The organism is Hydrogenophaga sp., assembly GCF_030373245.1.
GTDB lineage: Bacteria > Pseudomonadota > Gammaproteobacteria > Burkholderiales > Burkholderiaceae_C > Hydrogenophaga.
Genome location: NZ_JAUCZF010000009.1, coordinates 112632 through 170302, shown reverse-complemented (window position 1 = coordinate 170302; position 57671 = coordinate 112632). Strand labels below are relative to the sequence as shown.

The window sequence follows — 57671 nt, the reverse complement described above, 5'->3', positions numbered from 1 at the left end:
ACAACGCGGGCTTCGGCCTCACTGCCTGGCTGGTGCTCGCATGAGGCCACGCCAACAAAGAAGCCAGGGACAACCCGGCTTCTTCTGAGCGGCATACCGGCTCCCAGCTTATCCGCCACAGGTCTCGTTGGGCGAATTTGCAATGGCGTCCCACTCGGCCTGGGTGATCACCTCGGGCACGTACACCCCGCCCTGGCTGACCAGCGTGCGGTTGAAGGCGCGCAGGTGGTTGCGAGAACCACAGAGCAGGTTGTCGTAGACCTGCACGATATCGGGCTCGTCCAGCACCTCGGCCTTTTTGTCGTTGATGTCCTGGATGTCCTTTTCCTCGATCAGGCAGCCCACCTTGAGGGCGTCGATCAGGCTGGTCTGCCCGCGCGCCACCAGGGTGTCGTACATCGCCTGGAGGTCCGTGTTCACGAACACGCCGGGAGGGTTGCCGGCCGCCGGATCGACCAGCCCATGGGCAAGCACCAGCAGGCGCATGGTCTCGGCGTGCTGTGCCTCGCTCTGGGCGATCTGGTTGAACACGTTGTGACCCCAACGGTTGAACAGGGCGACATACACGTCGTACGCCAGCTTTTCTTCCTCGCGCATGAACAGCAGGCCGGCGATCTCTTCGGCGGACAGGTCCTCGGGCACCGCAGGCGCCGAACTCGTCGCAGGGTCAGTGGTCACCGCGGTGCGGTCGGCTGGCAAAGCCGCATCCGCCAGCTCCTCGTCGCCTCCGCCACAGCCACTCAACACCGGCCCGATCACCAGGCCTCCCAGCGCCGCCCCGGCGCAGCGCAAAAACAGGTCTCTTCTCATTCATCGTCCTCAAATCGCGGTGCAGGGGCACCGCTTGTCTGCTGAAGATAGGAGCCCGGCTGGCTGGACCGCATGACAAAAATCAAGGTCGCCCGGCCCAAATGTTGGCGTTTGTGAACCCCATCACGACCTCGCAACGTCTGCTTACCCTCTTTGCAAGGACAGACACAGGCACTGCCGGCTTTCGCCCGCCCGGTATGATCAAAACCCTGCGTTTGCTTCCGGGCAACCGGCCCGCTGCTGAGCCGGCTTCGCCCCCTTCGGTCACCTTTCCCCACCATGTCAGCCCCAACCGGCCCCGGTCTCAACCAGGCCCAGCAAGACGCCGTGAACCACCTCGGCGGCCCCTGCCTCGTGCTCGCGGGCGCAGGCTCGGGCAAGACGCGCGTGATCACGCACAAGATCGGCCGTCTCATCCAGGCCGGCCTGGCGGCCGACCGCATCGCCGCCATCACCTTCACCAACAAGGCCGCGGCCGAGATGCGCGAACGCGCCAAGCAGCTGGTCGGGCGCGATGCGCGCAAGGTGCTGATCTGCACCTTTCACGCACTGGGCGTGCGCCTGCTGCGCGAAGACGGGGACACCCTGGGCCTGAAGAAAAACTTCAGCATCCTCGACACCGACGACATCACCAGCCTCTTGAAAGACTGCGGTGGCACCACCGACGCCAACACCGCGCGCGCCTGGCAGTGGGCCATCAGCGCCTGGAAGAGCGCAGGCATGACCGCCGCCCTGGCCCTGGCCCAGGCCAAGGACGACAGCGAGCGCACCACCGCCACCATCATGGCGCGCTATGAAGAGCGCCTCACCGCCTACCAGAGCGTGGACTTCGACGACCTGATCGGCCTGCCGCTCAAGCTGCTGCGCGACCACGCCGATGTGCGCGATCGCTGGCAGCAAAAGATGGGCCATGTGCTGGTGGATGAGTACCAGGACACCAACGCCACGCAATACGAGTTGCTGAAACTGCTGGTGGGCGAGCGCGCCCGCTTCACCGCCGTGGGCGACGACGACCAGTCCATCTACGGCTGGCGCGGCGCCACGCTGGACAACCTCAAGAAGCTGCCGCAGGACTACCCTGACCTGCGCGTGATTACGCTGGAGCAGAACTACCGCTCCACCGGCGGCATCCTGCGCGCGGCCAACGCGGTGATCGGCCCCAACCCCAAGCTGTTCCCCAAGACGCTGTGGAGCGATCTGGGCGAAGGTGAACCGGTGCGCGTGGTCGACGCCGACAACGAGGACCACGAGGCCGATCGCGCGGTCGCGCGCATCCAGAGCCTGCGCGCGAATTCACAATACAAGGAGTGGCGCGACTTCGCCATCCTCTACCGCGCCAACCACATGGCGCGCGCCTTCGAGCAATCGCTTCGGCGCGCGCAGGTTCCCTACAAGGTCTCGGGCGGCCAGAGCTTTTTCGACCGCGCCGAGATCCGCGACCTCTGCGCCTGGCTGCGCCTTTTGGTCAACAACAACGACGACCCGGCCTTTCTGCGCGCCGCCACCACACCGAAGCGCGGCATCGGCCACACCACGCTGCAGCAGCTCGGCAACTTCGCCACCCAGTACAAGCTCAGCCTGTTCGAAGCGCTGTTCGCCCACTCGCTGAGCGCCGCACTGCCGGCACGCGCCGTGACCACGCTGCACGAATTTGGCCGCTCGGTGAACGACCTCGAATACCGCGCGCGCCACACCGTGGGCGCCGAAGCGGCCCGCAGCTTCCTCACCGACTGGCTCACCGACATCGGCTACGAAATACACCTGTACGACAGCGAAGAAAGCGAAAAGCTCGCGGCTTCACGCTGGACCAACGTCACCGACTTCTGCGACTGGGTGGCCGGGCGCTGCGGTGGCCAGATCGAAGATGGCGCGAGTGTGCAGATGGAAACCGAACGCAAGTCCTTGCTGGAGGTGGTGCAGACGATTGCGCTGCTCTCCACGCTGAGTGAACGCGAGCAGGACCAGAACGTGGTCACCCTCTCGACCCTGCACGCCGCCAAAGGGCTGGAGTGGCCGCACGTGACGCTGGTCGGCGTCAACGAAGGTCTGCTGCCCTTCAAGATGGATGAGGCCGCCATGGACCTGCCCGCCGAGGCGCTGGCGCAGCGGCTGCAGGAAGAGCGCCGCCTGATGTACGTGGGCATCACCCGCGCGCGCTACACACTGGCCGTGAGCTGGCTCAAGCGCCGCAAAAAGGGCCGCGACACCGTCGCAGGCCTGCCCAGCCGCTTCATCAAGGAGATGGCGCTGGACCAGGCCACGGTGAAAGAAGATCCGCGCGAAAAGCTGCGTGCGCTGCGCGCCGAATTTGCCCAGCGCGCCACCGAACAGGCCGCTGCCAAGGCGGCCGAAACCCCATGAATGCGCGTCACCTGTTCCTCCCCCTGCTGTGGCTACCGCTCGCGATGACAGCCGTCATGGCGGCCGCACAAGGCTCCGCCCCCGCCTCCTCAACGGCGCCTGCAGGCGTCTGCACCGCAGCGAGCGACTTCATCAGCCCACAGCTCTACGGCGAGTGGCAGCTCAGCCTGTGGCCCGAAAACGGCACCGCTCAGGCGCCCGCCTCACGCGGCGTGGTGCGGTTCGAGCGCCATCCGGAGTACGCAGGCAGCGTGCGGGGCAGCCTCAGGCGCAGCACGCCCGGCGCTGAGCGCGAAGCGCTGGTGTCCGGCGATGTGATCAGCGGTGCCTTCAACCTCGACGAATCGGCTGATGGCCTGCGCATGGACGCGGTGTGGGAAGGCGCGCCTGGCGACTGCGGCCGCGAAATCCGCGGCCTGCGCCGCCCGGCCGAAGGCAGCGCGGCCACCGAGCCAGCGATGAACTTCCTGCTGCGCAAGGCCCCGGGCTGGAACTGATTCTTCACCCAGCAGCCGGCGACCCATTCACTGGACAATCTGCTCCTGCGAACACCTGCACAACACCTCACAGGAACTCCATGCGCTACTCCATCTCCCACCAGAAACTCAAGCTCATCCTCGCTGCCCAGGGTCTTTCCCCCGGCGACGCGGGTGGCATTGACCAGCTCTTTGGCGGCAAGGATGGCTACTACTGGTACGGCACCTTGCGCGACCTCTGCCCAGCGGGCAAAACCCTCAGCTGGGACAACCAGTACGCCATGGTCGCAGCCATCCAGGCCCACGAGAATGCGACCGCCGCCGAAGACGAGATGAAGCCACAGGTGCCCAGCCCGGCCAACATCGCCGCCATCTCCAAGCTGCTGGGCGACCCGCTCTGAGCGAGCCGTCTGGTAAACGCTGAAGGGCGTTTCCAAGCCAGCAACGCGATCGGTCGCTTGAAATCGCCGCCTTCAAGTTGAGGCGAGCGCATTGCCAAAGCGGCACAGGCCGGAGAGAAGCTTGCACAGCACCCCGTCGGCGCTGGCGATAACGGCCGAAGCAGGCTGAGCAGGATTCAGGCCGATGCCGAGGCACCGGCCCATCGGCAGATCGCCTTAGTTGCCGGCCTTCTTGGCAGCTGCCTTCTTGGCTGCAGGCTTTTTGGCCGTGGTCTTCTTGGCGGCGGCTCCTTTGGCCGCGGGTTTCACAGCAGCCTTCTTCGGCGCGGCCGTCTTGGTCTTCGCAGCGACGGCCTTCTTCAGCAAAGTGGCTTCTTTCTCAACCGCCTTTTGCAGCGCCTTGGCTTTGCGTTCGGCGCCAACTTGCAGCGCAGCCAGTCGCTTGCTGGTGCTGCGCTTGGTGGCTTCGAGCTTCTTCTCGGCGGCCTTGACCGACTTCTCGGCGGACGCACCCGCTTTGGACAACTCTGCTTGTGCCTTCGCGAGCTGCTTCTCGGCAGACTTCACGATGCTGCTGATCTTGTGCGACACGGCGGTGCCCACTTCCTTGACGGCGGTCTTCAGGTTTGCGCCTGCGGTGGCGAGCTCAGATTTTTTCTTGGTGGTTTTGCGGGTGGCCATGTGCTTCCTTTGAACGTCAACGGTTGTCTGCGAAAGATGCAGTGCACTCGAATTTACGCTGTGTGGGCGCTTCTGTCAGTTCCTGTCGTGCGTAGGCGCGACATGCTCGCCACACAAGGCGCCTGCCGAAGGCACGAGCGGGAGCCAGACCGCACCCACCCTAGGCCGGACTCCCCACTTTTTCCACCCGCACGGCGCAGTACTTGAACTCCGGGATCTTGCCCATCGGGTCGAGCGCGGCGTTGGTCAGCAGGTTGGCCGCGGCTTCCACATAGGCAAACGGGATGAAGACCACGCCACGCTGGATGCCATCGTCGGCGCGGGCGGTGAGCTCGACCTTGCCGCGTCGGGAGCGCACGCGCAGGCGATCGCCGGCCTGCACGCCGAGCGCGGCGAGGTCGGCGCTGTGCATGGAGGCGGTGGGCGCGGGTTCGATGGCGTCGAGCATGCTGGCGCGGCGCGTCATGCTGCCGGTGTGCCAGTGTTCGAGCTGGCGGCCGGTGATGAGCACCAGGGGGTAGTCGGCATCGGGCTGCTCGTCGGCGGTGATGAGTGTGGTGGGCTTGAGCTGCACGCGGCCGTCGGCGGTGGGGAAGTGGTCAGCAAACACCACGGGTTGGCCGGGATCGTCCTCGGTCAGGCAGGGGTAGGTCACGCTGCCCTCGCGCTCCAGGCGCGTCCAGGTGATGCCGCCAATGGCTGCGTGCATGGCCTGTCGCATTTCTTCGTACACAGCGGCCACGCCGTGGTGCTCGGCACCAGGCTGCTCATAGGCCCAGCCCATGGCCTTCCCGTCGGCGCGACCGATGCGCTCGGCCAGCTGCTGGATGATCCAAAGATCGGCGCGCGCTTCGCCGGGAGGGTCAATGGCCTGACGGCCGAGCTGCACCATGCGGTCGGTGTTGCTCACGGTGCCGGTTTTCTCGGGCCAGGCGCTGGCGGGCAGGACCACGTCAGCCAGCCAGGCGGTTTCGGTGAGGAAGATGTCTTGCACCACCAGGTGATCGAGGCTGGCCAGGGCGTGGCGCGCGTGGTTCAGGTCGGGGTCGCTCATGGCGGGGTTTTCGCCCATCACATAGAGGCCGCGAATGCGCGCAGGATCGTCAGCCGGCCGCTCGGCCGCGCGCAGGATTTCCACCACGGTGAGGCCAGGCACAGCGGACAGCGGCGCGCCCCAGAAGTGTTCAAACCAGCGCTTCACCTCGGCCTGGTTCACTGGCTGGTAGTTGGGCAGCATGAAGGGGATGAGGCCGGCATCGCTCGCTCCCTGCACGTTGTTCTGCCCTCGCAGCGGATGAAGGCCGGTGCCGGGACGGCCGATCTGCCCGGTGAGGCTGGCCAGCGCGATCAGGCAGCGCACGTTGTCGGTGCCGTGGATGTGCTGGCTCACGCCCATGCCCCAGAGGATCATGGCGCGCTCGCTGGTGGCGTAGGCACGCGCCACTTCGCGCAGGGTGGCGGCGTCGATGCCGCAGACCGGCGCCATGGCTTCGGGGCTGAACGCCTGCACCGCTTGGCGCACCGCCTGCACATGATCGACCCGCTCGGCCACGAACGCGGCGTCGACCAGGTTCTCTTCAAAGATCACGTGCAGCAGCGCGTTGAGCAGGGCCACATCGGTATCGGGGCGGAACTGCAGCGTGCGCCAGGCGTGGCGGGCGATGTCGGTGCGGCGCGGGTCGGCCAGCACGATGCGCGCGCCGCGCTGGGCCGCGTTTTTCATCCAGCTCGCAGCCACCGGGTGGTTGCTGGTGGGGTTGGCGCCGATGAGCAGAATGAAATCGGCCTGCTCGACATCGCTCACGGGGTTGCTGACCGCGCCCGAGCCCACGCCTTCGAGCAGCGCGGCCACGCTGGAGGCGTGGCACAGGCGGGTGCAGTGGTCGACGTTGTGGTTGCCAAAGGCGGTGCGCACCAGTTTCTGAAACAGGTAGGCCTCTTCGTTGCTGCCCTTGGCCGAGCCGAAGCCGGCGAGCGACGCGGGGCCGTGCGTTTCGCGGAGCGCTTTGAGTCCGCCAGCGGCCAGGGTGAGGGCTTCGTACCAGCTGGCTTCGCGGAACACGCTGCGCCAGTCGGGCTTGTGGGTGATGTGGGCCGGGTCTTTGGCCACGCCGGCGATGCGCACCAGCGGGCGCGTGAGTCGCTCGGGATGGTGCACGTAATCAAAACCAAAGCGGCCTTTGACGCAGAGCCGCCCGCCGTTGGCCGGCCCGTCGCGGCCTTGCACCGCCACGATGCGCTCGGGGGTTTCGATGGTGGCGTCCTGCACCTGGTAGGTGAGCAGACAACCCACGCCGCAGAAGGGGCAGACGCTGTCCACCTCGCGGTCGACCTTGAGCTGGCCGTTGGGCAAGACGGCGGCGCCCGGCGCTTTCACACTCAGCGCGCCGGTAGGACAGGCCTGCACACACTCGCCGCAGGCCACGCAACTGCTTGCGCCCATGGGGTCGGCGAGGTCGAACACCACCTGGGTGTGGGCGCCACGCTGCGCCATGCCGATCACGTCGTTCACCTGCTCTTCGCGGCAGGCGCGCACGCAGCGGGTGCACTGGATGCAGGCGTCCAGGTTCACCGCCATCGCGGGGTGGCTGAGGTCGGGCGCGGGTTGTTCGCGTTGCAGGGCGGCGAGCGCCGGGCGCACCCTCACGCCCGTTTGCGAAAGCCAGTCGCTCAGTTCGCCGGCCTGCTCGGGATGCGGCATGTCGGCCGCCAGCAACTCCAGCACGAGTCGCTGACTTTTCAACGCACGCTCGCTCTGGGCCTTCACGTCCATGCCGGGCGTCACCGTCCGGCAGCAGCTCGCAGCCAGCACGCGCTCGCCCGCCACCTCGACCACGCAGGCACGGCAGTTGCCATCGGGGCGCAGGCCGTTGCTGTGGCACAGGTGGGGAATGGCCACGCCATGGCGCTGTGCCGCGTGCAGGATGGATTCGCCCTCGCGCGCCAGCGCGGGCTGGCCGTCGAGCGTGAAGGCCACGGTGGCATCGCCCTGAGCAGGCGTGTGCGTGCCGTGGCGGCGCACACCCTCGGGCCAGGCGATGGGGGGCAGTCGGGCGTTCATGCGACATTTCCCGATGGGGCCAAGCCGATCTCGTGCGGAAAGAACTCGATCACGCAGCGCAACGGGTTGGGCGCGGCCTGGCCTAGACCGCAAATGGAGGCATCTGCCATCACCGTGGCCAGGTCCTGCAAAGTGGCCACGTCCCATTTCGCGAGTTCCATCAGCCGCGAGGCCTTGTCGGTGCCGGTGCGGCAAGGCGTGCACTGGCCGCAGCTCTCATGCGCAAAGAAGCGCATCTGGTTCAGCGCCGCCTCGCGCGCGCTGTCGTGCTGACTGAGCACCACCACCGCCGCCGAGCCGATGAAGCAGCCATGCGGCTGCAAGGTGTCGAAGTCCAGCGGCACATCAGCCAGTCGCGCCGGCAAGATGCCGCCACTGGCGCCACCGGGCAGATAGGCGTACAGGGTATGGCCATCGGCCATGCCGCCGCAGTGTTCATCAATCAGTTCGCGCAGCGTGATGCCGGCCGGGGCGAGCTTCACACCCGGCGACTTCACGCGCCCGCTCACGCTGAAGCTGCGCAGCCCTTTGCGGCCGTGGCGACCCTGGGCGGCAAACCATTCGCCGCCGCGCTCCACTATCTCGCGCACCCAGTAAAGGGTTTCGAAGTTGTGCTCCAGCGTCGGTCGCCCAAACAAACCTTTCTGCGCGATGTAGGGAGGTCTCAGCCGAGGCTCGCCGCGCTTGCCTTCGATGCTTTCGATCATGGCCGACTCTTCGCCACAGATGTAGGCGCCCGCGCCGCGCCGCAGCTCGATGTGCGGCTGGGCGCAAGGCGACTTGGCCTGCAGGTCGGCCAGTGCCTGCTGCAGCAGGCGGCGCGCGTGGTGGTACTCGTCGCGCAGGTAGAGATACACGGCGTCGCAACCCACCACATGGGCGGCGATCAACACGCCTTCGAGAAAACGATGGGGATCGCGCTCCAGGTACCAGCGGTCCTTGAAGGTGCCGGGTTCGCCCTCGTCGATGTTCACTGCCATCAGGCGCGGCGCGGGTTGGTCGCGCACGATGCGCCATTTGCGACCCGCCGGAAAACCCGCGCCGCCCAGGCCTCGCAGGCTGGCGTGCTCCAGCGCTTCGATCACCGCGTCGGCGCTGCGCTCACCGCTCGCCAGCGCAGCGGCCAGGGCGTAGCCGCCCTGTGCGCGGTAGGCAGCGAAGTCCATGGGCTCGGGCGCGACGCAAGCTTTTGCGGCATCGGGCAGCGCCCAGGTGGCGTCTTCAAACCGCAATGGAGCCGCAGCGGCCATGGCCACCACGGTATCGGTGGTGGCATCACCCAGCGGCCATTGCCCGACCTGCACGGCCGGCGCCTGCTCGCAGCGGCCCACACAGGGCGCCGGGATGACGCGCATATCGTCGCGGCCAAGCAAAAGCGGCAATCGGGCTTGCAGGTCCGCCAGCAGCGGCGCAGCACCTGCAAGCTGGCACGACAGGCCATCACATACGCGCACCGTGAGGCCAGGCGCAACAGCGCCGTCGCGCAGGATCTCGAAGTGGTGATAGAAGCTCGCGACCTCGAACACCTCGGCCACCGACAGGCGCATCACCTGCGCCAGCGCCACCAGATGGGTATCGGGCAGGCCGTTGCAGTGATCGTTGATGCGGTGCAGATGCTCGATGAGCTGGTCGCGCGGATGGCCGTCGGGCGCTGCGGGACCGATGAGCCGGTTCACCAACGCCAGCGCAGCGGCATCGACAGCCCGGCCCTTGGGTCGAGAACGCGGCACGCGAGCGGTCGCGCGCAAGGCCTCGGGGCTGCCCAGGACGGCGGCACCCGCCATCGTCAGACTCGCTCGACGATGAGGGCAATGCCCTGGCCCACCCCGATGCACATGGTGCAAAGGGCGTAGCGACCACCGGTGGCGTGCAGGCGGTTGACCGCTGTGGTCACCAGGCGTGCGCCACTGGCACCCAGCGGGTGGCCGAGCGCGATCGCGCCACCCCAGGCATTGACGCGTGCATCGTCGTCCTTCAGGCCGAGCTCCCGCAATACCGCCAGCCCTTGCGCCGCAAAAGCCTCGTTGAGTTCGATCACGTCGAGCTGATCCAGCTTCAGGCCGGTAAGTGCCAGCACTTTTTGCGTGGCGGGGGCGGGGCCGATGCCCATGATGCGAGGCGGCACGCCCGCGGTGGCCATGCCGACCACGCGCGCCTTGGGCGTGAGACCGTTCTTCGACGCGCTGGTTTCGTCGGCCAGCAGCAGAGCGCAGGCTCCGTCGTTCACGCCGCTGGCATTGCCGGCGGTCACGCTGCCGTCGGGTCGGACCACGCCCTTGAGCTTTGCGAGCGACTCCAGCGAAGTCGCTCGCGGGTGTTCGTCGGTGTCGACCACGATGGCATCGCCCTTTTTCTGCGCAATGTTCACGGGTGTGATCTCGCGCGCCAGATGACCTGCCTGTATCGCGGCCAGCGCACGCGTCTGGCTGGCCAGCGCCATGCGGTCCTGAGCCTCGCGCTCAATCCTGTAATCGGTTGCCACGTTCTCGGCCGTCTCGGGCATGGAGTCCACGCCATACTGCGCCTTCATGAGCTTGTTGATGAAACGCCAGCCGATGGTGGTGTCGTAAACCGCGTTCGCACGCGAGAAGGCGCTCTCGGCCTTGGGCATCACAAACGGCGCGCGGCTCATGCTCTCCACCCCCCCAGCGATCATCAGCCCGGCCTCTCCCGCGCGAATGGCGCGCGCTGCCGTGCCCACGGCATCCAGGCCAGAGCCGCACAGGCGGTTGATGGTGGCACCGGGCACACCCAGCGGCAGACCCGCGAGCAAGCTGCTCATGTGGGCCACGTTGCGGTTGTCCTCGCCGGCCTGGTTGGCGCAGCCGTAGAGCACGTCGGTGACCGCTTCCCAGTCAACGCCCGGGTTGCGTGCCATCAGCGCTCGGATCGGAATGGCGCCCAGGTCATCGGTGCGCACGCTGGAGAGCGCGCCGCCGTAGCGACCGAAGGGGGTACGGATGGTGTCGCAGATGAAGGCTTGGGTCATGTCTTGAATGATGAAAGGCGTTGAAGCGCTGGGCGCAGACAGGGAGGCTGGATGCTCACCACCATGAGCATACGACTCGACGCACGCGGATGGCTGTTGGGCACCCGCGGGGCGCCGAAGAAATTCATCGCACCGACCGCGCCGCAAGCGGTTTGCTGTTGCAGCAAACGACCAGGGCGTGTGCACACTTTTCTTTTAAGTGCGAACGAGGTGCGGCCAAAGAGTCCACACACGGCGTTGCAAACACCTTGCCGAAGAAATGGTCCACCCGCGTTTCGCACCTTGCACATGGTCACATTTTTTTGCAATGCACCCACGAAGACCGGGTGGACGAGCCTTAATAGGTTTCCAGGTGCAGGCGGCCATCGCGCTTGAGCGACGCACCCACTTCGTCCCAGTCAAGTCCCGCGCCTGTGGCGATGTCCTTGAGCGCCAGCACCACACCCTCTTCCATGGCCTTGAGGCCACAGACGAAAAAGTAGCTGTTGGCATCGGTGAGCAAGCGCGCGAGGTCTGCTGCGCGCTCACGCATCGCGTCCTGCACATACCTCTTGGGTTGTCCCAGGGTGCGGCTGAAGGCGAAATGGCTGTCGATGAAATCCTTGGGCAGGCTTTGCAGCGGACCAAAATACGGCAGCTCTTCCTGGGTGCGGGCGCCAAAGAACAGCAGCAGCTTGCCGCCCTCGAATTTGCCTGTGGCTCTCAGCCGGCGACGCCACTCGGTCATGGCGCGCATCGGCGCGCTTCCGGTGCCGGTGCAGATCATGACGATGTTGGAGCGCGGGTGGTTGGGCATGAGGAAACTGGCACCAAACGGTCCGATCACCTGCACATGGTCGCCCACCTTGAGATCGCACATGAAGTTGCTGGCCACCCCGCGAACCGGGCGGCCCTGGTGGTCCTGCAGCACGCGCTTGATGGTGAGCGACACGTTGTTGTAGCCGGGACGTTCGCCGTTGCGGGCGCTGGCCACCGTATACTGTCGCGCATGATGTGGCTTGCCCTGGCTGTCGGTGCCCGGCGGCACGATGCCGATGGACTGGCCTTCGAGCACGGGAAAGGGGATAGCGCCGAAGTCAAGCACGATGTGGTGCGTGTCGTAGTCGCTGCCGACTTCGGTCACGCGGAAGTTGCCGGTGACTTTCGCCGTGATGTGTTTGTCGGCGGCTTTGGGACCATAGAGGTTGGTGTAGGGATGTGCGGCCGACCAGGGCGGCAACGTCGCTCCGTATTGCCCGCTGTGGAACACAGGCTCGGCATCCGCGGCAGTGGAGCGCGCTGGCGCGGCAGCAGCAGGCTTGGCATCCGGCTCATCCGCCTCGGCCAGCGCCTCGGTCGGCAATTCAGCGGGCAGCTCGTCCCAGGTCAGCTGCTCTTCGACCGAGTAGGCGCGAATGCGTGGCATGGTGCGCCAGTTGTCGATGGAGCCGGTCGGGCAGGGTGGCACGCAGGCCATGCACAGGTTGCACTTCTCGGCATCGACCACGTAGTTGCGCGAGTCGTGCGTGATCGCGCCCACCGGGCAGGTGGCTTCGCAGGTATTGCAGCGGATGCAGATCTCGGGATCGATCAGGTGCTGCTGGATGACGGCGGCTTCGGCGGGTGCGTTCATCTTGGTTTCTCTTCGGCTTCTGTTCGGTTGACTTCGTGGTGGCAGCGCACGAGCTGGGTCGGCACACTTCGTTCATGTCCCCCGCCGACCTTCGGCCGGCTCCTCCCTTACTTCACTGCGTCTGCCGGCCCAGCCCATGCTTGTTGGCGAGGAAAGGCAAGAGAAACACCTTTGCTTCCCTGTCCCGATCCGCATCGCGTGACTTCAACCCAGAATGCCGCGGGTCCGGGTCTCCCGGCCCGCAGGCATTGCCCCCTGGGGGGTGACGCCGAAGGCGGCGCGGGGGGTCATGCGAACCTCACGTACTCGAAGTCCACCGGCTGCCGGTTGATGCCCATGGCAGGTGGCGCGATCCAGTTGGCGAACTTGCCCGGCTCAACCACGCGGCCCATGAGGCTGGCCACGAACGCGCGGTCCGACTCGCTGGGCAGCCAGCTGTCTCGCTTGGCGGCCCATTCGGCTTCGGAGACGACGTGGCCATCCGGTGCGACCTTCACGCCTTTGAGCAGACCGATGTTGCGGTGGAAAGCCTTGTGCGGAACGCTCAGGCGCACCGGGATGCCCGCTTTCTCGATCACCTTGTTCCAGCGCTCCACGCCGGCCACGCTGTCTTTGATGTAGTCGTCGCGCAGCACCTCGTTCAAGGCGTTGAGCATGGGCACTTCTTTTTCGACCAGCTGGCCGTTCTGCACGTTGAGCACTTTGTAGAACTGACCGCGCAGCTGGTGGTCATCGGCGCGCTTGCCTTCCTCGTAACGGCCCTTGAGGCCGGTGCTGTAGAAGGTGGCAGCGTTGCTGGATTCGTCGGCGCCGAACAGGTCGATGGTGACCGAGAAGTGGAAGTTCAGGTAACGCTGGATGGTGGGCAAGTCGATCACGCCCGCTTCGCGCAACTTTTTCGGATCGTCGGTCTTGAGCTCGTTCATCTTCTGGCAGGTGCGGTTGATGACGCGGCTCACGCCCGACTCACCCACGAACATGTGATGCGCCTCTTCGGTCAGCATGAACTTGGTGGTGCGCGCCAGCGGGTCGAAACTGGATTCGGCCAGTGCGCAGAGCTGGAACTTGCCGTCGCGGTCGGTGAAGTAGGTGAACATGAAGAAGCTCAGCCAGTCGGGCGTCTCTTCGTTGAACGCCTCCAGGATTCGCGGGTTATCGGCGTTGCCGCTGTTGCGCTCCAGCAAGGCCTCGCCCTCTTCCCGGCCGTCTTTGCCGAAGTACTTGTGCAGCAGGTAGACCATGGCCCAGAGGTGGCGGCCTTCTTCCACGTTGATCTGGAACAGGTTGCGCAGGTCGTACATGCTGGGCGCGGTCAGGCCGAGGTGGCGCTGCTGCTCGACAGACGCTGGCTCGGTGTCACCTTGCGTGACGATGATGCGGCGCAGGTTGGCGCGGTATTCGCCAGGGATGTCTTGCCAGGCGGCCTCGCCCTTGTGGTCGCCGAAGTGGATCTTGCGGTCTTGTTCGGCCGGGTTGAGGAAGATGCCCCAGCGGTAGTCGGGCATCTTCACATGACCAAACTGTGCCCAGCCCTGCGGGTCCACGCTGGTGGCGGTACGCAGGTACACATCGAAGTTCTGTGATCCGTCCGGACCCATGTCATCCCACCACTTGAGGTAGTTGGGCTGCCACTGCTCGAGTGCGCGCTGCAGGGTGCGGTCTTCGCTGAGATTGACGTTGTTGGGGATCTTGTCGCTGTAGTCGATGGTGGACATGGGGAATCTCCGGATCAGAAAGCTCGGGGGAAGTTGTTCGGTTGCAGCACCCCGCCCGGACCGTGCTGCACAACGTCAAATTGAGACGGGGTTCAGACACGGGTCCAGTCGAAGACCGCCTTGTCGCCTTTGCCGTAGACCTTGAGCGCGCCTTTGTCACCCACCGCATTGGGCCGCTGGAAGATCCAGTTCTGCCAGGCAGTGAGGCGGCCGAAGACACGGGTCGCCATGGTTTCCACACCGTTGAAGCGCAGGTTGGCTTCCATGCCCGTCAGTGCATCGGGGTTCATGGCCACCCGCTCCTCGATGGCGAGGCGGACCTCGTCGGCCCAGTCGATGTCGTCGGGATTGGCGGTGACCAGGCCCAGGGCAAACGCGGCGTCGGCGTCCAGCAGCTGACCGATCTGGGCGCGCACGGCAGCCAGGTGCGCTTCGTCGCCATAGAAGCGGCGCGCCAGGCGGCTCTGGTCGGTGGCCATGGGGTAGGCGCCGAAGTTGACCTCGCCCACCGCGATCCTGGGTGCGCTGGCCTCGTCGTCGGGCAGGGCCAGGTGGTAGCTGCGGTCACAGGCCAGGGCCAGTTCCAGAAAGCTGCCGACAAAACAGGAACCGGCTTCGATCAGTGCGAACAGGCTGCGCGAGGACACGTCCAGGCGGCTGAATGTGCGGCGCAGCAGCCCCATGGTCTCGCGGACCAGCCAGTGGTCCTGGTGAGCCAGCAGCGTCGCATCCATGGCGAGCACGGCAGCGGCGTCACCCTGGGTCTTGATCAGCCAGGTGCCGATCTCCAGTTCGTTGGTGCGCATGTGCAGGATGGCGTCTTCCAGTTCGCGCGCCATCTGCAGCGGGTACCAGGCAGCGCCGGCGGCCTCGATCGCGGCCACGTCGGCGGGCTGCGCGCCGGTGGGTGCCTTCACAGTCCAAGTGGCGGTGCGTTTGGCGCGGTCGATCTCCACGGAGACGTGTTGGTAGGCGATCGAGTCGCTGTGGATCTGGCGCGCCAGCGGGGTGAGCTTGACGCCCTGAGCGCTGGCCGGGCGGTCGCTCAGCTCGGCCAGCTTCAGCGCGCGCGCCTGGATTCTTTCGGCGAAAACAGCCGGCTTGGCGATGTCGTCCACCAGACGCCAGTCTTTGGCCTTCTGGCCGCGCACGCCTTCGTTGGTGGTACAGAAGATGTCGGCCAGGTCGTGGCGCACCTTGCGCTTGTCGGTCACGCGGGTCAGGCCGCCAGTACCGGGCAAGACGCCGAGCAGCGGCACTTCAGGCAGGCTGACGGCGCTGCTGCGGTCGTCTACCAGGATGATTTCGTCGCAGGCCAGGGCCAGTTCGTAGCCGCCGCCGGCGCAGGCGCCGTTGACCGCTGCCAGAAACTTCAGTCCGCTGTGCTTCGAAGAATCTTCCAGGCCGTTGCGCGTCTCGTTGGTGAACTTGCAGAAGTTCACCTTCCAGGCGTGGCTGCTGACGCCGAGCATGAAGATGTTGGCTCCGGAACAGAACACCTTGTCCTTGGCGCTGGTGATCACCACGGTGCGCACGGCCGGGTGCTCGAAGCGGATGCGCTGGATGGCGTCGTTCAGCTCAATGTCCACACCCAGGTCGTAGCTGTTGAGCTTGAGCTTGTAGCCCGGGCGCAGGCCGGCGTTCTCGTCGAAGTCGGCGGCCAGCGTGGCGACCGGGCCATCCACGCTCAGGGTCCAGTGGTGGTATTGGTCGGGATGGGTGCGGTAGTCGACCTGCTCGGGCAGGACGGCGCGCAGTGGGGCGGGTGCATTCATGACTTGTCTCCTGGGTGTGGGCTGCGCCGAATCGCGACCAACGACATGAATAATAGTGCAACTTCCGAAGAAGTCAAGCATTATTATGCATGTTTCAGAATCAGGCAGGCAGCGTCAGCTGGGCTCGCACCGCCGCCCGCAACAGATCGAAGGTCTCGGCCAGGGGCTGCGCACTGGTATTTACCTGCACGTGGGCCTTGCCGTAAAACGCCGAGCGGCCCAGCAGGATCGCCTTCAGGTCTTCCATGGCCTCCTGGCTCGCGGCCATGGGCCGCATGTCGCCCTGGGCGCGCACCCGCTGCATGTGGTCTTCGGGATCGGCCTTCAGCCAGACGGTGGTGCAGTGGCCGAGCAACAGGTTGAAAGTGGCTACGTCCGACACGATGCCGCCGGGCGTGGCGATCACCGCCTCGGGATAAATCTGGATCGCCTCCTCCACCGCGCGCCGCTCATAGCGCCGGTAGGCGTTCTGCCCGTACAGGCCCTGGATTTCCGACACGCTGCAGCCAGCGAATTTCTCGATTTCGCGGCTCAACTCCAGGAATGGGAAGCCCAGGTCGTCGGCCAGCATCTGGCCCAGGGTCGACTTCCCGGCACCGCGCAGTCCGATCAGCGCCACGCAATGGCTGCGCGGCCCGGTGGACAACCCGGTGCCCAGCAGATCGGCCAACGCCGTGCGCGCCTGGCGCAGCGTGGCTTCATCGCGACCCTGCAACAACTCACGGATGAGCATCCATTCGGGGGACTGGGTGGTCACGTCACCCAGCAGCTCGGCCAGCGGGCTTTGCAGCGCCTGCGCCACCTGCAGCAGCAGCAGGATGGACACATTGCCCTCGCCATACTCCAGGTTCGCCAAATGGCGTTCGGACACATCGGCCGCGACGGCGACGGCCTTGCGCGTCATGCCCCGGCGAGCGCGAAGCTTGCGCACGCGCTCCCCCAGCGCGACCAGGAAAGGGTGCTTCTCCGGACCCGGGCTCGCCGCCTTGGCGGGCTCAGAAACATGCAATATATTGCTTGACATCGTCTGTCTTCTTGGTAATCTCCACGGCATGCACGATATTTCATGTCGACCCAAACATCAAGCTTTTCGAGGAGACCTTTCATGACCGCATCCCTGCTCCCCAATTACATCGCTGGTCAGTGGGTGACCGGCCAGGGCGCTGGCACACCCCTGTTCGACCCGGTACTCGGCACCGAGCTGGTGCGGGTGGACGCCACCGGCCTGGACCTGCCCGAGGCGTTTCGCTTCGCCCGCGAACAAGGCGGCTCAGCGCTGCGAGCCCTGACCTACCGCGAACGCGGCGCGCTGCTGACCGCCGTGGGCAAAGTTTTGCAGGCGAACCGCGACGCGTACTACGAGATCAGCACCGCCAACTGCGGCACGGTGAAAAACGACACCGCGGTGGATGTGGACGGCGGACTGTTCACCCTGGGTCACTTCGCCCGCATGGGCGAGACTCTCGGGGATCAGCGCCACCTGCTCGACGGTGAGGCTGCGCGGCTGGGCAAGGACCCGCTGTTCCAGTCGCAGCACGTGCTGGTGCCCACGCGCGGCGTGGCGCTCTTCATCAATGCCTTCAATTTTCCATCCTGGGGCCTGTGGGAGAAAGCTGCGCCAGCCCTGCTCTCGGGTGTACCGGTGATCGTGAAGCCGGCCACCGCCACCGCCTGGCTGACGCAGCGCATGGTGCAGGACGTGGTGAACGCCGGCATCCTGCCATCGGGCGCGCTGTCCATCGTCTGCGGCAGCTCGGCTGGCCTGCTGGACCAGCTGCAACCGTTCGATGTGGTCTCGTTCACCGGATCGGCCGACACGGCGGCAGTGATCCGTTCGCACCCGGCCGTGGTGCAGCGTTCGGTGCGCGTGAACATCGAAGCCGACAGTGTGAACTCGGCCCTGCTGTTGCCCGCCAGCAGCGCCGAAGATGCCGCCGCGACCCTGGAGTTGCTGGCCAAGGAAGTGGCGCGTGAGATGACCGTCAAGTCCGGACAGAAATGCACCGCGATCCGACGCGTGCTGGTACCCGAGGCGCTCTACGACGCGGCCGCCAGCGCGATCAGCGCACGCCTGGCCAAGACCACGGTGGGCAACCCGCGCAACGAAGGTGTGCGCATGGGCTCGCTGGTCAGCCGCGCGCAGAAAAACGCTGTCGATCAAGGCCTGGCGCAGCTGATGGCCCACACCGAGGTGCTGCACGACGGCCGCAGCGCTGCACTGGTCGGCGCCGACTCGGCAGTGGGCTGCTTTGCCGCCCCGGTGCTGCTGGGCACGCGCGAGCCGGACGCCAACGCCGTGGTACACGACGTGGAGGTGTTCGGCCCGGTGGCCACCCTCATGCCTTACCGCGACATGCCTCAAGCGCTGCAACTCATCCGCCAAGGCCAGGGCTCGCTGGTGGCCTCACTCTACGGCAGCGACGCCGCAGCGCTGGCCAGCGCCGCGCTGGAACTGGCCGACAGCCACGGCCGAGTGCACGTGATTTCGCCCGACGTGGCCGCGCTGCACACCGGCCATGGCAATGTGATGCCGCAGTCGCTGCACGGCGGGCCAGGCCGCGCCGGTGGGGGCGAGGAGCTGGGTGGCGCGCGCGCCCTCGGCTTCTACCACCGCCGCAGCGCGCTGCAGGCGAGCACCGCTGTGCTGACGCAGACCACACCAGTGACCTGAACATCCGGATGATGGCCACGCGCCTGCCGGCAATGCACCGGCACGCAACGCCACCCACAAGCTCACCAAGCCCCACCCGAGGAGACACCCATGACAGACCACACAGAAGTGCCCGCACCAGGCGACACCTTCAATTTCGCCCACCACCTGCTGGAAGCCAACGCTGCACGTCCAGACAAGGCGGCCTTCGTCGATGACCATGGCAGCCTGAGCTACGGCGAGCTCGCTGTGCAGGTTCGGCAGATGGCCAGCGCCTTGCTGGCGCAGGGGGTCAAGCGCGAAGAGCGTGTGCTCCTGCTCATGCACGACAACAACCACTGGCCAGTGAGCTTTCTGGGCGCGATGTACGCCGGCATCGTGCCGGTGGCGGTGAACACCTTACTCACCGCCGACGACTACGCGTACATGCTGGAACATTCGCGTGCGCAGGCGGTGCTGGTCTCGGGGGCCTTGTTGCCGACCCTGACCGCGGCGCTCGTGAAGTCGGACCACGAGGTGAAGAAGGTCATCGTCTCGCACCCGCAAGCGCCATTGCACCCGGCCGAGCTCGCGTTCGACGCCTTTTTGCAGCCTCACGCAGCGGCCGCCAAACCCGCCGCCACCAGCCCCGATCACCCCGGTTTCTGGCTTTATTCGTCGGGCTCCACCGGCCGCCCCAAGGGCACCGTGCATTCGCACGGCAACCCTTACTGGACGGCCGAGCTCTACGGCAAGCGGGTGCTGGGCCTGCGCGAGGACGACGTGTGTTTTTCCGCGGCAAAACTCTTCTTCGCCTACGGCCTGGGCAATGCGCTCAGCTTCCCGATGGCCGTGGGTGCCACCACCCTGCTCATGGCCGAACGACCCACGCCCGAGGCCACGTTCAAGCGCTGGACCGGTAGCGTTGCCGGCCTGAAGCCGACCGTGTTCTATGGCGCACCGACCGGCTTTGCCGGGATGCTGGCCCATCCGGCACTGCCCGCGCGCGACGCACTGGCGTTGCGCCTGGTGTCATCCGCCGGCGAGGCCTTGCCGGCCGAGCTGGGCGAGCGATTCAAGGCGCAGTTTGGCGTGGACATCGTGGACGGCATCGGCTCCACCGAAATGCTTCACATCTTTCTCTCGAACCGGCCCGAGCGCGTGCGCTACGGCACCACGGGCTGGCCGGTGCCAGGCTACGACATCGAGCTGCGTGGCGACGAAGGCCAAGCGGTGCCCGACGGTGAGCCGGGCGACCTCTACATCCACGGCCCGTCGGCCGCCATGATGTACTGGGGCAACCGCGAAAAGACCCGCGACACCTTCCAGGGCGGCTGGACCAAGAGCGGCGACAAGTACATCCGCAACAGCGACGGCAGCTACACCTACGGCGGACGCAGCGACGACATGCTCAAGGTCAGCGGCATCTACGTGAGCCCGTTCGAGGTCGAGGCCACCCTGGTGCAGCACCCAGCGGTGCTCGAAGCGGCGGTGATCGGTGTCACCGACGCCGACGGCCTGACCAAAACCAAGGCCTTTGTCGTTCTGATCAACGGCCAGAGCGCCGACGAAGCGACGCTGAAGAACTTTGTCAAGGACAAGCTCGCGCCCTACAAGTACCCGCGACAGATCGCCTTTGTGAAAGACTTGCCCAAGACCGCCACCGGCAAGATCCAGCGCTTCAAGCTGCGCGAGCAGGAAGCTGGATCCGCATGAGCGCTGGTGCCGCGCCGCACTGCTGCGCCGTGGCCTGGCGCGAGCGCACGGTCCAGATCGAATACCAGTGGATCGCGCCCGAACGCAGCGGCACACCGCTGATGGTGTTTCTGCACGAAGGCCTGGGCTCGGTCTCGATGTGGCGCGACTTCCCGACTCGGCTGTGTGAGGCACTCGGCTGGCGCGGCCTGGTCTATTCGCGTCCGGGTTATGGCCGTTCCACGCCGCGCGCAACCGACGAACACTGGACACCCGACTTCATGCACCGGCAAGCGCTGGAGGTCTTGCCCGCGCTGTTCGATGCGCTCGGCATCGACTGCTTGCGAAACCCACCCTGGCTCTTTGGTCACAGCGACGGTGGCTCGATTGCACTCATCCACGCCGCGCACTTCCCCGACCGCGTGGCCGGCAGCATCGTGGTGGCCCCGCACATTTTTGTGGAAGACATCTCGGTGCGCAGCATCGAAGCCGCGCGCCAGGCCTTCGAGCAAGGTGATCTGCGCGCGCGCCTGGCGCGCCATCACGACGACCCTGACTCAGCCTTTGGGGGCTGGAACGGCGCCTGGCTCTCGCCCGAGTTTCGCAGCTGGTCGCTGGCGGCCGAGTTGCCACGGCTCAACTGCCCGCTGCTGGCGGTGCAGGGCGAAGACGACGAGTACGGCACGCTGGCACAGATCCACGGCATCGCCGAGGCTGCACCGCAGACCCGGCTGCTGGAGCTGGCCCATTGCGGTCATTCACCGCACCGCGATCAGCCCGAGGCGCTGATCGCCGCGGTGCAGCGCTTCGTCCAACCGGGCTGATCAGCCCAGCGTGATCTTGGCGAAGTTGGCCACGCGCTTCCACTTGGCGGCGTCGGCCGCCATGAAGTCGCCCATGGCCTTGGCGTTCAGAAAGCCCACATCGGCACCGCGCGACTCCATGGCCTGGCTCACATCGGCCATCGTCAGCACCTTCTGCAAGGCCACTTCCATGCGCGCGATCACCTCGGCCGGCGTGCCCGCGGGCGCTGCCACGCCATAGAACGAGCTCACATCAAAATCGGCCACGCCCGCCTCGATCATCGTGGGCACATTGGGCAGCGCCTTGCTGCGCTGGCGCGTGGTCACGGCCAGGGCCTTGACGGTGTTGCCCTGGATCTGGCCCAGGGCCGAGGGCAGGTTTTCAAACATCATGTCGACCTCACCCGCGATCAGGCCGATGATGGCCGCCGCCGCGCCGCGGTAGGGGATGTGCGTGATGAACGAACCGGTGCTGCTCTTGAACAGCTCAGCGCTCAGGTGCAGCGAGGTGCCGTTGCCGTTGGAGGCGTAGTTCATCTTGCCCGGGGCCTGCTTGGCGCGGGCCATCACGTCGGCCACGCTGTTGATACCGGACTTCGGGTTGACCAGCATCACGTTGGGCACGCGGCCGAGAAGGCCCACCGGCACGATCTGCTCGGGCTTGTAGGGCAGCGATTTGTACAGCGCCGGGCTGATGGTGAGCGGCGGCGAGGCCATGAGGAAGGTGTAGCCATCGGGCTGGGCGCGCGCCGCTTCGGCGGCGCCGATGTTGCCGCCCGAACCTGGCTTGTTGTCGATCACCACCGGCTGGCCCAGCTCTTGGGCCAGCTTGGGCGCGATCAGGCGGGCCATGTTGTCGATCAGGCCGCCGGGCGGGAACGGCACCACGAGGCGAATCGGGCGTGCCGGCCAGGCCTGGGCCAGCGCCAGGCCGGGAGCGGCCAGGGCCGCGCCACCGATCAGCAGCGCCTGGCGGCGGGACAAGGCGTTCAAAGACAGCTTCATGGGGAACCTCGAAAGTGATGGATGGGTGAACTGGCGACAGCCCATGGAATGCGCCACCGGAGCGACTGACAGGCGCTGTAGAAAACGGCACACCAGCGGGCAAGTTGTGCAGTCATCATACAAGTTAAGCACGCCTAGCAAGACCGGGTTTTCCCCGTGCAAAGGGGCATTGCCCTCGCCTAAATGACGCGGTCTGGCGGAGGCGGATGAGGTTTGTTCATGCCTTTTCCCAGAGAGCGATCAGCGCCGGGGCAGGCCCTAGCTGGCCGGACCGCTGCCGGCTGCTGCGGTGAGTGCGCTGGCCAGGCGATCGCCCTCTTGTTGCCAGAACGCCGGGTCGGCCTGCTGGATGCGGGCGATGGCGTTGTCCATGTGGCGGGTGGCTGCGCGGCGCGCGCGGGCCGCGTCGCCAGCCTCGATGGCCTGGGCAATGGCTTCGTGCTCGGCGTGCACCTGGCGCGCAAAATCGCGCCGCCGGGCCTCGTTGGCGCGCGTCACCCGCGTCACGCCGCGCAGAAACTGCCGCAGGTAATCCAGCGTGCTGATCAGAAACGGGTTCTGCGCGGCCAGCGCGATCGCGCGGTGGTAGGCCACGTCCTGCTCGGCACCGTCGCCACCTTCTCGCACCGCCTCGTCCAGCGCCAGCATGGCCTGACGAATGCCCTTGAGGTCGGCCTCGCTGCGCCGCTGCGCCGCCAGCGCCGCCACCTCCGCCTCCAGACCGCGGCGCACCTCCACCATCTGCACCACCGCCTGCAGCGACTGCGCCGAGCGTGCATCGAAGCTCAGCGGCACACAGGCCGCATCCACCACGAACACCCCACTGCCCTGGCGCGACGTCACCAGCCCCTGCGATTTGAGCCGCGTGACCGCCTCGCGCACCACGGTGCGGCTCACGCCGTAAGCCGCTGCCAGCGCGGCTTCGGTCGGCAGGCGACCACCCGGCGCGATGCGGCCCGAGCGGATTTCGTCAGAGAGTTGGGACGCTACCCGCTCGGACAAGCGGGTGGCGGGAGCCATCAAGCCGGTGGCGACGGGCAGAGGAGCAGGTGTGCGCATGGCCCCCATTGTCTGTAATCTCGAGCCACCTCGCCCAACTGCCTGCTCGCACATCATGAACCATCTCCACGCCATGCCCTCGCCGCTGCTCGAATTGCTGCGCCACTGGGGCCCTCGCTGGCAAAGCGAACTGCCCGCCGCGCGCGACGCCATGTTCGCCGCTTACGCCGCCCTGCTACCCCCCTCTGCGCCTCCTGGCGTGCAGGTGCACATGGACCTGCCTTATGGCGCCGATCCGAGGCAGGTGCTCGATGTCTATGCACCCTCGGACTCGGCACAGGCCAGGCCGGTCATGGTGTTTGTTCACGGCGGCGGCTTTGTGCGCGGCGACAAGGACCAGGGCGGCGGCCTGTTTGCCAACGTGCTGCACGAGTTCGCTGCCCTTGGCTGGCTGGGCATCAACGTTGAATACCGGCTCGCCCCTCAGGCCGCATGGCCAGCGGGTGCTGAGGACGTGCGCGACGCCCTGCAGTGGGTGCACGCCCACGCAGCAGAACACGGCGGCGACCCGCAGCGCATCTTTCTCTTTTCCCACTCCGCCGCCTGCGCCCACTGCGCCAGCGCCGTCTGGGACGAGCGCCTGCGCCCCGACCACCAGGGGCTCCCTCTGGCCGGTCTCATCCTCGCCAGCCCACGCGTGCGAGCCGACCTACGTCCAGAAAACATCAACGCCGCTGGTGTCGCCGCCTACTTCGGCAACGACCCCGCCCAGTTCGACGACCGCGCGCCGTTGATGCACGCCCGGCCCGACGCCCCACCCACCTTCGTGGCGCTGGCCCAGTACGAGAACCCGCTGATCGACGTCTATGCGCTGGAACTCGCCCACCACCTAGCGCAGATCCACGACACCCACGGCGGCCCCATGCCCCGCGTGCTGCAACTGCCCGACCACAACCACTACAGCGTGATGGCCCAGTTCAACACCGCGCACAACACGCTGGGGGCCGAGATTCGCGACTGGTGTGCGCGGGTGGAGCGGGGGGAGTTTGCGGCAAGACGACGGGGCTGACGAAGCAGGCCAAACCGCTGCGCACTGACTTCATTCAGCGCTCCAAACGACGAAGCCCATCGCGAGGATGGGCTTCTGAGATTGTGGTGGCCTGGGACGGAATCGAACCATCGACACGCGGATTTTCAATCCGCTGCTCTACCAACTGAGCTACCGGGCCAACAGAGGCGAAAGTATAGCAGTTTCGCCGGGCGGTTCAGCCACCGCCAGCGCGTGAGGTTCAGATGCCGTTGCGCTTGCTGCGAGCCAGGTCGACACCGAGCTGCTTGAGCTTGCGGTAGAGGTGGGTTCGCTCGAGACCGGTCTTTTCCGCCACACGGGTCATAGAGCCGGACTCCTTGGCCAGGTGGTATTCGAAGTAGGCTTTTTCGAACTCGTCGCGCGACTGGCGCAGCGGGCCTTCAAGGTTGAAGGACTGCAGTGGCTGCGGGCCGATGTCCATCACGGGCACTGGCAGAGCGGTGCCGCCGGTCATGGCGACTTCGACCGTGAGGTCGGCCGCAGGCGGCCCGGAGGACCTGAGCACGGGCGCGACCATGCCGGGTTTGGCCATTGCCTTGTTCAATCCCTGGTCGACGGCTTTGAGCAGCTTGGCCAGGGTGATGGGCTTTTCGAGGAAGGCGGTGGCGCCGATGCGGGTGGCCTCGACCGCGGTGTCGATGGTGGCGTGGCCACTCATCATGATCACCGGCATGGTGAGCAAACCGGTGCTGGACCACTCTTTGAGCAAGGTGACGCCATCGGTGTCGGGCATCCAGATGTCGAGCAACACCAGGTCGGGGCGCAGCATGCTGCGAGCCGCTCGGGCTTGCGCCGCGTTTTCGGCCAGCTCGACGGTGTGACCCTCATCGTTCAAGATGTCCGAGAGCAGATCTCGGATGCCCAGTTCGTCGTCTACGACCAGAATGGTTGCCATGGCGTTCGTTCGTCCCCTTGGTGCTTGTTGTCAATTCGCAACTGCGAATGATAACGACACTTGGGCGCCCACCACTTTCCCGTCTTGCACGCGGTTGCTGAGGTCAACGCGGCCGCCGTGTTCGTCCATGATTTTCTTCACCACCGCCAGGCCCAGGCCGGTGCCTTTGGCCTTGGTGGTCACGTAGGGCTCGAAGGCGCGCTTGAGGATGTGCTCGGCAAAGCCGGGGCCTTCGTCGCACACCGAGAGCCGCACCCATTGCCCCGAGTCAGAACGCCGCGTGCGCAGCAGCACGGCGGCATTGGGCTGGCCGGCCATGGCGTCTTGTGCGTTCTGCACCAGGTTGTGCAGAATCTGGCGCACCTGCTGCGGATCGGCCATGGCGCGCGGGCAGCTGTCGTCCAGCTCATGGCGCACCGGCACGCTGGCGTTGTCGTACAGGCTGAGCACGTCGCGCACCAGGGCGTTGATGTCGGTGGGTGCGAGCTGGGCAGCGGGCAGGCGCGCGTAGTCGCGGAATTCGTTGACCAGCCGTTTCATGGCGTCCACCTGGTCGACGATGGTGCGCACGGACTTGGTCAGCACCGCCTGCTCGGCCGGCTGCACCTTGCCTTCGAGCTTCATGGCCAGACGCTCGGCCGAGAGCTGGATGGGGGTGAGTGGGTTCTTGATCTCGTGCGCCAGGCGGCGCGCCACTTCGCCCCAGGCCTGAGCGCGTTGGGCGGCCACCATGTCTGACACGTCGTCAAATACCAGCAGGCGCTCGTTGTTGGGCAGCAGCGCCCCGCGCGCGATCAGCGTGAGGCCTTCGTCAAACGGCGTGTTGCCAGGGGCGCCGAGCTCAAACGACTGCTGCCAGTGGCCACCACCATGCTGGGTACCGTCACCCAGAAAACGCTCAAACTGCTGCGCCACGCCGTGCGCGAAAGGCTCCAGGCCCGGCACCTCGGTCAGGGGTTTGCCGATGTGAAGCCCCAGCGGCAGGCGCAGGATGCGCGCCGCGCCGGGGTTCACGCTCTCGATGCGGCCATCAGCATCCAGCACCACCACACCGGCCGTGAGGTTGTCCAGGATGGTCTGCAGGTTGTCGCGCGCCGCGTCCACCTGCGCCATGCTGCGCTGCACGGCGCTGCGGGCGTCGGCCAGGTCTTGCGTCATGTGGGCAAAGGTCCGGGTCAGGCCGGCGAGCTCGTCGCGCGCGGCCAGCGCCGGTTTGGGCGAGAGGTCGCCGGCAGCCACTTCGCGCATGCCCTCGGCCAGCACCAGCAACGGGCGCACCAGCTGGTTGCCCAGCAGCACCGCCAGCAGCACCGCACCGAAGACGGCAAGGAACAGCGCCAGCGTGAGCGTGCCGATGTACATGCGCTGCAGGCCTTCGCGCGCCAGCGCGCGCTCCTGGTACTCGCGGTTGGCCACTTGCACGGCCAGGGCGTCGGCCACCAAGGCCGGTGGCAGGCGGGTGGTGACCTGCAGGTAACGCGGCTCGGCGTTGAAGCCGAAACCGGTGGCGGTAACGAGCGCAATCACCTTGATGCGGGCGCGCCCGGCGTCCAGCGCCGCCTGCGCTTCCTGCGAATCGGCTTCGTCCAGGCCGTCGATGTCGGCAACCACGCGCGCGGCGCGAACCCGGCGCAGCTGCGCCAGGCTGGGCCGGTCGGGGCTGATGTCGAAACGCGATTCGCCAGCGCTGGCCAGGGACTGGCCCGCGGCGTTCCACAGCACGATGTCGCTGGCCGAGAGCTGTTCGCGCAGGCGCTCCAGCGCCAGCACCGCCGTCGCGCTGGGCTCGCGCGCCAGCGACTCGGCGGCCAGGCGGGTCTTGCTGCTGAGGTCGGCGCTGAGTGTGTCGAGTGTGGTGCGGCCCAGGTTGAGGCCGGCGGTGAGTGCCGACTCGACGCGCACGTCGAACCAGCTCTCGATCGAGCGCGAGACAAACTGGTAAGACACGGTGTAGATCAGCGCGCCAGGCAGGATACCCACCAGCACGATGATGCCGGCCAGCTTGAGCAGCAGGCGGCTGCCGAACTTGCCGCGCCGAAAGCGCAACACCAGCCGCACCGCCAGCCACAGGATGACCAGCCCCAGCACCACCGCCACACCCACGTTCACGCCCACCAGCCAGGCGAAGTTCTGTTCGTAGAGGGCGCGGTTGCGCGTGGCCAGGGTGAGCAGGAAGAGCAGCACCATGCCCAGGCCGGTCATGAAGACCAAGGCCGCCACCACGGCCCAGCGCGTGGATGCGGCCTTTTTGCGGGCGTTGGTGGTGTCGGCGGGGCTCACGTCGATGTCAGCGCCCACTCTCGCTGGCCGATTCTTGAAGCTTGACCTCGTCCGGCGGCGTTGGAGGCGCTGGCGGCGCCTCGGGTTCGATGGTGGCAGGCACGTCGAGCCGGCGGCTGAATTCGACCAGCCACTCGGGCTGATTGGCCATGCCGATCTGGAACGGGCGCGGCAGCAAGGTGAGGTCGAGCCGGAAAGCCACCTCGACCCGCTGGTCGCCGCCAGCGGCCAGACTCGACGCATCCGAGATGCGCCAGCGTGAGACGCGACTCACGCCGGCCAGGGCATCGGGCAGGCTGTCGAAATTCTGGTGCAGCGCGTACTGCAGCCCGGCGCCACCGCGTGCGGCCTCGGGATCGTTGGACACGCTGACCCGCCAGCGCCGGGTCAGCGGCTGGTAGATCAGGCGCAGGGTGCGCTGTGTGCTGGCCACCCGCTTGTCGGTCCAATACCAGCGGTCGCGCAGGACGTCGACCTGCCAGACGAAGTACAGCGGCACACCGCGCAGCAGCGCGTCTTCCACCGGGGCGCTGGGGGCGAGCTGCAAGCGGGCCGAGAGGTACAGCCCGTCGGCCGAGCGCTGCAGGCCGATTTGCTCGACGGTGGGGTCGGTGGCGTGTGCCGGCAGCCAGGCGCCCAGACACAGCCACAGCGCCAGGCTGGCTCGCAGCCACCTGGCCGGCCACCGAGCGGCAGCGCGCACGATCACCTCAGGCCAGAGCCTTGTCGATGCGGGCGTAAAAAAAGCCGTCGGGTCCACCTGGTTCATTGTCGTGGAACCCTGCCGGGTCGCCGACATTTCCCGGCAGCAAATGCCCGGGCGAGGGCCACAAAACCGCCTCGGTGTGGCGCTCAAGGAACGACGTGACCTGACCTGAACCCTCGGTGCGGAAGACCGAGCAGGTGGCGTAGACCAGCCTACCACCCGGTTTGACCAGCGGCCAAAGGGCCTCGAGCAGCTGCTGCTGCACCGCGGCGAGCTGGGCCACATCGCTCGCGCGGCGCAGCCAGCGCACGTCGGGGTGGCGACGCACGATGCCCGAAGCGGTGCACGGCGCATCGAGCAAGATGGCATCGAAGGGGCGACCATCCCACCAGCCAGCGGGGTGAGCGGCGTCGGCCGTGCGCACCTCGGCGTGCAACCGCAGGCGCTTCAAGGTGTCGGTCACGCGGTTACAGCGCTTCGGGTCCAGGTCCAGCGCGAGCAGGTCCAGATCGGCGCGCTCCAGCAGGTGCGCGGTCTTGCCACCAGGCGCCGCGCAGGCATCGAGCACACGCGCACCGGCCAGCCCCTCGCGCCCGGCCAGCAGCAGGGGCGCAGCCAGCTGGGCGGCGGCGTCCTGCACCGAGCAAAGTCCATCGGCAAATCCCGGCAGGCGGTCCACGGGTTGCGGCGCCTCCAGCTCCAGTCCATCGTCGCCCACCCGGCGCGCGGGCATGCCCAGGGCCAGCAAGGCTTGCTGGTAGCTCGCCACATCGGTCAGGCGCCGGTTGACGCGCAGCGTCATGGGGCCGGGCAGGTTGTTGGCCTGCAAAATCGCCTGCCAGTGGTCCGGGTGGTCGCGCTGCAGCAGCTCCACCCACCAGCTCGGGTGGTTCCACCGCGCCTCGACGTCGGCGCTCACTGCCTGCATCAGTGCGTCGCGCTCGCGCAGCAGGCGGCGCAGGCAAGCGTTCACAAACGCCGCCGCGCGCTGGGTGCTGCGCTGCTGCCGCACCGCCTCCACCGCCTGGTTGACCACCGTGTGAGGCGGGTACAGCGCGGCAGTGGTTGCGGGCTCGACCCCGGGCTCATCGACGAGCAGCGCCACCGCGCAACACAGCATGGCACGTACGGCAGGATCGGGCTTGCGCGGGGCCAGGCGAGCCACCAGTGCCCGGCAGGTGCCGAGTCTGCGCAATACATGGAAAGTAAGGGCCTGCACGCCAGGGCGCAGGTCAGCGGCCACCTGGGGCAGGATTTCGCTCAGCGAATGGCCTTGCTCCACCGCCAGCACGCAGCGCGCGGTGTGGTGAAGCTGGGTAGCAAGACTGGGGGTCAGCCGGGAGACGGCGGTATCGGAGGGGACAGGGGTATTCAAAGCAGGCGGGTTGATCGAGTGCGCAAGCCTGCGAGTGTCGCTCAGGAGGCGCTCAATTCAGACCAGCGTCCAGCCTGGCCCGTCGGCGTCTCGCGGGTTGACCGGCGGCTGCGGCGCTTCTGGCGTCTCTTTGGCCAGCGGCAGCGGCCCCATCGCGCGGCCGTAGATGCGGCGAATGCGCTGCTCCAGCGTGGGGTGGGAGTCGAGCCAGTCGGCCACGGGGTCTTCGTGATCAGAAATCAGCAGCATGTGCTGCACATGCGATCCGATGCGCCTTGACACCAGGCCATCGCTCCGCTGGCTCAGCACCTTGCGCAGCACGCCGCCCAGGCCATCGCGGTTGCGCGTCCATTGCACCGCTCGCGCATCGGCGAGGTACTCGCGCTGGCGCGACACCGCCGCCTGCAGCGCGTGGCCAGCCAGCCAGCCCAGCCAGCCCGCACCCATGAGCGCGAAGCCGAGCAGCGCGGCGGCCATGCGTCGGTCGTGGGTGCCGGGCTGGGCCATGTGCTGACCCATGCGGTAAAGCATTTCCAGTCCAAACACCATACCGATCAGCCGCATGTTGAGCCGGGTGTCGCCCTCGACGATGTGGCTGAACTCGTGCGCCACGAGGCCTTGCAGTTCGTCGCGCGTGAGGTGGTCGAGCGCGCCCTGAGTGACGGTCACCACCGAATCGTCGGCGCTCCAGCCCGCAGCAAAGGCGTTGATACCGGCGTCGCGTGCCATCACCATGGCCTTTGGTCGCCTCAGGCCAGACGAGACGGCCATCTCGTCGACGATGTTCGCAAAGCGCTGCTCGTCGAAATGGCCAGAGGGCTGAGCCGGGCGCGCGCCCAGTTGCTCGGCCAGGCGCTGGCCCCCTCCGCTGGCCAGGCGAGAGGTTTCGACCCACCAGCCTCCCAGCACGAACAGCAGCACCACCATCGTGTTCACCGCAATGAAATGCCTGGGCAAGGACAGCTCCCCCGGCATCCAGAAACCCCAGGTGAGGCCCCAGGCCAACGCCAGCGCCGCGTTGACCAGCAGCACCAGCAGGAGCACGGTCAGTGCAAACGCCAGCAGCAACTTGCGCGTCTCGCCACGGGCGTCGCGCTGGGACTCGAAGATCAGCATCGAAATCCCGTCAGCCTGCGCGGACGAACAGGGTGGGCCGAAAGGTCACGCGCTCAGAACGCCACCTTGACCGGCGCGCGTTCGACCTCGCTGGTGGTGGAAGCGAGCATGTCCTGCGGCAGGAAGGTGAACAGGCGCGCAACGATCAGCGTGGGGAACTGCGCCGCCGCGTCGTTGAACTCCAGCACGTGGTCGTTGTAGGCCTGGCGCGCAAACCCGATGCGGTTTTCCGTGCTGGCCAGCTCTTCGCTGAGCTCGCGCATGGTCTGGTCGGCCTTGAGATCGGGGTAGGCCTCGGCCACCGCAAACAACCGCCCCAGGGCGCCACCGAGCAACTGCTCCGCACCGGCCAGCGCGCCAAGCGCACCCGCGTTGAGTGGACTGGCGGCTGCAGCCTGTTCGGCAGTGCGCGCCTGGTTGCGCGCAGCGATCACCGCCTCCAGCGTTTCAGATTCGTGCGCCAGGTACTTTCGCGCCACCTCGACGAGGTTGGGGATCAGGTCGTAGCGCCGCTTGAGCTGCACGTCGATCTGGCCAAACGCATTTGCAATCGCATTCTTCAGCCGCACCAGGCGGTTGTAGGCACCCACCGCCCAGAAAAATACCGCCAGGCACACGGCCAGCATCACCCACAGGGTCACAGACATGGTTTTCTCCTTCTCGGTCCTCGATCTTGCGACTCTAGCCCAGCCAGGGGCATTCGCGCCGTGAGATAGGGCTCAGCACCACATGAAAAAGCCCCCGATCAGACGATCGGGGGCTTTTTTGCAATGAGCGGCACGCTGAAGCGCCACAACGCGAAGGGCCTAAGCGTTAAGAGGCATCGAAGCGTGGGAGCCGCCCGATTGCCTGTCCGTCCGCCCAGGGGGCATCAGCCCCTTGGGTGAACAATGCCCCGTGCCGCGGTGAAGCGCGGGGGCGAAACCTACTCCGCCGCCTCGCTCGGGCTGGCGTCGGCCTGATCCGCTTGGTCCGCCTGATCGGCCGCCAGCGACATTGCGTCGGCTTCGGCGATGGCACGGCGCTCTTCGTCGTCCATTTTTTCCTTGACCTTGCGCGCCTCGTGGTACGCCATGCCGGTACCGGCCGGGATCAGGCGACCCACGATCACGTTTTCCTTCAGGCCACGCAGCTCGTCGCGCTTGCCCATGATGGCAGCCTCGGTGAGCACGCGGGTGGTTTCCTGGAAGGAAGCCGCAGAGATGAAGGAGTCGGTCGACAGCGAGGCCTTGGTGATGCCCAGCAGCACGTTGGTGTAGGTCGGCGGAATCTTGCCCTCAGTGCGCAACGCGTCGATGGTGTTCAGGATTTCCGAACGCTCGACCTGCTCACCCTTGATGTAGGACGAATCCCCCACCGACTCGACGACCACGCGGCGCAGCATCTGGCGCACGATCACCTCGATGTGCTTGTCGTTGATCTTCACGCCCTGCAGGCGGTAGACGTCCTGCACCTCATCCACGATGTAGCGCGACAGGGCCTCGATACCCAGCAGGCGCAAGATGTCCTGTGGATCAGCCGGGCCGTCCACCACACCTTCGCCCTTGTTGACCACCTGGCCTTCGTGGACCAGGATGTTCTTCTCCTTGGGTATGAGGTCGTCCCAGATCTGGCCTTCAGGGTCGGTGATCTGCAGGCGCACCTTGCCTTTGGTCTCTTTGCCGAACGACACGGTACCGGTCATCTCGGCCAGCTTGCCGGCATCTTTCGGCGAACGGGCTTCGAACAGCTCGGCCACCCGCGGCAGACCGCCGGTGATGTCGCGCGTCTTCTGGCCTTCGACCGGGATGCGGGCGAGCACATGGCCTGGGCCCACGTCCTGCCCGTCGCGCACTTCCAGCAGCGCGCCAATCTGGAAACCCACCGTCACCGAGTGATCGGTACCGGGGATCTTCACCTCGTTGCCAGTGGCATCGAGCAGCTTGACCAGCGGACGCACCACTTTGGCCGAACCACGGTGCTTGGGGTCGATCACCACCAGCGAGCTCAGGCCGGTCACGTCGTTGACCTGCTTGGCCACCGTCAGACCCTCTTCCACGTTCTCGAACTTCACCTGACCGGCGAATTCCGTGATGATGGGTCGGGTCAGCGGATCCCAGTTGGCCAGCACGGCGCCGGCCTTGACGGCCTGGTCAACCTTGACCGCCAGGATCGCACCGTAGGGCACCTTGTGGCGCTCGCGCTCGCGACCGATTTCGTCGTGGATGATGATTTCGCCCGAACGCGCAATCACCACCAGCTCGTTCTTGCTGTTGGTCACGTAGCGCATGGTGGCGTTGAAGCCCACGGTACCAGCCGACTTGGATTCCACGCTGGAGGCCACTGCCGCACGCGATGCCGCACCACCAATGTGGAAGGTGCGCATGGTCAGCTGCGTGCCGGGTTCGCCGATGGACTGGGCGGCGATCACGCCAACCGCTTCACCGATGTTCACCATGCCACCTCGACCGAGGTCGCGGCCATAGCACTTGGCGCAGATGCCAAAGCGGGTTTCGCAGGTCAGTGCGGTGCGCACTTTCACCTCGTCCACACCAGCGGCTTCCAGCTCGTCGAGGATGTCCTCATCCATCATCTCACCCGCGGGCACCATGACGGCGCGCGTCTCGGGGTGGGTGACTTCCTCGGCTGTCACACGGCCCAGCACGCGGTCGCGCAGCGATTCGATCACCTCGCCACCTTCGACAATCGCGCGCATCACCGTGCCGTTGGTGGTACCGCAGTCTTGCTGGTTCACCACCAGGTCTTGCGTCACATCCACCAGGCGGCGAGTCAGGTAGCCCGAGTTTGCGGTCTTCAGCGCCGTGTCGGCCAGACCCTTTCGGGCGCCGTGGGTGGAGATGAAGTACTGCAACACGTTGAGACCTTCACGGAAGTTCGCCGTGATCGGGGTCTCGATGATGGAGCCATCGGGCTTGGCCATCAGGCCACGCATGCCGGCGAGCTGGCGAATCTGCGCAGCGGAACCGCGAGCACCCGAGTCGGCCATCATGTAGATGGAGTTGAACGACTCCTGGTCGACTTCCTTGCCGTTGGCGTCGATGGTCTTTTGCTTGGCCAGCTGGGCCATCATGACCTTGGAGATCTCGTCTCCCGCCTTGCCCCAGATGTCCACCACCTTGTTGTAGCGCTCGCCAGAGGTCACCAGACCGGAGGCGTACTGCTGGGCGATTTCCTTCACCTCGGCCTCGGCACGACCAATGACGGCCGCCTTCTCTTTCGGCACCAGCATGTCGTCGACGGCGATCGAGATGCCCGAGCGCGTGGCCAGACGGAAGCCGTACTGAAGCAGCTTGTCCGCAAAGACGACGGTCTCTTTGAGACCGCACTTGCGGAACGAGGCGTTGATCAGGCGCGAGATTTCCTTCTTCTTCAGCGCCTTGTTCATCACCTCGAAAGGCAGTCCCTTGGGCAGGATCTCGGACAGCAAGGCTCGGCCCACCGTGGTTTCCAGCAAGGAGGTTGACGAGGTGAACTCGCCGGTTTCCTTTTGTTTGGCCCACTGCGTGAGGCGAACGCTGATCTTGGAGCTGATCTCGACCACGCCGTTGTCCAGCGCGCGCTGCACCTCAAGCACGTCAGCGAAGATCATGCCTTCGCCTTTGCCGTTGATCTTCTCTCGGGTGGCTGAGTACAAACCCAGCACCACGTCTTGCGACGGCACGATCGACGGCTCGCCAGAAGCCGGGAACAGGATGTTGTTCGAGGCCAGCATCAGGGTGCGCGCTTCGATCTGCGCTTCCACCGACAGCGGCACGTGAACCGCCATCTGGTCGCCGTCAAAGTCGGCGTTGAACGCCGCGCACACCAGCGGGTGAAGCTGGATTGCCTTGCCTTCGATCAGGATGGGCTCGAACGCCTGAATACCCAGGCGGTGCAGCGTGGGAGCGCGGTTCAGCAGCACCGGATGCTCTTTGATGACCTCTTCCAGGATGTCCCACACCACCGGCGTACCGGCTTCCACTTCTTTCTTCGCGGCCTTGATAGTGGTCGCGATGCCCATGGCTTCCAGACGCGAAAAGATGAAAGGCTTGAACAGCTCCAGGGCCATCAGCTTGGGCAGGCCGCACTGGTGCAGCTTGAGCGTGGGGCCGACCACGATGACCGAGCGGCCCGAGTAATCGACGCGCTTGCCCAGCAGGTTCTGGCGGAAACGGCCGCTCTTGCCTTTGATCATGTCGGCCAGCGACTTCAGGGCGCGCTTGTTGGCACCCGTCATGGCCTTGCCACGGCGGCCGTTGTCCAGCAGCGAGTCCACAGCTTCCTGCAGCATGCGCTTCTCGTTGCGCGCGATGATTTCGGGCGCTTTGAGTTCGAGCAGGCGACGCAGGCGGCTGTTGCGGTTGATGACCCGGCGGTACAGGTCGTTCAGGTCGGAGGTCGCAAAGCGGCCGCCATCCAGCGGGACGAGCGGACGCAGGTCCGGCGGCAGCACGGGAAGGACGTCCAGCACCATCCACTCGGGCTTGATGCCCGACTTCTTGAAGGCTTCCAACACCTTGAGGCGTTTGGCGTTCTTCTTGATCTTGAGCTCCGAGCCAGTCAGGTCGTTGCGCAGCTTCTCGATCTCGATGTCGAGGTCGATCGCCTGCAGCAGCTCCTTGATGCCCTCGGCGCCCATCTTGGCGATGAATTCGTCACCGAATTCCTTGCGCTTGGCGTCGTAGTCGTCCTCGGTCATGATCGCGAATTTCTTCAGCGGGGTCATGCCCGGATCAACGATCACATAGGCTTCGAAGTACAGCACACGCTCGATGTCGCGCAGCGTCATGTCCAGGATCAGGCCCAGACGCGACGGCAGCGATTTCAGGAACCAGATGTGGGCGCAGGGCGCGGCCAGGTCGATGTGACCCATGCGCTCGCGGCGCACCTTGGTCTGCGTGACTTCAACGCCGCACTTCTCACAAATCACGCCGCGGTGCTTCAGGCGCTTGTATTTTCCGCACAGGCATTCGTAGTCCTTGATGGGACCAAAAATCTTGGCGCAAAACAGGCCGTCACGCTCGGGCTTGAAGGTGCGGTAGTTGATGGTCTCGGGCTTCTTGACTTCGCCAAAAGACCACGAGCGGATTTTTTCCGGCGAAGCCAGGCCGATGCGGATGGCATCGAAGTGCTCGTCGGGCGTGAACTGCTTGAACAGGTCGAGTAATGATTTCATGGGTTCAATCCTTGTCTAGCCGGCGAATTAGGAGCGTTCCAACTCGATGTCGATACCGAGTGAGCGAATTTCCTTGACCAGCACGTTGAACGACTCGGGCATGCCCGCTTCGATCGAGTGCTCGCCCTTGACGATGCTTTCGTACACCTTGGTGCGGCCCTGCACGTCGTCCGATTTCACAGTGAGCATTTCCTGCAGGATGTACGAGGCGCCATAGGCTTCCAGCGCCCAGACCTCCATCTCGCCGAAACGCTGACCACCGAACTGCGCTTTGCCGCCCAGCGGCTGCTGGGTAACCAGGGAGTACGGGCCGGTGGATCGGGCGTGCATCTTGTCGTCGACCAGGTGGTGCAGCTTCAGGAAGTGCATGTAGCCCACAGTGGTCACGCGTTCAAACGCTTCGCCGGTGCGGCCGTCGTACAGCTGCGCCTGGGTACGGGTGGCGGTGAGGCCTTTGCGGGCCGCGATGTCGTCCGGGTAGGCCAGCTTGAGCATGGTGCGGATTTCGTCTTCCGAGGCACCATCAAACACCGGCGTGGCAAACGGCACACCATGCTGCAGGTTGTCGGCCATCTCCAGCACCTCGGCATCGGACAGCGCGCTCAGCGTCTCCTTTTTGCCGGCCTGGTTGTAGACGGTCTCCAGCAGCTCGCGGAATTCGCTCGCCTTGGCTTCAGCCTGCAGCATGTCGCCGATGCGCTGACCAATGCCTTTGGCGGCCCAGCCCAGGTGCACTTCCAGCACCTGGCCCACGTTCATGCGCGAAGGCACGCCCAGCGGGTTCAGCACGATGTCGGCGGGGGTGCCGTCGGCCATGTAGGGCATGTCTTCGACCGGAACAATCTTGGACACGACGCCCTTGTTGCCGTGACGACCTGCCATCTTGTCACCAGGCTGCAGGCGGCGCTTGACGGCCAGGTAAACCTTGACCATCTTGAGCACGCCAGCGGGCAGCTCGTCGCCTTGCGTGAGCTTCTTGCGCTTTTCTTCAAAGGCGAGATCGAAGCTGTGGCGGGTCTGCTCCATGGAGTTCTTGATCGACTCCAGCTGGGCAGCCACGTCGTCGTCGGCCGGGCGGATGTCGAACCAGTGGTACTTCTCGACTTCGGCCAAGTAGGCCTTGTCGATCTTGGTGCCTTTGGCCAGCTTCTTCGGTCCACCGTTGGCGACCTTGCCGGTCAACAGCTTCTCGATACGGTCAAAGGCGTCGGCCTCCACGATGCGGAGCTGATCGTTGAGGTCCAGGCGGAAACGCTTGAGCTCGTCGTCGATGATCTGCTGGGCGCGCTTGTCACGGGTGATGCCCTCGCGGGTGAACACCTGCACGTCGATCACGGTGCCCTGTGAGCCCTGGTCCACGCGAAGCGAGGTGTCCTTCACATCGCTTGCCTTCTCGCCGAAGATGGCGCGGAGCAGTTTTTCTTCCGGCGTCAACGTGGTCTCGCCCTTGGGCGTGACCTTGCCGACCAGCACATCGCCGGGCAGCACTTCGGCGCCCACGTAAATGATGCCGGAGTCGTCCAGGCGGTTGAGCTGCTGCTCGGCCAGGTTGGGGATATCGCGTGTGATTTCTTCGGCGCCCAGCTTGGTGTCGCGCGCCATGACCACGAGCTCTTCGATGTGGATCGAGGTGTAGCGGTCGTCAGCAACCACGCGCTCGCTGATCAGAATCGAGTCTTCGAAGTTGTAGCCGTTCCAGGGCATGAAGGCGATCAGCATGTTCTGCCCGATCGAGATCTCACCCAGGTCGGTTGACGCGCCGTCGGCGATCACGTCGCCCTTGGCCAGCAGATCGCCCTTCTTGACGATGGGACGCTGGTGGATGTTGGTGTTCTGGTTGGAACGCTGGTACTTGATGAGGTTGTAGATGTCCACACCCACCTCGCCCGCCAGGGCTTCCGCGTCATTGACGCGGATCACGATGCGGGTGGCATCGACGTAGTCCACCACGCCGCCGCGCTTGGCGGTCACCACGGTCCCGGAGTCGATCGCGGCAACGCGCTCGATACCGGTGCCCACCAGTGGCTTTTCAGGCCGCAGCACAGGCACGGCCTGGCGCGACATGTTGGCACCCATCAGCGCGCGGTTGGCGTCGTCGTGCTCCAGGAATGGCACCAGCGAAGCCGCCACCGAGACAATCTGTGCTGGCGACACGTCCATGTACTGGATGGTGTCGGCCGGGGTCAGGATGGATTCACCCTTTTCCCGCGCCGAGATCAGGTCGCCCGTGAGGCGGCCTTCGGCGTCGAGCATGGCGTTGGCCTGCGCGATCACGTACTTGCCCTCTTCAATGGCCGAGAGGTAGTCGATCTGGTTCGTCACCTTGCCATCAATCACGCGGCGGTACGGGGTCTCGATGAAACCGTACTCGTTCAGGCGGGCGTACAAGGCCAGCGAGTTGATCAGGCCGATGTTCGGGCCTTCAGGGGTTTCGATGGGGCAGACGCGGCCGTAGTGGGTCACGTGCACGTCTCGCACCTCGAAGCCGGCGCGTTCGCGGGTCAGACCACCCGGGCCAAGAGCCGACACGCGGCGCTTGTGGGTGATCTCTGCCAACGGGTTGGTCTGGTCCATGAACTGCGACAGCTGGGAGGCACCAAAGAACTCCTTCAGGGCCGCGGAAATCGGCTTGGAGTTGATCAGGTCGTGCGGCATCAGCGGCTCTTGCTCGGCCTGACCCAGACGTTCCTTCACGGCCTTTTCGATACGCGCCAGACCGGTGCGGTACTGGTTTTCGGCGAGTTCGCCCACGCAACGCACGCGGCGGTTGCCCAGGTGATCGATGTCGTCGACTTCACCGCGACCGTTGCGCAGGTCCACCAGGATCTTGACCACGGCCAGGATGTCTTCGTTGGACAGCACCATGGCGCCGGTGGATTCGTCGCGGCCCACGCGGGCGTTGAACTTCATGCGGCCCACGCGCGACAGGTCGTAGGTGTCCGGGTTGTAGAACAGGCGATGGAACAAGGCCTGCACTGCGTCTTCGGTTGGCGGCTCGCCAGGACGCATCATGCGGTAGATGGCGACACGGGCTGCAAACTCGTCGGCCGTTTCATCCGCGCGCAGCGTCTGCGAGATGTAGGCGCCCTGGTCGAGTTCGTTGGTGTAGAGGCACTGGAGGTCCTGAACACCGGCAGTGCGCAGCTTCTTCAGCAGCACTTCGGTCAGCTCGTCGTTGGCCTTGGCGATGATTTCGCCAGTTTCTTCATCGACGATGTTGCGCGCCACCACGCGGCCGATCATGAAGTCTTCGGGCACGCTGATGTGCGAGGTGCCGGACTGCTCCATCTCGCGGGTGTGCCGCACGGTGATGCGCTTGTCCTTGGCGACCACGACCTTGCCCGACTTGTCGGTGATGTCGAAACGGGCGACTTCGCCCCGCAGGCGCTCGGGCACGAAGGCCATCTGTGCGCCGCTGTCCATCAGGCGGAAGTGGTCGTTGACGAAGAAGTTGGCCAGGATGGTTTCCGGCGTCAGGCCGATGGCCTTGAGCAGGATGGTGACCGGCATCTTGCGACGGCGGTCGACACGGAAGAACAGCACATCCTTGGGGTCGAACTCGAAATCGAGCCAGGAACCGCGGTAGGGGATGATGCGGGCGGAAAACAGCAGCTTGCCGGAACTGTGGGTCTTGCCCTTGTCGTGCTCGAAGAACACGCCGGGCGAACGGTGCAACTGAGACACGATGACGCGCTCGGTGCCGTTGATGATGAACGAACCCTTGTCGGTCATGAGCGGCACTTCGCCCATGTAGACCTCTTGCTCCTTCACTTCCTTGACCACCTTGGACTGGTTGGTCGAGGACTCGCGGTCGTAAATGATGAGCTGCACACGCGCACGCACGGCCGAGGCAAACGTCAGGCCCCGGGTCTGGCATTCCCGCACGTCAAACGCCGGCTTGGCGAGGTTGTACTCGACGAACTTCATCTCCACAAAACCGTTGTGCGAGACGATCGGGAATGCGGCTTCGAACGCGGCCTGCAGGCCTTCGTTGCCGCGCTTTTTGGGTGGCAGGTCGGCCTGCAGGAAGGCGGTGTACGCGTCCTTCTGCATTTGCAGCAGGTAGGGAATCGTGAGCACGTTTTCACGCGTGCCAAAACTCTTGCGGATGCGCTTGCGCTCGGTGTAGGAATACTGGGATGCTGATGCCATGAGATCTCCGGCTTGAGGTCTGCGGCGACTGTCTGGCCAATCGGGTGGGCGCACCCGGTGACATGCTTGGTGGGTTGGCCTCTACCAACCTTGGCGGACGGCCTGTGCATTGCACACAGGCCCGAACCAAGTCGTCTTCTGCAGTCGGGGTCAGAAGACACTCAGCAGAGCGGTCCGCGGACCACGCTGCTGGGTGTGCTCTGAAAGCACCAAAGGCTGGAGGCTCTGCACGAGCGCTCCAGCCCCTGAAACCGGGCGAATTACTTCAGCTCGGCCTTCGCGCCAGCGTCGAGCAGCTTCTTCACAGCGGCGTCGGCGTCGGCCTTGGCCACGGCTTCTTTCACGTTCTTCGGTGCGCCATCGACCAGGTCCTTGGCTTCTTTCAGGCCCAGACCGGTGATTTCGCGCACAGCCTTGATGACCGAGACCTTGTTGGCGCCGGCTTCCAGCAGCACGACGTTGAACTCGGTCTTCTCTTCGGCCGCAGCGGCTGCGCCACCGCCGCCACCCGCTGCGGGTGCTGCCATCGCAGCTGCGCTCACACCAAACTTCTCTTCGATGGCTTTCACCAGGTCGTTGAGTTCCATGACCGTCATGCTGTCCAGCGAGGTCAGAAATGCGTCTTTATCGAATGCCATTTTGATTTCCTAACAATTGGTTGAAACAAGCTCGCTGCGCCTTCAGGCGGCAGCGGGCTCCTCGGCTGCCGCGGGGGCAGCGCCTTCGCCTTTTTTCGCCGCCAGCGCACCCAGCACCACGGCGGTGCGGGACATGGGCGACATCAGCAAGCCACACAGCTGGGCCAGCAGCACTTCCTTGGATGGAATGCTGGCCAGCTGCTTCACGCCCTCGACGTCCAGGACTTTGCCACCGTAGACACCACCGCGAATCACCAGCTTGTCGTTGGTTTTCGCGAATTCGGCCACCACTTTCGCGGCAGCCACGGCGTCTTCGGAGAAGCCATAGATCAGCGGACCGGTCATCTGGTCGGCGCCCACTTCAAACGAGCTGCCAGCCACAGCGCGGCGTGCCAGGGTGTTTTTCAACACACTCAGGCTCACACCGCTGCTGCGTGCTGCCACGCGCAATTTGTCCATGTTCGCGACCGTGATGCCACGGTACTCCGCCATCACGAGCGTTTGAGCTTTAGCGGCGAGGCTGGTCACTTCGGAAATGACCGCTTCTTTCTCACTGCGATTCAGACTCAAGGTCTACTCCTTCAAAGTGCCCTCGGCCTGAGGCCTGGGGCACGCTTCATTGCAGCGACCAACTGTTTCGAAACCCTTGTTTCTTCTGCAGCGGGATCGCCATCTGCGCTGGCTTGTCACCATTAAGTCGCTGGGCTTTGAGGCCCTTGGACACCAGCGGTCTTGGATGGCTCCTCAGGTCGGGTGACAACACCAGCCCTTCGGACCCACCACACCCGGGCGTCGCACCTGACGATGCGACTCCCGAATTCTTTCAGGCCATCAGGCCGAGATGCTCTGCGTGTCGACGCGAACGCCCACACCCATGGTCGACGACACCGCCACCTTGCGCAGGTAAACACCTTTGCTGGTGGCCGGCTTGGCCTTGTTCAATGCATCGAGAAGCGCCACCAGGTTGCCTTGGAGCTTGTCGCTGTCGAACGAGCGGCGGCCAATGGTGCCGTGCACGATGCCGGCCTTGTCGACGCGGAACTGCACCTGACCAGCCTTGGCGTTGCGCACAGCCTGGGCCACATCGGGCGTCACGGTGCCGACCTTGGGGTTGGGCATCAAGCCGCGCGGACCCAGGATTTGACCCAGCGTGCCGACGACGCGCATGGCATCGGGCGAGGCGATCACGACATCGAAGTCCATCTTGCCGGCTTTGACGTCGGCAGCCAGGTCGTCCATGCCGACCACGTCGGCCCCAGCGGCCTTGGCTTCTTCGGCTTTGGCACCTTGGGCGAACACGGCCACGCGCTTGGTCTTGCCGGTCCCATTGGGCATCACGACGGCGCCGCGCACCACCTGATCGGATTTCTTGGCGTCCACACCGAGCTGAACCGCCACGTCGATGGACTCATCGAATTTGGCGTTGGCGCACTCTTTGATGATGGCCAGCGCCTCAGCCAGTGGGTACAGCTTGTTGCTGTCGACCTTGCCTTCGAAGGCTTTCTGTTTTTTGGTCAGTTTGGCCATCTCACACGCCCTCCACAATCACGCCCATCGAGCGGGCCGAGCCGGCGATGGTGCGCACAGCGGCGTCCAGGTCGGCAGCGGTCATGTCTTTCATCTTGGTCTTGCAGATTTCCTCGAGCTGAGCGCGGGTGATCTTGCCGACCTTGTTCTTGTTGGGCACCGAAGAGCCCTTGTCGAGCTTGATCGCCTTCTTGATCATGTAGGTCGCCGGAGGCGTCCCCATCTTGAAGGTGAAGCTCTTGTCCGCGAAGGCGGTGATGGTCACCGGGATCGGCATACCGGGCTCGAGACCCTGGGTCTGTGCGTTGAACGCCTTGCAGAACTCCATGATGTTCAAGCCGCGCTGACCCAGCGCCGGGCCGATCGGGGGAGAGGGATTGGCTTTACCAGCTGGCACTTGCAGCTTGATGAAGCCGACGATTTTTTTCGCCATGAGTTAGCTCCTGCGAGTGCAGACGGTTGCCACAGGGACAACCTCCTCGCGATTGGGGACCCGGTTCAGAAACAAATGCCACAGGCAGCGGGCCGACCTGCCTGCGTCACGATAAAGATCAGGCTTTTTCGACCTGACCAAACTCGAGCTCAACCGGCGTGGCACGACCAAAAATGGTCACCGACACCCGCATCTTGCTTTTCTCGTAATTGACTTCTTCGACCGTGCCGTTGAAGTCGGTGAACGGACCTTCCTTGACGCGGACATACTCGCCCACGACAAACTCGACCTTGTGACGCGGTTTGTCCGTGCCTTCCTGCATTTGGTTGACGATCTTCTGAACGTCTTCCTCGGAGATCGGCGCCGGGCGGTTCTTGGCGCCACCAACAAAGCCGGTGACCTTGTTGGTATGCTTGACCAGGTGCCAGGTGTCGTCATCCATCACCATTTCCACCAGCACGTAGCCAGGGAAGAACTTGCGCTCGGTGGTTCGCTTCTGGCCGTTCTTGACCTCGACCACCTCTTCGGTCGGCACCAGGATGCGGCCAAACTTGTCTTGCATGCCGGCCCGGTTGATGCGCTCGACGATATTGCGTTCGGCCGCCTTCTCCATGCCGGAGTAGGCGTGCACGACATACCAGCGCATGCCTTCGGCAGCCACGCCGTCGGTCACTGGGCTTTGATGGTCACTCATTAATTTCTCCAGCCCAGGACAAGGTCGAACAGCACCCATTCCAGGGTCTTGTCAGTCAACCACAAAAACAACGCCATCACGAACACGAAGGCGAACACATAAGCGGTCATCTGCATCGCTTCTTTGCGAGCCGGCCAGACCACCTTCTTGGTTTCGCGCCAGGAATCGCGAGCAAAGGCGATCAGCTGACGGCCTGGTTCGGACACGGCAAAGGCCACGATGGCGGCCACGATGGCGCCCAGCAGCACACCCACGCGCACCAACGAACCCTGGCCCGCGAGCAGGTAATAGCCGACAAAACCCGCGACCAGCAGCAGCACGGCGGCAGCCAGCTTGGCCTTGTCGGCGCTGCTGTTGACGGTTTGTACTTCGGAGGTGGCCATGAATTTCCAGACAATGCTTAACAAAAACGCGCACTCGAAGCGCTGCTGCTTGAGACACGCAAGCCCACCAGAGGTCTTGACGACTTCGGCGGGCTTGAAAACCACCTGAGGCGGGGATCAGATCCCAACGATTTCCATCAGGTGGCAGGGGCAGTAGGAATCGAACCTACAACCTTCGGTTTTGGAGACCGACGCTCTGCCAATTGAGCTATACCCCTACTGGCTTATGCCCCCCAGCGGGCGGCGATTACGCAATGATCTTGGCCACGACGCCGGCGCCGACGGTGCGACCGCCTTCGCGGATGGCAAAGCGCAGACCTTCTTCCATGGCGATCGGGTTGATCAGCTTGACCGTGATCGACACGTTGTCACCCGGCATCACCATCTCCTTGCCTTCTGGCAGCTCGATGGAGCCCGTCACGTCCGTCGTGCGGAAGTAGAACTGCGGGCGGTAGTTGTTGAAGAACGGCGTGTGACGGCCGCCCTCGTCCTTGGACAAGACGTAGATCTCGCCGGTGAAGTGCGTGTGCGGCTTGATGGAGCCGGGCTTGCACAGCACCTGGCCGCGCTGCACGTCTTCGCGCTTGGTGCCGCGCAGCAAAATACCGACGTTGTCGCCAGCCTGGCCCTGGTCCAGCAGCTTCCTGAACATTTCCACGCCGGTGCAGGTGGTCTTCTGGGTGTCGGCGATGCCGACGATCTCGATTTCCTCGCCGACCTTGATGATGCCGCGCTCGATGCGCCCGGTCACCACAGTGCCGCGACCAGAGATGGAGAACACGTCTTCCACCGGCATCAGGAAGGCACCATCCACAGCGCGATCGGGCGTGGGGATGTAGGTGTCCAGAGCATCGGCCAGCTTCATGATGGCCTCTTCACCCAGCCTGCCCTTGTCGCCTTCGAGGGCGAGCTTGGCCGAGCCGTGGATGATGGGGGTGTCGTCACCCGGGAATTCGTACTTGTCGAGCAACTCGCGCACTTCCATCTCGACCAGCTCGAGCAGCTCGGCGTCGTCGACCATGTCGCACTTGTTCAGGAACACGATGATGTAAGGCACGCCGACCTGGCGGGCCAGCAGGATGTGCTCGCGGGTCTGGGGCATGGGGCCGTCAGCGGCCGAGCACACCAGAATGGCGCCGTCCATCTGCGCCGCACCGGTGATCATGTTCTTCACATAGTCGGCGTGGCCGGGGCAGTCCACGTGGGCGTAGTGGCGGTTGGCCGTCTCGTATTCCACGTGGGCGGTGTTGATGGTGATGCCGCGCGCCTTCTCTTCGGGAGCCGCGTCGATCTGGTCGTAGGCCTTGGCCGAGCCGCCGTATTTGGCCGACAGCACGGTGGTGATCGCCGCCGTCAGCGTCGTCTTGCCATGGTCCACGTGACCAATCGTGCCCACGTTCACGTGCGGCTTGGTCCGCTCAAATTTCTCTTTTGCCATTTGAAATACCTCAAAAAGAACAAGGCCCGTGTGGGTTTAACGTTTCCGGCGCGGGCTGCCACGGGCAGCAAACCCACCGCTTGCGCGGCGCCGAAGACAAAGAATCTGGCCCACCCCTGCGCTGCGCTTCGCGCGTCACCCCCTCAAGGGGGCGTCGCTGGCAGACCGGCAAAGCCGGATCTGCGGCGACCTGGGTGGGAACCTTTACTTCGCTCTTGAAGCGACGATCGCCTCGGCGACGTTGCGCGGCGCTTCGGCGTAGTGCTTGAACTCCATGGAGTAGGTGGCACGGCCTTGCGTTGCGGAACGCAGCGTGGTCGAGTAGCCAAACATTTCCGACAGGGGCACCTCGGCCTTGATGGCTTTGCCGCCACCGACCATGTCCTCCATGCCCTGCACCATGCCGCGACGGCTGGACAGATCGCCCATCACGTTGCCGGCGTAGTCCTCTGGCGTCTCCACTTCCACGGCCATCATCGGCTCGAGGATGACGGGACTGGCTTTCTTGCAGCCCTCCTTGAAGCCAAAAATGGCCGCCATCTTGAACGCCATTTCGGACGAGTCCACGTCGTGGTACGAACCGAAGTGCAGCGTCACCTTGACGTCCACCACCGGGTATCCGGCCAGCACGCCCGTGGTCAGCGCTTCGATCACGCCTTTTTCCACAGCAGGGATGTACTCGCGAGGCACCACGCCGCCTTTGATCGCGTCGACGAACTCGAAGCCTTTGCCGGCTTCGTTGGGTTCGATCTTGAACACCACGTGTCCGTATTGGCCCTTACCGCCCGACTGTCGGACGAACTTGCCTTCAGAGTCCTCGACCGTCTTGCGGATGGTCTCGCGGTAAGCGACCTGGGGCTTGCCCACGTTGGCTTCCACGCCGAATTCGCGCTTCATGCGGTCGACAATGATCTCCAGGTGCAGTTCGCCCATGCCGGCGATGATGGTCTGGCCCGACTCTTCGTCGGTCTTGACGCGGAAGGAAGGGTCTTCTGCTGCCAGGCGTTGCAAGGCAATGCCCATTTTTTCCTGGTCGGCCTTGGTCTTCGGTTCCACGGCCTGCGCAATCACAGGCTCAGGGAACACCATGCGCTCGAGCATGATGATGTCGTCTGGATCGCACAGGGTTTCGCCCGTAGTCACGTCTTTCAGGCCCACGCAGGCAGCGATATCACCCGAGCGAATTTCTTCGACTTCCAGGCGGTTGTTGGCATGCATCTGCACGATACGGCCAATGCGCTCTTTCTTGCCCTTGACGGGGTTGAACACCGAGTCGCCCTTTTTCAGCACACCAGAGTACACACGCACAAAGGTCAGCTGGCCCACATACGGGTCGGTCATCAGCTTGAAAGCCAGGGCCGACAGCTTTTCGTCGTCGGCAGGACGACGTACCACCGGCGCCTCGTCTTCGTCCGTACCTGCAACGGGCGGAATGTCCACCGGCGAGGGCAGGAAGTCGACCACGGCATCCAGCATGCGCTGCACGCCCTTGTTCTTGAAGGCCGAGCCACACAACATCGGTTGGATTTCAGCAGCCAGCGTGCGCGTGCGAATACCAAGCTTGATTTCGTCTTCGGTCAAGTCACCCTCTTCCAGGTACTTGTTCATGTACTCTTCGCTGGCCTCGGCGGCTGCCTCCACCATCTTCTCGCGCCACTCTTTGGCTTGCGCCTGCAGTTCGGCCGGGATTTCGCGGTATTCGAACTTCATGCCCTGGGATGCTTCGTCCCAGATGATGGCCTTCATCTTGATCAGGTCCACGACGCCAGTGAAGTTTTCTTCGGCACCGATGGGGATCACGATCGCCACCGGGTTGGCCTTCAGGCGCAGCTTCATTTGGTCGTAGACCTTGAAGAAGTTGGCGCCGGTGCGGTCCATCTTGTTCACAAACGCCAGGCGAGGCACTTTGTACTTGTTGGCCTGGCGCCAGACGGTTTCCGACTGAGGCTGAACGCCGCCCACGGCGCAATACACCATGCAGGCGCCATCAAGCACGCGCATGGAACGCTCCACCTCGATGGTGAAGTCCACGTGGCCGGGGGTGTCGATGATGTTGAAGCGGTGCTCTTCGTAGTTGAGCTCCATGCCCTTCCAGAAGCAGGTGGTGGCGGCGGAGGTGATCGTGATGCCACGCTCCTGCTCCTGCTCCATCCAGTCCATGGTGGCCGCACCGTCGTGCACTTCACCAATCTTGTGGTTGACGCCGGTGTAGAAAAGAATGCGCTCGGTGGTGGTGGTCTTGCCGGCGTCGATGTGGGCGGAAATACCGATATTGCGGTACCGCTCCAGTGGCGTGTTGCGTGCCATGGAAATACTCCTGAATGGGGCAAGCCCGCTGCCCTTTTTGAGGGCTGGCGGGCTCGCCTGAACTGACGTTGGGTAAAGGGCTTAGAAGCGGAAGTGGCTGAAGGCCTTGTTGGCCTCGGCCATGCGGTGCACTTCGTCACGGCGCTTCATCGCGCCGCCGCGGCCTTCGGTGGCCTCGATCAGCTCGTTAGCCAGGCGCATGGCCATGGACTTTTCGCTGCGCTTGCGCGCGGCTTCCTTGATCCAGCGCATCGACAGGGCCAGGCGACGGACCGGGCGCACTTCGACGGGCACCTGATAGTTCGCACCACCCACGCGGCGGGACTTGACCTCGACCATGGGCTTGACGTTGTTGATGGCCACCGAAAAGGCTTCGACCGGGTCTTTGCCGGTCTTCTTTTCGATCTGCTCCAGGGCACCATAAATGATGCGCTCGGCGACAGCTTTCTTGCCGCCTTCCATGATCACGTTCATGAACTTGGAGAGCTCGACATTGCCGAACTTGGGATCCGGCAGGATTTCACGTTTAGGGACTTCGCGACGACGTGGCATTTTTTCACCTCAGATTTGCTTCAGTTGGCACCCTTTCGGGGCACCGCGAGAGCCATCAGGACCCTCACTTACTTGACCCGACGCCAACATGGCGCTTTGGGGTCAGGGCGCTCAATCCGGCTTGCCGGCCGGTCAAACGCCAAAAACAGGAAACTTATTTCGCCTTGGGCTTCTTGGCGCCGTACTTGGAACGCGACTGCTTGCGGTCTTTCACGCCTTGCAGGTCGAGCGAGCCGCGCACGATGTGGTAACGCACACCGGGCAGGTCCTTGACACGACCACCACGGACCAGCACCACGCTGTGTTCCTGCAGGTTGTGGCCTTCGCCGCCGATGTAGGAAATGACCTCAAAACCGTTGGTCAGGCGCACCTTGGCGACCTTGCGCAGAGCGGAGTTGGGCTTCTTGGGGGTCGTGGTGTACACACGGGTGCACACACCGCGACGCTGCGGAGAGTTCTCCATGGCCGGGCTCTTGGATTTGGTCTTTTCGACCTCCCGGCCGTGGCGCACGAGTTGATTGATGGTTGGCATGAAACGTCCCTAAACGTCTGAGAAAGCGAAAACGAAATCTCCTCGGAAGATTCCGAAAAGCCCTCGACTGTAGCATGCGGGCGGCTTGGCGACAACTGGCGACCATTTGCGAAGGTGTCGACGGCGCACGCCCGAGGCCCCGCTCAGGGGCGGTCGATCACTGGATCCAGAGGCGCAGCGCGTCCCAGGCACGACCCAAGACGCCGCTTTCCTCCACAGTTTCCAGCACCGTGAGCGGAATTTCGCTCACAGGCTCTCCATTGCCCAGGCTCACGCGCAGCGTACCGACCAACTGGCCGCGAGTCAGCGGTGCCACCAGAGGCTCTGGCCGGGCGATTTCGGTCTTGAGCCTGGGGCCCTCACCGGCGGGCACGGACACCACCACACCGTTGGCAAGGCCGAGCTTGACCTCCGGGGACTTGCCCTTCCAGATGCGGACCGAAGCAGCAGGCTCTCCAGCGGGGAACAGGCGCACGGCCTCGAACGCGGTGTAGCCCCAGTTCAGCAGCTTCTGGCTTTCGGCGGCGCGCGCGTTTTCACTGGAGGCACCGAGCAGCACGCTGAGCAGCCGGCGCTCGCCCGCCTTTCCCTCACCCAGGCCAGGCACCTGGCGGCGTGCGGTGGCCACCAGGCAATAGCCAGCAGCATTGGTGTGACCGGTCTTCAACCCGTCCACACTGGGGTCGCGAAACAGCAACAGGTTGCGATTGGCATCGTTGGCTTTGGGCGTGCCGGCGTAGCGGTACCGCTGGATGGCGTAGTAGGGCACATAGTCGGGAAAATCGCGCATCAGACGCGTGGCCAGCGTAGCGAGGTCGCGCGCGGTGGTGGTGTGCCCGGCCTCGGTCAGACCTTCGGGGTTCTTGAAACTGCTCGAACGCATGCCCAGCACCTTGGCCTGCTCGTTCATCATCTGCACGAAGCGCTCCACCGAGCCGCCCACGCCTTCGGCCAGCGCCACGGTGGCGTCGTTGCCCGATTGCACGATCATGCCTTTGATCAGGTCTTCCACCGGCACCTGCATCTTGGGGTCGATGAACATGCGCGAACCAGGCATCTTCCAGGCCCGTTCACTGACCGAAAGCGTCTGCGTGAGGGTCAGTTTGCCCGCCTTCAGTGCGTCGAACACCAGATAGGCGGTCATGAGCTTGGTGAGAGACGCCGGCTCCACCGGTTCGTCTGGAATGCGCGACGCGAGCACCTGGCCCGAGGTCACATCGAGCAGCAGGTAAGCACGCGCGGCGATTTCGGGTGGCTGGGGCGTCTGGGCCGCCGCGGACAAGGCAGAGGCAGCAGCAAGACAGGCGAGCGCTAAGCGCGCAAACAGACGACGAAACAACAAAACAGCATCCTTGGTTAGACAATCAAAAAAGCAATGGCGAGGCATTCAGGCGCGCAGGTGCCTATGCACAACATCGCGCAGCAAAGGCAACTGGCCATGAAAAAAATGGCCGACGGTGGGGATCACCAGCACCGGCAAGACCTGGGGTCGAGCCCAGACCATGACCGACTCCAGCGGCACCGTGTCGTCCTGCTCGCCATGGATGACCAAGCAGCGAGGGCGGAGTTCCTCAGGCACGTCGGCCACCGCGAACCGGCTCGCTGCCGTGCCGACCAGCACCAGCCGCTGCAGGTCGCGGCTGGTGTGCAAACGCTGCACAGCGTGGGTGGTAACAAATGCGCCAAAAGAAAACCCGGCCAGGCAAAGCGGTCCGTCGGGCGCCTGAGCACCCACGACTGCGAGCAGATCATCCAGCTCGCCGCGACCTTCGTCGTATGCGCCGCCACTGCGGCCCACCCCCCGGAAATTGAACCGAACCGCGGTCCAGCCGGCGAGCACGCTGGCGCGCGCCAGGGTCTGCACCACCTTGTTGGACAGGGTTCCGCCATGCAGCGGATGCGGATGAGCGATCACCATCACCCCGCGGGCATCCGGCGCTCGGTCGAGCGCAACTTCCAGCGGCCCGGCAGGCCCCTCTTGCAGCAGGTGCTCGGTCTGGGCGTTCATGGTGTCATCGGCAATGCCGGCGGAGCGAGCCGGCCGCCCAGCGGGCAGCGGTCTTCAGCGGCCAACGTCTGGCGGCGTTAGCAGGCGCTGCACCACCACGCCGTCGCGCAGGTGAGAGCTCACGATCTCATCGATATCGGCCTCGTCCACGTAGCTGTACCAGACGGCCTCGGGGTAGACCACGGCAATTGGCCCGCCCGCACATCGGTCCAGACAGCCCGCCTTGTTGACCCGCACCTTGCCAGCACCCAGCAAGCCCTGGGCCTTGGCCTGCGATTTGCAGCGGTCAAATGACGCCTGCGCACGGTGCTGGGCGCAGCAGGCATCGCCGCCTTCGCGCTGGTTCAGGCAGAAAAAGATGTGGCGCTGGTAGTAGGTGTCCTGCCCGGATGGCGCGGAAGAGGTAGAGGCATCTGACATGCCCCGATTCTAGTGGGGACTCACCGCCGGGTCGCCGGCCGCATCACGGCGCGCAGGCCCAGCACCAGGGCCGCAAACGGCCACAGCCACCCCAGCCATTGGGACAGACCATGGAACCGAATGAAGCGACCTTGCTCCCAAACCTCCAGCGATTGGGCGAAATACGGGCTGGCCGGGGCGCGGTTCAGCAGGCTCAGCGACACGGCCAGACACAGCAACATCGCCACCGGGCACAGGCGCCGCGGCAGGGCCAGCAACAGCAGCCCGGCCACAGCCGCCAGCCCCAAGCCCAGTGCCGCCTGCGGGCTGATCCACGACCACGCATGGCTCGGACCATAGGTGAGTGCCGACGACAAGCCGGCTGCCCCGAACGCGCAGACGCCAAACATGAGCCAGAACACCACCCGCCGCCCGGTCGTTCGCATGTCGCCATAGCCCATCAGCAACGGCGTCAGCAGGCAAAGGCAAACGCAAAAGGCTTCGGCCAGGGGGCTGAGCGGCACTGCCGGCACCAGTCCCACCGGCAGCCACTGGAGGAAAGGCGTGCCTTCGAGCAGCTCGACCAGTCCCGCCTCCAGCCGCTCCACCACCTGGCCCAGGCCAAACGGTACCGAGACCGGGTACAGCAACGCAAAAGGCCATAGGGCCAGCAAGACCAGGCTGCCATGCGCCCCGGGTTCGAACCAGTTGGCGCGGAAACGGCTCCACCGCCGCAGCACCCCCAGGCGCTCCATCAAACCCGCCACGCTCGCGCCCAGCCAGGCGCCCAGGGTGTTCAGGGCCAGGTCGACATTCGACGGAATGCGCGAGGGCAAGAAATTCTGCAAGGTTTCCACCCCCAGTGACAGCAGCAGCGGAAGCCCCAGCGCCAGGGGCCAGGTCCACAGTCCGCCGCCCGAACGCAGCAGCGCCAGTGCCAGCAGAAACCCGAGCAGCGCATAACCCAGCAGATTGGCCATGACGTCAAACCCGGTCCAGTACTGCGGCAAGGGGGCCCAGAGGAACGCGGTCGGCGCCACGCCCTGCAAGCGCCAGCCGGTGAACGGGTACAGGCTGGCATAGACCACCAGCCCCGACAGCAGCAGGGTCAGGGGCCAGGCGGACGAACGCTGTTTCAAGAGGATTAGAAGGGCTTGACGACCACCAGCACCACCACCGCCACCAGCATGATCACGGGCGCCTCATTGAACCAGCGGTACCAAACATGGCCACGCTGGTTCATGCCCTGCTGGAACCGACGCAATATCACGCCGCAGGCGTGGTGATAGGCCAGGGTCAGCAGCACCAGCGCCAGTTTGGCGTGCATCCATCGCTGATCCGCCCCCAGGCCGATGCCGTATCCCAGCCAGAGCCAGAGCCCCAGCACCACGGCGGGCACCGCGAGCAAGGTGGTGAAGCGCATGAGCTTGCGTGCCATCAGCAGCAACCGCTCCCGCTCAGCCACGCTGTCCGGCGGCACCATGGCCAGGTTCACGAATATGCGCGGCAAGTAGAAAAGGCCTGCGAACCAGCTGGCCACAAACACGATGTGAAAGGATTTGACCCAGAGCATGGGGGCAGTGTAGTCCCGAGACCGCAGCCAGACGCCCGGGGCCCTGGCTGCATCAGGGCAAGTTGAGGCGAAAAAAAACCCGGCCGTGGGCCGGGTTGGAAAGCCTTTTTGCTGTCACACACTAAGGCACCCGCTCAGGGAGGAAAAGCGGGGGGCTCGCCAAGGGCATGCCCAGCGACATGTTACACCAGGATACGTTGGAAATTTGCACCGCCCCTGGTAACTTTGACAGGGGTTGGCCACCAAGACACCGATAACACTACCAAAGAACTACATCATCTTGGCGAGTTCGAACATCACGGCCGTGCCCAGGGCCTCCCGGATATTTCCACGGCCCACTTTGGCCATGGCGAATTCACCGAAGCCAGACATATCAAACGAACTGTCATCGGGCGAGATTTCCACAAACGGAAACTCGAACACCTCGCGCAGCAGGTCGTTGCGGAATTTTTCAAAGGCCTCGCCCTTGATCTCAGCGTCCACCACGATCAAGTTGGGCATTCGGCTGCGCACCGCGTCCTCGGCCTGCGCGAAGTCCACCACGCTGTCGGACATGATGCCAATCTCGCGCAAGGCATCGCGCACGTCGGCTCGGATCTGCAGACTCGGGGAAATCGTCAGCACGTAGGTGCCTGAGAGCGACTTGAACATGGACGACTGGTCATCCGAAAGATCTACCGCCGAGATGCCATCGACCGCCTGCACGGTGCGTGTGAACATGGCGGTGAAGTTGACGCCGTCGTCGCGCAGGTCGCGTGTGATCTCGACGCCTCCGGTGGCCAGGGCGATCTGGCGAATCAGCATCCAGTTGAGGTTGTCGGGTTCGAGGGTACTCGAGGGCGGCACACCGTCATTGGCCACGCGGACCTGGAAGCGCGCGTGTTGCGGCCAGTGGTTGAGGTCCATGCGCACGTCGATGCGATTGCCAAAGGCCAGGCCCCAGTCCAGCACCGCATTGACAAAAGTGTGCGCCACCGTGGGGTCGATCAGCACCTCGACCGGCTTGAGCTTGCGTCGAAGCGCGATCCCCAGGACCCCCAGCTCTTTCTTGCGCTCCTGCAGCACGCCTTCGACCAGCTCGGACATGTCCACTTTTTCGTGCGACTGTCGGATGCGCCCGTTGTAGAAGCGGTGGACTTGTTGGGCACTCACGCCCGCTTGTTTGATGCGCTCGGCCGGCAGGCTCAAAGCCCGGTGCTCCAGCTTGGAGATGCGCCCGCGCTGCAGCAGCTGGTCCACCGTACCTTGCAAAGCGCTGGTACCCTCTGTGATCTGGTCGGCCAACGCCGCGATCAGCGAGGGCCAGTGATCGTCGAGCGACCAGTCCGAGCTCGTGCCGGTCGCGCCGCTCTGTTGGGGCGCGGGTGCTTCAACAGGGCTTTTCTTGTTTTGCAGCATGGTGAAAGGTAAAGATCGGTGCCAGGTCTGTCGCACACGCGATGATCCAGCCGGCCAGAGACCGGAAAGAACCAGGCGGGATGACGGACGCTCTTTTCATGATCGCGCGAAACCGCCTCTTGCCGACAACATATTCCAGCGGGTGCGTGGAGTTCAACACAAAGACCTCACTTTAACAATGGCGAGAAGGCCCGAGGGCGGTGGCGGTCCGCCGAAGCAGGCCGGCCCAAGCCAGCGCCGCCTTTGCCACAATACGGCCATGCACGCACCCACGCCCTACCCCCTCGCCCGCCCGCGCCGCCTGCGCAAAGACGCCTTCACCCGCGACCTGGTGCGAGAGCACCGGCTCAGCCCGGCCGACCTGATCTACCCGGTGTTCGTGCTGGACGGCCAGAACCGGCGCGAGGCCGTAGGCTCGATGCCCGGCGTGGAGCGACTCAGTCTGGACCTGCTGCTGCCGGTGGCCGAAGATTGCGTCAAGCTGGGCATTCCGGTAATGGCGCTGTTTCCGGTGATCGACGCTTCTCTCAAGACACCCGACGGGAAGGAAGCGACCAACCCGGACGGCCTGGTGCCCCAGGTCGTGCGCGAACTCAAAAAGCGCTTCCCCCAGCTCGGCGTGATGACCGACGTGGCACTCGACCCCTTCACCAGCCACGGTCAGGATGGTTTGCTGGACGAACACAATTACATCCTGAACGACCCCACGGTGGACATTCTGGTGCAACAGGCCCTGTTGCAAGCCGAGGCGGGCGTGGACATGGTGGCGCCGAGCGACATGATGGACGGGCGCATTGGCGCCATCCGCCGCGCGCTCGAAGCCAAAGGCTTGGTGCACACCCGCATCATGGCCTACAGCGCCAAGTACGCCAGCGCCTTCTACGGCCCGTTTCGCGACGCCGTAGGATCGGCCGCCAACCTGGGCAAGGCCGACAAAAAGGTCTACCAGATGGACCCGGGCAACAGCGACGAAGCCTTGCGCGAGGTGGCGCTGGATATCGCAGAGGGTGCCGACATGGTGATGGTCAAGCCTGGCATGCCCTACCTGGACATCGTGCGCCGGGTGAAAGACGAATTCCGCATGCCCACCTTCGTCTACCAGGTGAGCGGCGAATACGCGATGCTGAAAGCCGCAGCGCAAAACGGCTGGCTGGACCACGACGCGGTGATGATGGAAAGCCTGCTGGCCTTCAAGCGCGCGGGGGCTGATGGCGTGCTGACCTACTTCGCCCGCGACGCCGCGCGGCTGCTGCGCGCCTGAGCGACGCCCTCCGGACCATGCGTGTCTTCACCATCCAACCGGGGGAGGTGCGCGAGGCTGACACGCTGCCGTGCGAGCTGCCCGAGCACGGCTTTGTCTGGATCGCATGCGGGCGGCGAGAATTCGAGCTGGAGCAAAGCGCGGTGCAGGTCGCGCTGCAGGCGCTGTGCGGCACCACGCTGGTCGACCTGCATGTGCACGACCTGCTGAACAACCAGCTGCCTTCTCATTTCGACTACACATCCCTGTACGACATCCTGGTGTTCCGTCGGCTAGCGGCCGGACAGAGCGAAACCGATTTGGACCATCCCGGCGTGGTGATGACGCAAAAGCTCAAGCGCAGCGGCCCGCCGGTGCTGCGGCGTATCGACACCAGCCCCGTTGGTTTTGCGGTGTTCGACCGCGTGGTGCTCACCGTGCACCCGGCAGGCTGCAGCGTGCTGGAACAGTACGCCAGCCGGCTACTAGCCTCAGGTTCAAGCGGCTCGCGCGCCGCCGGCACACACCTGCCGAGCAGCCCGGCGGACCTGATGCTGCGCGTGGTCAACCAGATGGTCGATGGCTACCTGGAGCTGCGGCGCGAGCTCACGCGGCAGCTCGACCACTGGCAAGCCGAGCTGCTGCACCCCAAGACGCGCTTCACCAACTGGGGTTCGCTGCTCGATGCCCGCATCGCCTTGCACCAGCTTGACGACATCTGCGAAGACCAACGCTCGGCGGTGCTGGACTGGATCGAATCCCTAGCCAGCTGGGAGCCCGAGGATGAGACTGGCGGCCACCGCAGCCTGGAGCTGTTGCGCGTTCGCAGCCGCGACGTGCTGGAGCACATCGAGCGCGTGGTGCACCACGTGCGCCGGCTGGAGCAAAACGCCGAGACCGCGGTGCAGATGCACTTTTCGGTGCAGGGCAACCGGGCCAACGACATCATGCGCACGCTCACCGTGCTCACGGCCATCTTCCTGCCGCTGAACCTGATCGCCGGCATCTTCGGCATGAACTTCGACTTCATCCCGCTGATCCACCAGCAAAGCGGTTTCTGGTGGGCGATGGGCTCGATGGCACTGATCGCGACGGGCTTGAGCGTGTTTTTCTGGCGCAAGCGCTACCTGGAGCGCTCACGCGGCCGATAGGCCCGCGCTGTTCAGACGAACGGGGCCTGCAAGCCTTCCGCCGCCAATGCGCGCTGCACCGCGGGGCGATCCAGCATGCGCTGCAGGAAAGGCCCCAAGTGGCGGCGATCGCGCGCAGGCGGCGTCTGGGCAAAGCTCCGCGTCCATCGGCAAAGCGTGAACATATAGGGATCGAGCGCGGTGTAGGACTCACCCAGCAGCCAGGGACCGCCGTGACGGGCCAGCTCGGTATCGAGCTGGTCGAGCAGCACGCGGATGCGCCATTCGGCATGGCTTTTCACCTCGACCTGACCGGCGGCGTTGCTCGCCTTGACCCAGCGCTCGGGGTAAAAGTAAACGATGAGTGTGCTTTGCAGCGTGTTGGTGAGCCAGATCAGCCACTTGTAAAAGTGCGCACGCTCAGGCGTACCCAACGCGGGCGCCAATTGACTGCCCGGATGGGTATCGCACAGGTGCAGGGCGATGGCCGCGGTTTCGTACAACACCAGGTCGCCATCGGTCAGCACCGGGATCAGCCCATTGGGGTTGAGGCGCAGGTAGGCCGCCGACTTCTGCACATCGTGGGTACGGTCGACCAGCACCAACTCAAAAGGCGCGCCGATTTCATGCAGCAGGATGTGCGGCACCATGCTGGCGGTGCTGGGGAAATGGTGCAGTTGCATCATGGGTCGGTGGTCAGAGAGTCGGGTGGGCGAGGGGCAGTGCCCCCGACGCATCAGAGGTGTCGGGCGAAGAAGGCCAGCGTGCGCTGGCGGGCCAGCTGGGCCGCCGCTTCGTTGTAGGAGCCGCGCTGATCGCAGTTGAAACCGTGGTTGGCGGCGTAGACCTGCACCTCCACGCCCAGCTGGGCCTTTCGGAAGGCCTCCACAGTGTCGAGCGGGATCCAGTGATCCTGATCACCAAAATGCGCCAGCACCGGGACCTGGGGCTTGAGTGCCGCGTCGGCACCCGCCGTCATGCCGCCGCCGTAGTAGGGCACGGCCGCCGACAGACCGCTCAGCGTGCAGGCCGAACGCCAGGTCAGCAGGCCGCCCCAGCAATAGCCCACGATGCCAACCTTGCCGCCCTGCGCCGCTTCTTCGATCGCCGCCTGGATGTCTTGCATCACGCCGGGTGCCGGCAAGGCCTCCACCGCCGTCTTGTAGCCAAAACCTTCGTTCATATCGGCCTCGGTGTAGCCCAGTTCCACACCAGGCTTCACGCGATGGAAGGTGGCGGGCGCGACCACGAGGTAGCCCTCGGCGGCGTAGCCGTCGGCCACCGAGCGGATGTGGCTGTTCACGCCAAAGATTTCCTGCAGCAGCACGATGCCGCCTTTGGGATTGCCCGCGGGCTGGGCCACGTAAGACGGGCAGGCAAAGCCGTCTGCGGCGGTGAGTTCGATGACATGGCTCATGGGGAAAGTCTCCTGGAACGTTGGGTCAGAAAAAAAGGGGGCGATTCAGGCAAGCAGGCGGCGCGCGACGAAGTCCAGCCGGTCCTGGCCCCAGAACAGCTCGCCGTCGACCACGTAGCTCGGCGCGCCGAACACGCCGGCATCGATCGCAGCCTGGGTGTTCTGTTCGTACTGGGCCTGAGCCTCGGGCGTCTGCGCGCGCGCCAGCAGAGCCGCGTCCA

The 57671-nt window shown here is 64.9% G+C and carries 48 protein-coding genes and 2 tRNA genes (2 of these 50 cut by a window edge); 10 read left to right on the top strand and 40 right to left on the bottom strand.

From position 1 onward, the window contains the following. Positions 1-44: the end of a JDVT-CTERM system glutamic-type intramembrane protease gene (mrtJ, locus tag QUV25_RS18000; RefSeq protein ID WP_300866056.1), read on the top strand. The gene continues 499 nt to the left of window position 1, outside the view; only the last 44 of its 543 coding nucleotides appear in the window; its start codon lies beyond the left edge, outside the window; its stop codon occupies positions 42-44. A gap of 64 nt (positions 45-108) precedes the next feature. On the opposite strand, the gene QUV25_RS17995 is transcribed toward mrtJ, so the two are convergent. Next, complete coding sequence (locus tag QUV25_RS17995) at positions 109-810, bottom strand: DUF2202 domain-containing protein (protein ID WP_300866054.1); 702 nt, start codon at positions 808-810, stop codon at positions 109-111. A gap of 279 nt (positions 811-1089) precedes the next feature. Here QUV25_RS17995 and QUV25_RS17990 point away from each other — a divergent pair, with 279 nt between their 5' ends. The 3 genes from QUV25_RS17990 (at position 1090) to QUV25_RS17980 (ending at position 4048) form a co-directional block, all read left to right on the top strand. Further along, entirely contained in the window at positions 1090-3171 is a 2082-nt protein-coding gene (locus QUV25_RS17990) for an ATP-dependent helicase (RefSeq protein WP_300866051.1), read from the top strand. After that, positions 3168-3668, top strand: a complete 501-nt coding sequence (locus QUV25_RS17985; RefSeq protein ID WP_300866049.1) for a hypothetical protein — start codon at positions 3168-3170, stop codon at positions 3666-3668. Before QUV25_RS17990 ends, QUV25_RS17985 begins: the two co-directional genes overlap by 4 nt. Positions 3669-3748: 80 nt before the next feature. Then, a complete protein-coding gene (locus QUV25_RS17980) occupies positions 3749-4048 on the top strand; it encodes a hypothetical protein (RefSeq protein WP_300866047.1) in 300 nt (99 codons plus the stop codon). A 216-nt stretch (positions 4049-4264) separates the two neighbouring features. Here QUV25_RS17980 and QUV25_RS17975 read toward each other — a convergent pair whose 3' ends face one another. From QUV25_RS17975 to QUV25_RS17940, 8 genes are all read right to left on the bottom strand, one after another. After that, positions 4265-4729, bottom strand: a complete 465-nt coding sequence (locus QUV25_RS17975; protein ID WP_300866045.1) for a hypothetical protein — start codon at positions 4727-4729, stop codon at positions 4265-4267. A 160-nt stretch (positions 4730-4889) separates the two neighbouring features. Next, positions 4890-7790, bottom strand: a complete 2901-nt coding sequence (gene fdhF / locus QUV25_RS17970) for a formate dehydrogenase subunit alpha (protein ID WP_300866044.1) — start codon at positions 7788-7790, stop codon at positions 4890-4892. Next, a complete protein-coding gene (locus QUV25_RS17965) occupies positions 7787-9574 on the bottom strand; it encodes an NADH-ubiquinone oxidoreductase-F iron-sulfur binding region domain-containing protein (protein WP_300866041.1) in 1788 nt (595 codons plus the stop codon). The genes fdhF and QUV25_RS17965 overlap by 4 nt, the downstream gene beginning before the upstream one ends. Before the next feature lie 2 nt (positions 9575-9576). Next, positions 9577-10779, bottom strand: a complete 1203-nt coding sequence (gene pcaF, locus QUV25_RS17960; RefSeq protein ID WP_300866039.1) for a 3-oxoadipyl-CoA thiolase — start codon at positions 10777-10779, stop codon at positions 9577-9579. A gap of 337 nt (positions 10780-11116) precedes the next feature. Continuing rightward, positions 11117-12391, bottom strand: a complete 1275-nt coding sequence (boxA, locus tag QUV25_RS17955; protein ID WP_300866038.1) for a benzoyl-CoA 2,3-epoxidase subunit BoxA — start codon at positions 12389-12391, stop codon at positions 11117-11119. 287 nt (positions 12392-12678) lie between these two features. Then, entirely contained in the window at positions 12679-14106 is a 1428-nt protein-coding gene (gene boxB / locus QUV25_RS17950; protein WP_300866035.1) for a benzoyl-CoA 2,3-epoxidase subunit BoxB, read from the bottom strand. A gap of 92 nt (positions 14107-14198) precedes the next feature. Beyond that, entirely contained in the window at positions 14199-15881 is a 1683-nt protein-coding gene (gene boxC, locus QUV25_RS17945; RefSeq protein WP_300866033.1) for a 2,3-epoxybenzoyl-CoA dihydrolase, read from the bottom strand. A 100-nt stretch (positions 15882-15981) separates the two neighbouring features. Beyond that, entirely contained in the window at positions 15982-16905 is a 924-nt protein-coding gene (locus tag QUV25_RS17940; protein WP_300866031.1) for a helix-turn-helix transcriptional regulator, read from the bottom strand. An 81-nt stretch (positions 16906-16986) separates the two neighbouring features. On the opposite strand from QUV25_RS17940, the gene QUV25_RS17935 reads away from it, so the two are divergent. From QUV25_RS17935 to QUV25_RS17925, 3 genes are all read left to right on the top strand, one after another. Further along, positions 16987-18552, top strand: coding sequence for a 3,4-dehydroadipyl-CoA semialdehyde dehydrogenase (locus tag QUV25_RS17935; RefSeq protein WP_300866028.1), 1566 nt, complete (start codon positions 16987-16989; stop codon positions 18550-18552). A 90-nt stretch (positions 18553-18642) separates the two neighbouring features. Beyond that, a complete protein-coding gene (locus tag QUV25_RS17930) occupies positions 18643-20226 on the top strand; it encodes a benzoate-CoA ligase family protein (RefSeq protein ID WP_300866026.1) in 1584 nt (527 codons plus the stop codon). Then, positions 20223-21029, top strand: coding sequence for an alpha/beta hydrolase (locus QUV25_RS17925; protein ID WP_300866025.1), 807 nt, complete (start codon positions 20223-20225; stop codon positions 21027-21029). Before QUV25_RS17930 ends, QUV25_RS17925 begins: the two co-directional genes overlap by 4 nt. On the opposite strand, the gene QUV25_RS17920 is transcribed toward QUV25_RS17925, so the two are convergent. Next, entirely contained in the window at positions 21030-22013 is a 984-nt protein-coding gene (locus tag QUV25_RS17920) for a tripartite tricarboxylate transporter substrate binding protein (protein WP_300866022.1), read from the bottom strand. It lies immediately after the preceding gene. 258 nt (positions 22014-22271) lie between these two features. Next, positions 22272-23072, bottom strand: a complete 801-nt coding sequence (locus tag QUV25_RS17915) for a FadR/GntR family transcriptional regulator (protein ID WP_300866019.1) — start codon at positions 23070-23072, stop codon at positions 22272-22274. A 55-nt stretch (positions 23073-23127) separates the two neighbouring features. Between QUV25_RS17915 and QUV25_RS17910 the strand changes: the two genes are divergently transcribed. After that, positions 23128-24081: an alpha/beta hydrolase gene (locus QUV25_RS17910; protein ID WP_300866018.1), complete on the top strand. Its 954-nt coding sequence runs from the start codon at positions 23128-23130 to the stop codon at positions 24079-24081. Between the two features lie 84 nt (positions 24082-24165). On the opposite strand, the gene QUV25_RS17905 is transcribed toward QUV25_RS17910, so the two are convergent. From QUV25_RS17905 to QUV25_RS17780, 26 genes are all read right to left on the bottom strand, one after another. Then, positions 24166-24241: transfer RNA gene (locus QUV25_RS17905), tRNA-Phe, on the bottom strand. Between the two features lie 60 nt (positions 24242-24301). Then, complete coding sequence (locus QUV25_RS17900) at positions 24302-24997, bottom strand: response regulator (RefSeq protein WP_300866016.1); 696 nt, start codon at positions 24995-24997, stop codon at positions 24302-24304. Positions 24998-25027: 30 nt separating this feature from the next. Beyond that, complete coding sequence (locus QUV25_RS17895; protein WP_300866014.1) at positions 25028-27277, bottom strand: ATP-binding protein; 2250 nt, start codon at positions 27275-27277, stop codon at positions 25028-25030. Positions 27278-27284: 7 nt separating this feature from the next. After that, a complete protein-coding gene (locus QUV25_RS17890) occupies positions 27285-27980 on the bottom strand; it encodes a DUF4390 domain-containing protein (protein ID WP_300866011.1) in 696 nt (231 codons plus the stop codon). 7 nt (positions 27981-27987) lie between these two features. Next, positions 27988-29319, bottom strand: a complete 1332-nt coding sequence (gene rsmB / locus QUV25_RS17885) for a 16S rRNA (cytosine(967)-C(5))-methyltransferase RsmB (protein WP_300866099.1) — start codon at positions 29317-29319, stop codon at positions 27988-27990. 96 nt (positions 29320-29415) lie between these two features. Beyond that, positions 29416-30474 (bottom strand): M48 family metalloprotease, encoded by a 1059-nt coding sequence (locus QUV25_RS17880; protein ID WP_300866010.1) that lies wholly within the window; start codon positions 30472-30474, stop codon positions 29416-29418. A gap of 53 nt (positions 30475-30527) precedes the next feature. Beyond that, entirely contained in the window at positions 30528-31121 is a 594-nt protein-coding gene (locus QUV25_RS17875; protein WP_300866008.1) for a LemA family protein, read from the bottom strand. A 278-nt stretch (positions 31122-31399) separates the two neighbouring features. Then, positions 31400-35629, bottom strand: coding sequence for a DNA-directed RNA polymerase subunit beta' (gene rpoC, locus QUV25_RS17870; protein ID WP_300866004.1), 4230 nt, complete (start codon positions 35627-35629; stop codon positions 31400-31402). Between the two features lie 27 nt (positions 35630-35656). Beyond that, on the bottom strand, positions 35657-39781 hold the full coding sequence (rpoB, locus tag QUV25_RS17865) for a DNA-directed RNA polymerase subunit beta (protein ID WP_300866002.1): 4125 nt from the start codon (positions 39779-39781) through the stop codon (positions 35657-35659). Between the two features lie 260 nt (positions 39782-40041). Further along, the gene (rplL, locus tag QUV25_RS17860) at positions 40042-40419 is read right to left on the bottom strand and encodes a 50S ribosomal protein L7/L12 (RefSeq protein WP_291014887.1); all 378 of its coding nucleotides are present in this window, start codon (positions 40417-40419) and stop codon (positions 40042-40044) included. A gap of 42 nt (positions 40420-40461) precedes the next feature. Continuing rightward, positions 40462-40989 (bottom strand): 50S ribosomal protein L10, encoded by a 528-nt coding sequence (gene rplJ / locus QUV25_RS17855; protein WP_300865999.1) that lies wholly within the window; start codon positions 40987-40989, stop codon positions 40462-40464. 261 nt (positions 40990-41250) lie between these two features. Further along, on the bottom strand, positions 41251-41946 hold the full coding sequence (gene rplA, locus QUV25_RS17850; protein ID WP_300865997.1) for a 50S ribosomal protein L1: 696 nt from the start codon (positions 41944-41946) through the stop codon (positions 41251-41253). A 1-nt stretch (position 41947) separates the two neighbouring features. Continuing rightward, a complete protein-coding gene (gene rplK / locus QUV25_RS17845) occupies positions 41948-42379 on the bottom strand; it encodes a 50S ribosomal protein L11 (RefSeq protein ID WP_300865994.1) in 432 nt (143 codons plus the stop codon). 118 nt (positions 42380-42497) lie between these two features. Further along, on the bottom strand, positions 42498-43073 hold the full coding sequence (gene nusG, locus QUV25_RS17840) for a transcription termination/antitermination protein NusG (RefSeq protein ID WP_300865992.1): 576 nt from the start codon (positions 43071-43073) through the stop codon (positions 42498-42500). After that, positions 43073-43456: a preprotein translocase subunit SecE gene (gene secE, locus QUV25_RS17835; RefSeq protein ID WP_300865990.1), complete on the bottom strand. Its 384-nt coding sequence runs from the start codon at positions 43454-43456 to the stop codon at positions 43073-43075. Before secE ends, nusG begins: the two co-directional genes overlap by 1 nt. Before the next feature lie 142 nt (positions 43457-43598). Beyond that, positions 43599-43674: transfer RNA gene (locus QUV25_RS17830), tRNA-Trp, on the bottom strand. Positions 43675-43703: 29 nt separating this feature from the next. After that, positions 43704-44894, bottom strand: coding sequence for an elongation factor Tu (gene tuf / locus QUV25_RS17825; protein ID WP_300865987.1), 1191 nt, complete (start codon positions 44892-44894; stop codon positions 43704-43706). Positions 44895-45098: 204 nt separating this feature from the next. Continuing rightward, on the bottom strand, positions 45099-47201 hold the full coding sequence (gene fusA, locus QUV25_RS17820; RefSeq protein ID WP_300865986.1) for an elongation factor G: 2103 nt from the start codon (positions 47199-47201) through the stop codon (positions 45099-45101). 81 nt (positions 47202-47282) lie between these two features. Then, the gene (rpsG, locus tag QUV25_RS17815; RefSeq protein ID WP_291014135.1) at positions 47283-47753 is read right to left on the bottom strand and encodes a 30S ribosomal protein S7; all 471 of its coding nucleotides are present in this window, start codon (positions 47751-47753) and stop codon (positions 47283-47285) included. A gap of 154 nt (positions 47754-47907) precedes the next feature. Further along, positions 47908-48285 carry a 30S ribosomal protein S12 gene (rpsL, locus tag QUV25_RS17810; RefSeq protein ID WP_056266875.1) on the bottom strand — a complete coding sequence of 126 codons (378 nt, stop codon included), beginning with the start codon at positions 48283-48285 and terminating at the stop codon, positions 47908-47910. A 157-nt stretch (positions 48286-48442) separates the two neighbouring features. Further along, a complete protein-coding gene (locus QUV25_RS17805) occupies positions 48443-49627 on the bottom strand; it encodes a D-alanyl-D-alanine carboxypeptidase family protein (RefSeq protein ID WP_300865975.1) in 1185 nt (394 codons plus the stop codon). 45 nt (positions 49628-49672) lie between these two features. Further along, a complete protein-coding gene (locus QUV25_RS17800; protein WP_300865972.1) occupies positions 49673-50293 on the bottom strand; it encodes an alpha/beta fold hydrolase in 621 nt (206 codons plus the stop codon). Between the two features lie 54 nt (positions 50294-50347). Continuing rightward, a complete protein-coding gene (locus QUV25_RS17795; RefSeq protein ID WP_300865970.1) occupies positions 50348-50713 on the bottom strand; it encodes a (2Fe-2S) ferredoxin domain-containing protein in 366 nt (121 codons plus the stop codon). Between the two features lie 20 nt (positions 50714-50733). Further along, positions 50734-51837: a VanZ family protein gene (locus QUV25_RS17790; RefSeq protein WP_300866097.1), complete on the bottom strand. Its 1104-nt coding sequence runs from the start codon at positions 51835-51837 to the stop codon at positions 50734-50736. Next, positions 51837-52265, bottom strand: a complete 429-nt coding sequence (locus QUV25_RS17785) for a CopD family protein (RefSeq protein ID WP_300865967.1) — start codon at positions 52263-52265, stop codon at positions 51837-51839. Before QUV25_RS17785 ends, QUV25_RS17790 begins: the two co-directional genes overlap by 1 nt. 270 nt (positions 52266-52535) lie before the next feature. Continuing rightward, the gene (locus tag QUV25_RS17780; RefSeq protein ID WP_300865966.1) at positions 52536-53663 is read right to left on the bottom strand and encodes a hypothetical protein; all 1128 of its coding nucleotides are present in this window, start codon (positions 53661-53663) and stop codon (positions 52536-52538) included. A 259-nt stretch (positions 53664-53922) separates the two neighbouring features. Between QUV25_RS17780 and hemB the strand changes: the two genes are divergently transcribed. Continuing rightward, the gene (gene hemB / locus QUV25_RS17775) at positions 53923-54924 is read left to right on the top strand and encodes a porphobilinogen synthase (RefSeq protein ID WP_300865964.1); all 1002 of its coding nucleotides are present in this window, start codon (positions 53923-53925) and stop codon (positions 54922-54924) included. A gap of 17 nt (positions 54925-54941) precedes the next feature. Next, positions 54942-56054 carry a magnesium transporter CorA family protein gene (locus tag QUV25_RS17770; RefSeq protein ID WP_300865962.1) on the top strand — a complete coding sequence of 371 codons (1113 nt, stop codon included), beginning with the start codon at positions 54942-54944 and terminating at the stop codon, positions 56052-56054. 11 nt (positions 56055-56065) lie between these two features. Here the strand turns inward: QUV25_RS17770 and QUV25_RS17765 are convergent, their stop codons facing one another. The 3 genes in view from QUV25_RS17765 to QUV25_RS17755 are tightly spaced (at most 50 nt apart) and all read right to left on the bottom strand, a layout consistent with a single transcriptional unit that may run on beyond the window. Next, positions 56066-56719 carry a glutathione S-transferase family protein gene (locus tag QUV25_RS17765; RefSeq protein WP_300865960.1) on the bottom strand — a complete coding sequence of 218 codons (654 nt, stop codon included), beginning with the start codon at positions 56717-56719 and terminating at the stop codon, positions 56066-56068. Between the two features lie 50 nt (positions 56720-56769). After that, positions 56770-57450 (bottom strand): dienelactone hydrolase family protein, encoded by a 681-nt coding sequence (locus QUV25_RS17760; protein ID WP_300865958.1) that lies wholly within the window; start codon positions 57448-57450, stop codon positions 56770-56772. A gap of 45 nt (positions 57451-57495) precedes the next feature. Then, positions 57496-57671, bottom strand: partial view of a 2-hydroxychromene-2-carboxylate isomerase gene (locus QUV25_RS17755; protein ID WP_300865955.1) — the final stretch only. 424 nt of this gene lie beyond the right edge of the window; only the last 176 of its 600 coding nucleotides appear in the window; the start codon falls outside the window, past its right edge; it ends in the stop codon at positions 57496-57498.

Coding starts and splice junctions, on each gene's coding strand:
- boxA (WP_300866038.1), bottom strand. CDS start 12,391: ATGAACGCACCCGCCGAAGCCGCCGTCATCCAGCAGCACCTGATCGAT.
- fdhF (WP_300866044.1), bottom strand. CDS start 7,790: ATGAACGCCCGACTGCCCCCCATCGCCTGGCCCGAGGGTGTGCGCCGC.
- QUV25_RS17985 (WP_300866049.1), top strand. CDS start 3,168: ATGAATGCGCGTCACCTGTTCCTCCCCCTGCTGTGGCTACCGCTCGCG.
- QUV25_RS17915 (WP_300866019.1), bottom strand. CDS start 23,072: ATGCGCACACCTGCTCCTCTGCCCGTCGCCACCGGCTTGATGGCTCCC.
- QUV25_RS17785 (WP_300865967.1), bottom strand. CDS start 52,265: ATGCTCTGGGTCAAATCCTTTCACATCGTGTTTGTGGCCAGCTGGTTC.
- QUV25_RS17900 (WP_300866016.1), bottom strand. CDS start 24,997: ATGGCAACCATTCTGGTCGTAGACGACGAACTGGGCATCCGAGATCTG.
- QUV25_RS17780 (WP_300865966.1), bottom strand. CDS start 53,663: ATGCTGCAAAACAAGAAAAGCCCTGTTGAAGCACCCGCGCCCCAACAG.
- QUV25_RS17760 (WP_300865958.1), bottom strand. CDS start 57,450: ATGAGCCATGTCATCGAACTCACCGCCGCAGACGGCTTTGCCTGCCCG.
- rplK (WP_300865994.1), bottom strand. CDS start 42,379: ATGGCGAAAAAAATCGTCGGCTTCATCAAGCTGCAAGTGCCAGCTGGT.
- rpoC (WP_300866004.1), bottom strand. CDS start 35,629: ATGAAATCATTACTCGACCTGTTCAAGCAGTTCACGCCCGACGAGCAC.
- pcaF (WP_300866039.1), bottom strand. CDS start 10,779: ATGACCCAAGCCTTCATCTGCGACACCATCCGTACCCCCTTCGGTCGC.
- QUV25_RS17770 (WP_300865962.1), top strand. CDS start 54,942: ATGCGTGTCTTCACCATCCAACCGGGGGAGGTGCGCGAGGCTGACACG.
- boxB (WP_300866035.1), bottom strand. CDS start 14,106: ATGTCCACCATCGACTACAGCGACAAGATCCCCAACAACGTCAATCTC.
- QUV25_RS17980 (WP_300866047.1), top strand. CDS start 3,749: ATGCGCTACTCCATCTCCCACCAGAAACTCAAGCTCATCCTCGCTGCC.
- fusA (WP_300865986.1), bottom strand. CDS start 47,201: ATGGCACGCAACACGCCACTGGAGCGGTACCGCAATATCGGTATTTCC.
- QUV25_RS17800 (WP_300865972.1), bottom strand. CDS start 50,293: ATGAACGCCCAGACCGAGCACCTGCTGCAAGAGGGGCCTGCCGGGCCG.
- QUV25_RS17880 (WP_300866010.1), bottom strand. CDS start 30,474: ATGCTGATCTTCGAGTCCCAGCGCGACGCCCGTGGCGAGACGCGCAAG.
- QUV25_RS17920 (WP_300866022.1), bottom strand. CDS start 22,013: ATGAAGCTGTCTTTGAACGCCTTGTCCCGCCGCCAGGCGCTGCTGATC.
- QUV25_RS17965 (WP_300866041.1), bottom strand. CDS start 9,574: ATGGCGGGTGCCGCCGTCCTGGGCAGCCCCGAGGCCTTGCGCGCGACC.
- rpoB (WP_300866002.1), bottom strand. CDS start 39,781: ATGGCATCAGCATCCCAGTATTCCTACACCGAGCGCAAGCGCATCCGC.
- QUV25_RS17875 (WP_300866008.1), bottom strand. CDS start 31,121: ATGTCTGTGACCCTGTGGGTGATGCTGGCCGTGTGCCTGGCGGTATTT.
- rplL (WP_291014887.1), bottom strand. CDS start 40,419: ATGGCATTCGATAAAGACGCATTTCTGACCTCGCTGGACAGCATGACG.
- QUV25_RS17940 (WP_300866031.1), bottom strand. CDS start 16,905: ATGTCAAGCAATATATTGCATGTTTCTGAGCCCGCCAAGGCGGCGAGC.
- rpsG (WP_291014135.1), bottom strand. CDS start 47,753: ATGCCACGTCGTCGCGAAGTCCCTAAACGTGAAATCCTGCCGGATCCC.
- QUV25_RS17935 (WP_300866028.1), top strand. CDS start 16,987: ATGACCGCATCCCTGCTCCCCAATTACATCGCTGGTCAGTGGGTGACC.
- QUV25_RS17930 (WP_300866026.1), top strand. CDS start 18,643: ATGACAGACCACACAGAAGTGCCCGCACCAGGCGACACCTTCAATTTC.
- QUV25_RS17990 (WP_300866051.1), top strand. CDS start 1,090: ATGTCAGCCCCAACCGGCCCCGGTCTCAACCAGGCCCAGCAAGACGCC.
- boxC (WP_300866033.1), bottom strand. CDS start 15,881: ATGAATGCACCCGCCCCACTGCGCGCCGTCCTGCCCGAGCAGGTCGAC.
- rpsL (WP_056266875.1), bottom strand. CDS start 48,285: ATGCCAACCATCAATCAACTCGTGCGCCACGGCCGGGAGGTCGAAAAG.
- nusG (WP_300865992.1), bottom strand. CDS start 43,073: ATGAGTGACCATCAAAGCCCAGTGACCGACGGCGTGGCTGCCGAAGGC.
- tuf (WP_300865987.1), bottom strand. CDS start 44,894: ATGGCAAAAGAGAAATTTGAGCGGACCAAGCCGCACGTGAACGTGGGC.
- QUV25_RS17925 (WP_300866025.1), top strand. CDS start 20,223: ATGAGCGCTGGTGCCGCGCCGCACTGCTGCGCCGTGGCCTGGCGCGAG.
- QUV25_RS17995 (WP_300866054.1), bottom strand. CDS start 810: ATGAGAAGAGACCTGTTTTTGCGCTGCGCCGGGGCGGCGCTGGGAGGC.
- rplA (WP_300865997.1), bottom strand. CDS start 41,946: ATGGCCAAACTGACCAAAAAACAGAAAGCCTTCGAAGGCAAGGTCGAC.
- secE (WP_300865990.1), bottom strand. CDS start 43,456: ATGGCCACCTCCGAAGTACAAACCGTCAACAGCAGCGCCGACAAGGCC.
- hemB (WP_300865964.1), top strand. CDS start 53,923: ATGCACGCACCCACGCCCTACCCCCTCGCCCGCCCGCGCCGCCTGCGC.
- QUV25_RS17975 (WP_300866045.1), bottom strand. CDS start 4,729: ATGGCCACCCGCAAAACCACCAAGAAAAAATCTGAGCTCGCCACCGCA.
- QUV25_RS17910 (WP_300866018.1), top strand. CDS start 23,128: ATGAACCATCTCCACGCCATGCCCTCGCCGCTGCTCGAATTGCTGCGC.
- QUV25_RS17795 (WP_300865970.1), bottom strand. CDS start 50,713: ATGTCAGATGCCTCTACCTCTTCCGCGCCATCCGGGCAGGACACCTAC.
- QUV25_RS17765 (WP_300865960.1), bottom strand. CDS start 56,719: ATGATGCAACTGCACCATTTCCCCAGCACCGCCAGCATGGTGCCGCAC.